This is a genomic window from Flavobacterium sp. Arc2 (assembly GCF_041431385.1).
In the GTDB taxonomy this organism is placed as follows: domain Bacteria; phylum Bacteroidota; class Bacteroidia; order Flavobacteriales; family Flavobacteriaceae; genus Flavobacterium.
This window is the reverse complement of sequence record NZ_JASMRH010000007.1, coordinates 115,344-173,014: the sequence shown is the minus strand read 5'-3', so window position 1 is coordinate 173,014 and position 57,671 is coordinate 115,344. Positions and strand designations below refer to the sequence as shown.

The window sequence follows — 57,671 nt, the reverse complement described above, 5'->3', positions numbered from 1 at the left end:
GTGATGTATTTTGTGGGTTCTGAATTTTCGGGACGCTTGCTTAAATCTACCGATATAATTTTAGGAATAATCTCGCCTCCTTTTTCAACAAATACAGTATCCCCCACTCGTATATCTAATTTTTCGATTTGGTCAGCATTGTATAAAGAAGCACGTTTAACAATTGTACCGGCTAATTGTACTGGTTCCAAATTTGCAACTGGCGTAATTGCACCCGTTCTTCCCACTTGATAAGAAATAGAATTCAATTTAGTTGAAACTTGTTCTGATTTGAACTTGTATGCCATTGCCCATCGCGGAGATTTAGCAGTATAACCTAATTCATCCTGATATTGAAAGCGATTTACTTTTACCACTACACCATCTGTTTCATAAGGCAATTCATGTCTGTGTAAGTCCCAATAATCAATGTATTGAAAAACTTCCTCTAAACTATCTGCTAGCTTCGCTTCCTTGGGTACTTTAAATCCCCATTTTCGGGCTGTTTCTAAGCCATCATATTGTGTTGCGAATGGAAGATTAGTTCCAATTAAGAAATACAAAAGACAATCTAATGGTCGTTTTGCAACTTCGGCGCTATCTTGTAATTTTAAACTCCCCGAGGCAGTATTCCTAGGATTAGAATAGGGTGTTTCTCCAATTTCAATTAAATCCTGATTCATTTTTTCGAATCCGGCAAAAGGCAAAATTATTTCGCCGCGTACATCAAATTTATCAGGAAAATTACCTTTTAGCTGTAGCGGAACTGACTTTATTGTCTTGATATTATTAGTAACATTATCTCCTTGAAATCCATCCCCCCTGGTAACAGCTCTTGTTAGCTTTCCGTTTTCATAAGTAATACTAATTGATGCCCCATCATATTTTAATTCACAGGTGTATTCTAATGGAACGTCGCCCAGTACTTTCTGCACGCGTTTTTCCCAATCGATTAAGTCATCCTTAGAATAAGAATTATCCAATGAATACATTCTGTATTCATGAGGGACCGTTTTAAAATTTTTAGTGATCGTTCCTCCTACACGTTGCGTAGGTGAATTTTCATCAAAATATTCAGGATACTTATTTTCTAAATCCTGAAGTTGTTTTAGTTGTAAATCAAAATCATAATCAGAAATAGTGGGTCTGTCTAAAACATAATAATTATGATTATGCTGATTAAGTTCTTCTCGTAATAACAGTATTTGTTGCTGAATTTCCATAAAATGACTATCCTGAATAAAGTTTTAATTTGGACACAATAAATAATGCAGGACAAGTTTTTTGTCTGTATTACTATTTATTTGTCAACAAAAATAATGAAATAAAAATATTGTTACCGCTAATTTAGTACTGATTGTACCAATCAAAATTATTTTTTAAAATAGTTTGCTTCTCAGAACGTACAAAATCAAGAAAAGCCTTTCCTATGGGAGACAACTTTTTTCCTTTCAACCATATTAATCGCCATTGTGTTACTATTGGTGTGTTTTTAGCGGGTAAAATAAATAATTGTTTCTGTAACAGTTCATTTTGCAGTCCTATAAGTGGCATTATTGAATAACCCAAACCTGCAATAACCGCCTGTTTTACCGCTTCATTAGTTGACAACTCAATCTGCTTGCGTTGCTTCCCTTTTTTATCATCAAAATATTTTTCCATAGCCATACGCGTTGCAGAGCCATCTTCTCTATATATTAATGATTTGTTCTTCATTCTTTCTTTTTCATTGCCAATGAGATATAATTTATTTTCAACTAATGATTCCTCTTCGACATTTAATTTTTCAGGCAATTGAGATACTAAAGCAAACTCTATTAAATTATTTTTCAAACTTTCTATGACCTTACTCCTATTGGTTACATCCAATACCAAATCAATTCCTGAATTTTTATTCAAAAAACCTGACAAGAAATAAGGAATCAAATATTTTCCTGTTGAAGCCGATGAAATAACCAATTTCCCATTAAGTATCCCTTTATATTGAATGGTTTTATAGTTTATATTTTCGAGCTCTTCGATAATTCGCTGTGCTATAGTTGCTATTTCCCTCCCAAAATCAGTGACATAAAGTTGTCGTCCAATAACCTCTGTAAGTGGAATATCAAATTGATCTTGAAGATTTTTTAATTGAATCGACACGGCGGGTTGGGTCATAAAGAGTTCTTCGGAAGCTTTAGTAATACTTAACTTTTGAACCACTTTAAGAAAAATTTGTAATTGGTGTATGGTATAATTCATAAAATTTTTTAATGTATTCAATTACAAATATAAATAAAAGTAAATGAATTAAAAACAGGACCTTTATAAAATAAACCAATTTATAATTTTCAAAATGGAACAAAAAACAACCGTACAAAAAATGACTTTTGACTTAATTGATGGTACTTTTTTACCGAATGAAACAATGGAAATCATCAATCATATTATTCAAAAGAAAATCAATTTCCATGAACTGCGAAATTTTAGCGAAAAAATTCGTTTTGGAATTCAAAATGACAATTCGGGGGAACGGATTATCGCTTTAACTTCCTATCAAAAAAAATTGGCTTCTTACGTCGAACAATTAGACAGTACCGATCAAATCTTGGATATAAAAGCTACTATATCCATCAAAATTCATCAGATACAGATTCTAGCTCCATTAACACACAAAAACGATAGCATAGCCCACTTTTACATTCATCGAAAGAATGGATTTTACATCAATACTATTTTTGACAAACTTGTAGGAGCACTAAATTCAAGTAAATACAATTAAGTAATCTAAACACTTTTTATTAATCATCAAAAAAGAAAGCAGTGCAACTAGAATAAATCGATGAATCTGAAACAATTATCTCTACAAAACCGCTTATTTCTATAGAACAAAGAATTATTAAAGTTTACCAAACTATAGCACCATTATGGTCACTGGAAAATTTTGTAGCTGTAAATCCGTATATGGGAAATGCAGACAAAGAATTTGGAAGCGACGCACAAGAACTCGCTTATATTTCAGAGATTGACTCTATTATGTCTATTGAATATTATTTAGATAAAATAAAACAAGACGAAATAATTGAAAGTGATATCAAAAACGCTCTTAATAGTAATTTAAAAAGTTCTACAAACAATACTGCCGTTTTCATGCAAAGTCTGGAAAATAAAGAGAATAAAAACAAAAAATTACCTACTATCGGCACTGCCATTGAAAAAGCAAGTGAAATAAATAACAAAGATTGGCAACGATTTGCTACCCAAAGAATATCGCTCTCGTTCGCCTCTTACTTTGACAAAGGTCAAGCCCAATTGAGTAGTTTGAATAACGAAAGACTATTTATCCCCTGGAAAAAGGAGCTCTAGTTGACAGAACACCCGAAATTGCGGGATTATTAGGTTTTAAAAACATCCCTAATGAGCCACTTGAAGCTATTAAACACAACTTGTGCGCTTTAGGATTGAATGGTACAGCATCATCATTTTATCTCGAAAGAGTTTTAATGAACTTGAACGGTTGGACCAGTTATGCTGCAAAACGAGATTATGAAGCAAAATTAGACAATTTAGAATCTACCATAGTTCTCGAAGTATTAACCGTTCTTACGAGCTGGGAACTTTGCACATTCCTAGCGCTGAGAAACAAAAGTCTTACTGAAAAACAGAAAGTAACCGTAACCAACTTTAAAAATATTGAAGCATCTAAAATTTACAGCGATGAAATACAAAAAAAAATCATACTACAAGAAGCTTTAAATTTTTCGGTACAAAGAAAAAAATTGCAAAATTTAATTTTAAAACAAAGAACACGGACGAAGTTATTCCTTCAGAAATTCAAGCTGTATTCTGTATAGATGTCCGTTCAGAAATATACAGACGAAATTTAGAACAAACCAATAGTAGCATTCAGACTTTAGGTTTTGCAGGTTTCTTGGGGTTTCCCGTAAACTTCTTTGGTATGGGGAAACAGACTAGTAAAGTACAAATTCCTGCACTGTTAATACCAAAACTAAATGTTATTGAAAGGATAAAAAATAATACACAAAACAATAAAATACTTCATAAATTTCAGTTAGAAAAGGAAATTTTAAATTTATGGAAAACCTTTAAATCAGGCTCTATAAGTTGCTTTGTATTTGTCAGCCCACTAGGAATTACTCTATATCAATAAACTTTTATCAGAAACGTTCAAAACACCTAATGCACTTAAAGGTTTAAATTTTTTAAATAAAAAAATAAAGCCAACTATCATTAGCTTAAAAAACAACCACGGAATAGGAATCCCAATTGAAACACAGGTTGAAATGGCAAAAAATGCTTTGACAGCAATGTCTATGACAAGTAATTTTGGCAAATATGTGTTACTTGTGGGACATGGATCGAGTACTAAAAATAATCCTTATGGATCTGCATTGCATTGCGGAGCTTTTGGCAGCCATACGGGAGAAGTTAATGCGAAGGTAGCTACAGCTGTTTTTAATAATGATTATGTAAGAACAAAATTAATCGAACATAAAATAAACATCCCAAAAGAAACCGTATCTCTAGCTTGTTTGCACAATACAACAACAGATGATATTACCATATTCAACGAGGAAGATATTACAACTAAAAATGAAAATCTACTGACAACTTTAAAAAGAAACCTTATAACTGCAACAGAAAAAACGCGCACTGAACGTGCTTTAAGAATGATAACCGAAACAAATAGAACCATTGCAGAAAGAAGCGAAGACTGGTCGCAAGTTTGCCCAGAATGGGGATTACCAGGATGTAACGCTTTTTTAGTTAGCAAATGACAAAGAACAAAAAATCCAAATCTAAATGGCGAAGTTTTTTTACATACGAATGATTGCGAAAAAGATACTGAAAACAATGTTTTAACTGCCATCATGACTGCCCCTATGATAGTCACCAGTTGGATAAGTTTATAATATTACGCTTCAACAGTTGATAATAAAAAATTAGGATCAGGTAATAAAACATACACAACATAACTGCGGGAATTGGAGTAACTGAAGGATATTCTGGGCATTTAAGAACTGGATTACCTTGGCAATCGGTTAGTGATGGTCATAAATTACAACACACACCTAACATATTAAATTTCATCATCGAGGCTTCAATTGATGCAATTAACGAAGTACTCAAAAAAAACCAATCGCTTCGAAATTTAGTCGACAATGGCTGGTTGAAATTACTGCAAATGGATGATGAAGGAATAATTGCAAATAGATATAAGAGTAACTTAAATTGGGAAAGCATCTCTTGCATGTGAAATTAAAAAAGCGTTTTCTTTTATAGAGAAAACGCTGCTTTTTTTGCACTATATTTAATTACGACTCTATAATTGAATTTATTTGCTTATACAATTGTCCGTCACTTAAAAAAGCACCTTGTTGTATCAAAGCAAATATGGAAGTATTACGCTCTTCTGTAAACTCTTTTTTACCTACTTTCATTTCAATTGTTTCTGTAAACATATTATCACTAAGCCATTGCAAACCTTCTTTAGTTAGAAAATCAACTTCTGGAACTAATGATTTTAGAACAATAGACTGTACATGCGTATCGAAACTTTGGAAAAGAAAAATGTGGTTTTTTGAAAAATGCTCTAAATATTCAGCTCTTGTCAAAACTCCTTCCCATACTAAATCAGAAAAAACGTCCAATTCTTGTTCTGCAACTTCTGGTTTTTCGGCTTTTATACTGTCCCACTCCGCTTTATCGATTGTTTGAGTGGCTAAAAAAGTACTGAATTCTTGATTTAATTCTTCAAATTGCTCTTTAGTTAATCTTGTATATTTCATGAAATTTGTTTTTGCTACAAAGGCACTATGGCACAAAGCTTTTGTTATTATAATTCTGTGGCAAATTTATAATTTTTAAACCAAAAAAAAGCCTTCTTGACAGTAAACTACCATCATTGCAAAATGTTTTAGTTTGCTTAATAATGCATAATACTTAACCCCTTCTGTAATAGAAATTGCTAAAATATTGGCTCCTCGATGCAACACTATGTCTGAACTCTACCTTTGCTATTAAACAGGAAGTCGTACTTTGGGCTAGGATAGTTTGTAGTCCAAAAAACAAGGAATCATAAAGTAGTGTTTTTCATCTCTTTTAGAATTTGTTTGTAAGCGTTAAAATTAGACCAAAAAAAAAAAATCACTCCGAAGAGTGATTTTATATTTCTTTAAGAAAAAAATTAACTGTATAAAATTATTCTGCAATAATTTCATAAGGTAATTCGATGATTACATCTCTGTGTAAACGAACGCTAGCTGCGTATTTACCAGTACGTTTAACGATACCGCTAGTGATGAATTTTCTGTCAATTACTTGACCACCTTTTGCTAAAACAGCAGCGATGTCGATATTCGTGATTGAACCGAATAATTTTTCTCCACCTGCTTTTGCAGTAATTTTAATTTCGATAGCTTTTAAAGCTTCTGCTATTGCTTGCGCATCAGCTACTACTTTAGCTTCTTTATGAGCTCTTTGTTTAAGGTTCTCAGCTAATACTTTCTTTGCAGAAGAAGTAGCTAATTGAGCAAACCCTTGTGGGATTAAGAAATTACGACCGTATCCGTTTTTCACAGTTACTACGTCATCTTTAAATCCTACATTTTGAACATCTTGTTTTAAAATAAGTTCCATGTTGTTGTCCTTTTTTTATAGAAGTTAGGTTTCGTCTTTCAGAAAACCAACAACCAAGTTTAAATATTATTTTAGTAAATCAGCCACATATGGCATTAAAGCTAAGTGACGTGCTCTCTTAACAGCAACAGACACTTTTCTTTGGTATTTTAATGAAGTTCCTGTTAAACGACGAGGAAGAATTTTTCCTTGTTCGTTTACGAATTTCAATAAGAAATCAGCATCTTTATAATCGATATATTTGATACCTGATTTTTTGAAACGACAATACTTTTTTTGTTTGTTAGTTTCTATGTTCAAAGGCGTAAGATATCTGATATCTCCGTCTTTTTTTCCTGAAGCAGATTGTTGTAGTGTTGCCATGATTTAAGCTTTTGTAGATTTTAATTTTGTTCTTCTTCTTTCAGCCCAAGAAATAGCGTGTTTGTCTAAACTTACAGTTAAAAAACGCATAACTCTTTCGTCACGTCTAAATTCTGTTTCAAAAGCAATTAGAACTTCTCCTGATACATTGAATTCGAATAAGTGATAAAAACCACTTTTTTTGTTTTGAATTTCGTAAGCCATTTTTTTAAGGCCCCAGTCTTCTTTCGATACCATTTCGGCTCCTCTAGTAGTAAGAAAATCTTCAAATTTGCTTACTGTTTCCTTTACCTGAACATCAGATAAAACGGGATTTAAAATGAAAACAGTTTCATAATGATTCATAAATATTTATTTATTTGTTAATTTGGCTGCAAAAATAGTTTTTATTTTTCAATAACCAACACTAATTTCAATTTAATCGACGTACGGTAAAAAAACACCACGAAAATTTAGTTTCATTAAAAAAAAATAATATATTTACTCTTCCAAATCTTAAAGACTAACATTATGAAATTAAATTGTGTTGTTGTAGATGATAGTTCGATTCAACGAATGATCATTTCCAAGTTAGTGAATAATCACCCAAGTTTACACTTAATTGGTGATTTTTCAAATGCTATTGAGGCAAGAAGTTGCATGTCTATTCACAATGTAGACTTAATATTTCTTGATATCGAAATGCCCGTAATTAGTGGTTTTGATTTTTTAGATGGATTAAAAACTAAACCCCAAATTATTTTTATTACTTCTAAAGCAGAATATGCTTTAAAAGCATTTGATTATGACGCAACGGATTACCTACAAAAACCGATTGCATTAGATCGCTTTAATGCATCTGTTGTTAGAGCAATGGATTTGCACCTACTCAGAAATGACACCAAGGAAGAAGAAGGAGAACATATATTTATAAAAAGCAATTTAAAAAAATTGAAGATCTTTACTTCAAAAATAAAATGGATTGAAGCTTTTGGTGACTATGTGAGGGTTGTAACAGAAGACGACAGCAACTTAGTCCTATCTACTATGAAATCTTTTGAAAATGATTTATCAAAAAAGAAATTCGTAAGAGTACATAAATCGTATATCATTAATATCGATAAAGTGGAACGTTTCAATAGTAAATTTGCAGAAATAGGTGTTACCAAAATACCCCTAAGTCGAAACAAAAAAGATGATTTAGTAAAAGCACTTTCATTTGTATAAAAAACTACTTCAGTAGAAATCCACGTTTATCGCTACTTTAATTGCTCTGTATTGAGCCACTGAATCAAAACTATTCAACATTTTTTGAATAGTGCTCTTGGTACTCACTATCGAAATGGTAGTGGGAATCTTAATTATTATTGTTCTGATATATTCGTTTCTTATTCTGTTTATAGCAGGTTCTTCTGGACCTAATACTGGTATGTTTAGATTTTGACTAATAACTTGATACAACCACAAAGCACCTTCCTTAAGTTTTTCATAATCACGATGCTTTAATGTAATTTTGATAATCCTAAAATAGGGAGGGTATTTATAAATCTGTCTATCATATAATTGTTCCTTATACATCCCAGCATAATCATTACTTGTAACCTGCTGTATTGTATTGTGATCTGGATTATAGGTTTGGATAATTACTTTTCCTTGCTTTTCTGAGCGTCCTGCGCGTCCAGATACTTGTGTCATCATTTGAAAACTCCTTTCAAAAGCCCTAAAGTCAGGATGAAACAACATATTATCAGCATTCATTATTCCTACTAAACTTACGTTATCAAAATCAAGTCCTTTAGCTAACATCTGTGTACCCACTAGAATATCAACTTCTCTATTTTTAAAACTATCAATTATTTTTTCGAATCCAAATTTACCACGAGTAGTATCCTGATCCATTCTTCCTATTTTGTTATCAGGAAAAAGACTCAGTAATTCTTGCTGTATTTGCTCGGTTCCAAAACCCTTAGTAGTCAACTCAACACTAGAACAACTATGACAATGAGTTGGTTTTGCAATAGAATACCCGCAATAATGACAACGCAGTTGGTTTTTATGCTTATGATATGTCAAACTAACATCACATTGCTGGCAATGCGGCACGTGACCACAGGTCATACATTCCACCAGAGGAGAATACCCTCTTCTATTTTGAAATAAAATCACTTGTTCTCCTAATGCAATAGCATTAGTAATTCCCTCGATCAGAGTATCACTAAAATGCCCTTTCATCTTTTTACGGAAATACTTATCTTTTAAATCAACCAATTCGATATCTGGCATCATGACGTTTCCGTAACGTTCCTTTATTTCGACCAAACCATATTTATCCGTGCTAGCATTAAAATAGGTTTCAATACTTGGCGTTGCCGAACCTAATAAAACTTTGGCTTTATGAAACTTCATCAATACCACAGCCGCATCGCGAGCGTGATATCTGGGTGCGGGGTCGATTTGCTTGAAGGTTTGCTCGTGTTCTTCATCAACAATAATAAACCCTAAGTTAGCAAATGGCAAAAACAGCGCCGACCTTGCTCCTATTACTATTTGTGCTTTTTCGGAATTTTTCAAAACTTGATTCCACACTTCTACTCGCTCATTATTGCTATATTTCGAATGAAAAACAGCCACTTTATTTCCAAAATAAGCTCTTAATCTCCCAACTAACTGAGTAGTAAGCGCAATTTCTGGTAGCAAATACAAAACTTGCTTCCCTGCAAGGAGATACTCCTCTATGAGTTTGATATAGATTTCTGTTTTTCCGCTTGAAGTCACACCATGTAAAAGACAAACTTCTTTATGAGTAAAACTATCTCTTATCCCGTCAAAAGCTTTTTGCTGCGCTACACTTAGTTGTAATTCATCTTCCCTAGTCTCTCCATTAAAATTAACACGGTCTTCTTGTATGTAGTAGTCTTCGAATATTTCTTTATCAATTAATGCTTTGACCACTGCCGATGTAGAATTGGCTGTGTCGACTAGTTTTTTTACAGTAAGAGGTTTCTTCTCGGAAGCTATTAATTGAAAATAAGTTAAAACAATTTCCTTTTGCTTGTTGGCATTTTTTAATGCTTCCAGCAATTCCCCTAACCCTTGATCAGAATCATACTTACAATGCAAACGGATGTATCGCACCAATTTTGGCTTATAACTATCAAGCATTTCCTCTTGAAGCACTAATATGTCTTTGTCAATCAATTTTTGAATGACGGGGAAAATGTTTTTTTTATTTAAGATTAAAATGACATCCTGAACCTTAAGAGACGATTGCTTCTGCAAAGCCTCATAGACCAAAAACTCATCATCAGAAAGCTTGCTTACATCTACGAAAGCATCGGTTTTTTGAGAAATTACCGTTTCACTTTCTAGTAATAATGCACTTGGCATCGCACCGCGATATACATCACCAATAGCACACATATAATAAGATGCAATCCATTGCCAATGCGCAATTTGAATCTCGGTTACAATGGGAAATTCATCAAGTATTTGATGAATTTCTTTAGCATCGTACAATGTGGGTTGATTTTGATGTGTTTCTATCACAAGTGCAGTATACACCTTGCTTTTTCCAAAAGGCACTGCTACACGCATTCCTTTCTTTATATAATGATACTCGGCTTCCGATATACTATACGTGAACGTCTTGGCAAGAGAAAGCGGTAAAATTACTTCGACAAAAAAAAGCATTCTTTAAATATTGGGTATTAATTATAATTACTGTAGCTGCAGCACGTACAAAACAATTTATTTAACTCTATACCAGTACTGGGTTCTTCCCAATAAGGCAAATCCGATATAACCACGAACTTTTAGTTTATCTTTTGATTCTAACGTAATAAAACATTTGTATATTTTTCCAGTTTTAGGATCTAATATTTTTCCAGAGTTATATTCATCTCCATCTTTTGAAAGTCCCTTTATCACCGTTATACCGAGTACAGGCTTATTTGTATCTTCTCCTTCACAGTCAATACAGCGGTCTTTTCTATGACTTGCATCAAAGATTTCAAGTACTTTACCATAAATCTTTCCTGATTTTTCATAAATCTCTACAACCGATTTTTCCTCACCTGATTGATCATCAATTGTTTTCCATTTACCAATAACTCCTTGACCTTGTGCGTAAAACAATGTTGAAACAAATAACAATGCTAATGTGATATTCTTTTTCATATTTCTTTTTTTTTTTTAAATTCCCATTAATGAGAAAAATTATTTTTATTTTAGGCGACAACTACCTTAACCACAAGTGATTGATTAGTATAAACTAAAAAAAAAATAATTTTCATCAAACATACTATAAAATTAGCAAATAACATTTAGATTAATTTAATATTATTTTTTCTTTTCAAGTTATTTATTGCTGCATTTAACTCAAAGCCTAGAAGTAAAACCATGCAATTAATCCAAATATAGAACATCACAATCAACAAAGTACCAATTGAACCATACAGTTGATTGTACTGCGAGAATTGTATAACCCAGATTCCAAAAAAGTAGGAAATAATGATAGTCCAAATTGTTGTAAATACAGAACCAATGGATATGAAAGCTCTTGTTTTGTCATGCTTTGTTCCAAACTTAAAAAGTATTGAAGTCGTAATTAAAATCATAGTTATTAAAAAACCATAGCGCCCCATAACTATCAGCGGAATTTGTTCATTTAATACCTGATGCGCCGTTAGTTTGTGAATAAACACTTCAAAAACAACAATTACACCAACTGTTACCAATAGTAGCATAGATAAAAAAACTGACATTCCTATCGCAATTAAATATTGTCGAAAAAAACCTCTCTTTACCAGTACATGTTTTGAATTTTCAAAACCACCTAAAATAGCATTTAATCCATTTGCCATCAAAAAAATAGACAATATAAAACCCGTAGACAGTAATCCAGAATGACTATTATGGAGTATGTCATTTATTATGTTTTCAATCGCATAAAAAGTATTAGGAGGAACACCTTCAGATACAAACTTCAAGAAATCCTCTTGAAACCCTTCAATAGGAATGTAAGGGATAAGGTTAAGAATAAATAGCGCAAAAGGAAACAAAGCCATAAAAAAACTAAATGCAATAGAACCAGCTCTGTTTGACAAAGCGCCTTCTGCAATACCTATGACGTATAATTCCAATAAATCATAAAGAGATAAGCCGGATAACCACTTTAATTTAATACCCTTTAAATAATGGGCAAAATTACGCAGTAGCGGGATTCTTTCGATTCTTTCTTCAATTTCTTGACTCATTGTATTCAGGTTACAGTTCCGATAACCTTAAAAATTAGGTTATAAAAACAGCTTTTTTTAAATCGCTTTTAAACTCAAATCCATATTATAGACAGAATGCGTTAAAGCACCCGAAGATATATAATTCACGCCACATTCAGCATATGCTCTAAGAGTTTCTTCATTAATGTTTCCAGACGATTCTGTTAAACTTTGATTTCCAATAAAAACTACCGCCTTTCTAGTCATTTCGTAATCAAAATTATCCAACAAAATCCTATAAACTCCTCCGCAAGCAATTATTTCTTTAACCTCATTTAAATCTCTAGCTTCCGCAATAATTTTTAAATCCAGGCCGTTTTCTTTGAGATAAGCTTTTGTTTTGGCTATAGCCAAGGCAATTCCGCCCGCAAAGTCAATGTGGTTGTCTTTAAGCATAACCATATCATACAAGGCAAACCGGTGATTTTCTCCTCCGCCTAGTTTCACTGCCCATTTCTCAGCTACGCGAAATCCAGGTGTTGTTTTACGGGTATCCAGTATTTTGGTATTTGTTCCTTCTAGTAATTTGACATACTTGTTGGTTTTAGTAGCGATGGCTGACATCCTTTGCATGGAGTTCAATACCATTCTTTCTGCTTTAAGAATTGACTGTGAACTACCTGAAACATGAAACACTACATCACCGTATTTTACCAGCGTACCATCGACTATAAAAGTTTCTACCGTTAAATTTGGATCTACGTAGTGAAATATCATTTTGGCAAATTCGACACCGGCAATAATCCCGTCATCTTTGACCAATAATTTTGCTTTACCTTCTGCCGAAGCAGGAATACAAGCCAGTGAGCTATAGTCTCCATCACCGACATCTTCCCGGATGGCATTTACAATTAGTATCTGTAACTCGTTTTGAAATTGTGCTTCGCTGATCATCTTATAAAAATTTTACATAATGCTAAAGTAGGTTATTTTTGTCAAATTTAAAATTTGTTTCGCAGCCAATTTAAGAACTACCCCCGAAAACGAAAGCGGCAAAAGCGTTATAAAAACATACAGTACCGTTTTGAAATACTTAACCATTAATCCATAACTACTACTTTTACAAGAGAGAACATAGTTTTTTTTCAACTTCATATTTCACACTATGAAAGTATCAACATGTCCAAAAAAAACGCTCTGTAATTTGCAATTAAAAAACGAATTATAAGTGCTAATTTAGTACTTTTATTTTTTTACAAAAAACTTATAAAATTTAAATTAAACTATTGAGACAGAGTATTTTTAAATTCCTTAAATAAGAAATAAATACCTAACAAGATACTATAATCAGCTTACAATGAGATTTTTTAAAATTACACTATATCTATTTTCCTTTTTGGTCATTCTTACGGTACTTCTCCCATTAATAAAAAAAGACTATTGGGTTTTCCGTGTTTTTGATTACCCTAGGTTACAAAAATTTGTAATTGTAGGGTCGCTTATTGCAATCTGGTTGCTATTTTTTAGAAATACAAAATTAGTTCTCGATTGGGGTATTATTATTTTTTTAGCACTAACTTTTCTACATCTTTTTTATGTAATTCTTCCTTTTACCTTCCTGAGTAAAACGATGATTGACCGCGTAAAAGCACCAAACCAAGAAACATTAAACCTTCTTGTTTCTAATATTTACCAATACAATAAGAGTTATTCCAAACTCATAACAGTTATAAAAAAAAGAAATCCAGATGTGGTTTTTTTAGTCGAAACTGATCAAAAATGGCTGGATGCCGTAATAGAACTTCGAGAAGAGTATCCATATTATATTGAAATACCTAAAGAAAATACCTACGGCCTACTCTTTTACAGCAAACTTCCCATAAAAAAAACACAAATCAACTATCTGATTGATAATGAAATACCTTCCATCATTGTAGATCTAGAATTTGACTCGCAAATTGTTAGAATCTATGGTTTACACCCTACCCCACCAGTTCCACAAGAAAATAAATTCAGCACTGAACGAGATGCCGAAATTTTAATGGTAGGAAAAATGGCTAAAGATTATGAAGACCCTTGTTTAGTTATAGGTGACATGAATGATGTCGCTTGGAGTTACACTACCAAATTATTCCTGAAAACCAGTGAATTAATGGATCCTCGACGTGGACGCGGAATGTACAGTACTTTTAATGCTAAAAAATGGTTGCTCCGGTGGCCATTAGATCACTATTTTTTAAGCAGTCATTTTAGACTCGTTTCAATGAATGTGGAGAAATCAATCGACTCCGATCATTTTCCTATAAGCATAAGCCTTATTATATCTAAAAAAGATGAATCTGATAAAATGACAGCTGACGAAGAGGATAAAGCCTTGGCTAATAAAAAAATTAATGCCGGAATAAATGGGGAACCACTCTAATTCTATAATTTATTAAAACTTATTGTACTAACAGTAATAATAAAAAAGGAACACTAATTCATTTTAGTTATTTCATTAAATATGTATTAATTTAGTCCAAAACCTCCATTTATGAACGAAAACGTACTATTTGCAATCAAACGTCTCAAAGAAAAACTATGGTTTAGACCTCTTATTTTTTGTGTTCTTTCTATCATAGCCGCCCTAATTGCCCAAGTAGCCGATAGTACCGGTCTTCACGAATTGGTCCCTAAAATTAACAAAGATTCTCTAGAATCACTACTAAATAACATATCAGCAAGCATGTTGGTCATTTCCATTTTTGCAGTGGGTTCGATGATTTCAGCATTTTCTGCAGCTAGTAATACGGCTACTCCACGCTCTTTTAAACTAATTATTGCCGATGATGTTTCGAAAAATGCTCTTTCTGTTTTCATAGGCTCTTTTATCTATAGCATAGTTGCCACAGTAGCTTTAAAAAATGGCTACTACGGCATAGCAGGAAATTTTACTTTATTTGTCTTCACCTTACTGTTTTTCGCATTAGTTATTCTTACTTTTTTACGATGGGTAGAGCGTATTTCTCGATTGGGGCGTATGGGACATACTATTAAATTAGTAGAAAATGCTACTGCAAATGCGATAGAAAACCGATTAGCTTCGCCTACTCTATATGGATTAGCTATTAATCCGCATCAAGAGCAAGGGATCGCCGTTTATAGCCAAATTACGGGCTATGTCCAGCAATTATATATCTCTAAACTACAGGAAATTGCAGAAAAATTAGATGCCATAATTACCATAAATGCACTTCCTGGAAGTTTTTCCTCCATAGACAAACCATTATTTTATATCTCGTTAAAAAAAAGCACAACAACAGAGACTGATTACAATGAAATGAGGAAAGCATTTATAATAGGCGATATGCGGTATTTTGACGAAGACCCCCGTTTTGGGCTCATCACTTTAAGCGAAATTGCAAGTCGTGCTCTCTCTCCTGCTGTCAACGATCCTGGTACTGCAATACAAATAATTAGCAGTTATGTGCGTTTATTTACTTTGTGGGCTGAACCGGTTCATTCAAAGAAAGAAGAAAAAAATCGTTACGATCGTATCTCGGTTCCAGAACTTGCAATTTCAGACCTATTTGAAGATGCATTCAGACCTATAGCCAGAGACGGTGCTGGAAACATTGAAGTGATGATCCGACTTCAAAAAGCCTTTAGCACTCTATATTCCATCGATAATCCGGCTATAAAAATAGCGGCTCTGCATAATTCTTATCAAGCTTTTGAAAGGGCAGAAAGAGAAATGAAATTTAACGGAGATCTTAGCCTACTAAAAAACGAGAGTTTATTTACACAACAATTATAAAGACACACTGTTTTTAATACCTTCAACAGAACTAATTTATGCTGCACCGACCTACTATATATCATAAAATCATTTTTCTTTCGATATGTAATCAAGCTATATTAGGTTTTTCTATTGGAAAAATAAAGACCTTAGTGATAGGTATTTTATTTCTATTTGCTTCGACGGCATCGTTCTCACAAAATGATAGTATTAATAAGCAAAATGATTCCATAAATACTTCCCTAATTCAGGTATTCAACAAAAAGCTGTCTATTATTGAAGCGCAACGTCTTACTGATTCTATCAAAAAAGTGGCGTTAGAAAAGCAACTACTTTCTTTAAAAACAACCGATAATCTTAAAAAGGAAGACTTAGAAAAACAGTTGCTGGCGTTGCACGAAAAAGACTCACTACGTCTTACTGAAAAAAAAGCACAAATTGATTCAATGCGCCTTACAGCTAAAGGATATCCAGTTAACGGATTTTTTAATGACACCTTATTTCATGTTTACACTAAACTAGGTAGCTTCTCAGCTAAGGAAAGGGCCGATGCTATTAGCGTTCGAATAAAAAATCTTGCAGATCAATTTGGTTTTAGTTCCAATTCCATCAATATTGATGAAACAGAAACAACCTTAGATTTAGTGAATGGCGAAAGCATCATCATGAGTATTTCTGAAAATGATGCGCTTTGGAACAATAAATCAAAACAGGAATTAGCTAAGAAATACAAAGGATTAATTAGCGCTGCTATTATCAAATACAAAAGCGAAACCAGCTTAGCTACATTAGCTAAAGAAATTGGCTTGGCTTTACTTGTCTTGATTATCATGTTTGTATTGATTTCCTATTTAAAAAAGTTTTTTAATTGGATAGCATTTAAAATCAAGTTTCAGGAAGGTAAACGCATCCACGGGATAAAAATCAGGAACTTTATTTTATTTGACGCCAAGCAACAAGTTAATGCATTATTGAATGCCAATACGATTCTAAAGTGGTTATTAATCGCATTACTTGTTTATATAGCCTTACCTATTCTCTTCGGAATTTTCCCATGGACCAAAGGCTTTGCTGCAACGCTTTTTGGCTATATCTTAAATCCTCTTAAAAAAATAGGTATCGGTTTTTGGAATTACCTGCCTAATTTAATTACGATATTAGTCATAATTTTCGTGTTTCGTTATGTATTAAAAGGGATTAAGTTCCTTAAAAACGAAATTGAAAAAGGGAATTTAGAATTACCTGGATTTTTTCCAGATTGGGCTAATCCTACCTATCAAATCATAAGAGTAATTGTATTTGCTTTTATGGTTGTTGTGATTTTTCCCTATCTTCCCGGAAGTGATTCACCTGTATTTCAAGGTGTTTCTGTTTTCTTGGGTTTCCTTTTCACCTTTGGTTCAGCGGGGTCACTTTCGAATATTATAGCTGGTTTGATCCTCACGTATATGCGCTTATTTAAAATTGGTGACCGTGTTAAAATTGGCGAAGTAGTAGGTGACGTAATCGAAAAATCATTATTGGTCACCCGAATAAGAACGATTAAAAACGAAATCATCTCTATTCCGAACTCGACCGTAATGAGCAGCCACACTATAAATTACAGTAGCGATGCTCCAGAAAAAGGTTTAATTATTCACTCCACAGTAACTATTGGCTACGATGTACCCTGGAAAGATATGCATCAAGCATTGATTGATGCTGCTTCAAAAACAACTTTAGTTTTACAAGAGCCTAAACCATTTGTGTTGCAAACTAGCCTTGATGATTTCTACGTCTCTTATGAGATTAATGCGTATATCAAAGAGCCTAACAAACAGGCAGTAATATATTCTGATTTACATCAAAACATTCAGGATGTTTGCAACGAAAGGGGAATTGAAATCATGTCTCCGCATTATCGTGCAGCAAGGGATGGAAGTAGAACCACTATTCCTGAAAATTATTTGGACAAAGAATATCAAGCACCTCCATTTAATGTGACATTGAAAAAAGAGTAATTTATAAGGCCTATTTTTTTTATACGTTAAATCGCTTATCTTTGCCTCCAATTTATTCTGAATAACATATTTGGCATAAATATAGTGCTATGTAAACTATAATTCAGACTCTCACACTGGATTCGTTTGCTACAATTTTACCGATAATTATCGGAACCACAAAAACAGATATTATGAAATTAATTTATACGCTTCTTTTTTCGGCAATGCTGAATCTAAGCTACTCACAATCTCCTAGCGTTTATTTAGAGAAAATTAGAAATAATGAAGCTGAACTGACGGCTTTCTTTTCCCAAATGCCAAAAGGAGGTGATCTGCACCACCATTTTAGTGGTTCCATCTATGCCGAACCGATGTTAGAAGATGCAATAACCGAAGATCTTTACTTGAATACTGCCACTATGGAGGTACTTAAAGAAAAACCAGTCACTGGAACCTGGGAGAAATTCTCTGCGATAAATAATCGAGGTGAACTGGGTATTTACAAACAAAAAATAATGGAAAAATGGTCGGTAAAAGATTATAACCACGTGAGTTACCCTTCAAATAAGTTATTTTTTGAGTCTTTTGGCAAGTTTACCCCAGCAATTGCAGGGCATTTTGGTGAAGGTTTATTGGAACTAAAAAATAGAGCAATTAAGGAAAATGTGAGTTATATAGAAACCGAATTCTCTACTATTCCTTCTAAAATTAATACCGCTGATCTATCTGTTTTTAATACCCAATTAAGACTATTAGCAAACAACAAGGACGAAAAAGGAATTAAAGCACTTCTTGACATTCTTTACGAAACGATGCTAAAAAGAGACGCAGCAGCAGATGCAAATGACTTTAATTTAAACTTTGTAACTAAACTACATACCGATTTGAAAATTGACGATGCCCGTTTTACAATGCGTTATCAAAATTTTGTGTTACGTTTTATGGAACCAGTGGATCTCTTCAAAAACTTAGTAGTCGCTTTTATCTCTGCAGATAGTAGTCCGCTAATGGCTGGTGTTAACATTGTTTCTCCAGAAGATGGTGAAACGTCCATGAAAGATTATTGGTTACACATGGTGATGTTTAACTATTGCCATTCTCATTATCCTAATGTAAAGTACTCAATGCACGCAGGCGAACTTACCTTAGGACTAGTTCAACCAGAAGACCTAACATCGCATATCAACGATGCTGTTTATACCGCTGGAGCCAATCGAATTGGGCACGGAGTTGATATTGCTTATGAAGGTAAATCATACGATTTGTTGCGTTATATGGCAAAAAATAAGATAGCTATCGAAATTAACCTAGTCAGTAATGAATTCATTTTAAGAGTTAAAGAAAACCGCCATCCTATTTCATTGTATCGAGCATTTGGCGTTCCCATCGTTATCAGTACAGATGATGCCGGAATATTAAGATCTAATATGACCGAACAATATGTTTTATTGGCCAAGAGATACAAAGAGATATCCTATGCTGATATCAAGCAGTATGTATACAACAGTATTAATTACAGTTTTATCAAAGACGAATCCGTAAAGAAACAATTATTGAAAGATCTTGATTTGAGATTTAAAACTTTTGAGGCTAATTTTCCTTTATAACAATCTGTCATCGCCTACCTATTTTATAAATTTATAAATTATGATTCTAGAAACCGCAATACTTTATATAAAGAAAGGGAAGGAGAAGCAATTTAAACATGATTTTAAAATTGCGGGACAGTACATCAGTGCGATTGATGGGTATCTTGGACATAGTTTAAGAAAGTGTGTCGAGCACGAAAATAAATATTTACTTCTTGTGGATTGGGAAAAGCTGGAAGATCATGTCATTGGTTTTAGAACATCAGTCGAGTATTTAGAATGGAAAAAATTACTCCACGATTATTACGATCCATTTCCCGTTGTAGAGCATTACGAAATTATTTTAGAAAAGATAAAATTAGCTTAATTAAAAAGTGATTTAACACCATACTGAGTCTTTAGCAACGTCCCTAATAAAATTGAAAATGAATATCAAATTAATAGCCATTGGCAAAACCGATAATAAAGCATTACAATCCTTGATTGACGACTATACCAAGAGATTGTCTTTTTATATCAAATTTGACCTAGAGGTTATTCCAGATATCAAGAATGTAAAAAACTTATCTGAAAGCCAACAAAAAGAGAAAGAAGGTGAATTAATTTTAGCAAAAATCACCCCCACTGACCAATTGATTCTATTAGACGAAAATGGAAAAAACTTTTCTAGTGTAGGTTTCTCTGAAGAATTGCAAAAGAAAATGAATTCTGGAGTCAAAACTTTAGCTTTTGTAATTGGTGGTCCTTATGGATTTTCTGATACGGTCTACGCCAAAGCACAAGGAAAAATATCGCTTTCATTAATGACATTCTCACATCAAATGGTACGTTTGTTTTTTATCGAACAATTATATCGCGGGTTTACGATTTTGAAAAACGAGCCTTATCATCATCAGTAAGTCTTTTGTTTAAAGTTTTCCTTGTTTAAAGTTTCAAGTTTAGTAGATAAATTCTTGAGGTACTTCTTTATTAAAAGTGTCTAATTCTTTTATCAAAATTTTATTCTGAACGTATTCACCAAAACTCATGTTTTTATCAAATAGTAACACAATTTTTGGTTTTACAGATTGGTTTATACTGTCAACATAATTTATAATTTCTTTTTTATGTATTTCGATACCATTTACAAAAGCTAAATTGTTTTCTTTTTTAAAGCGAATAATCATATCTCCTTCAGTGGGTTTTCCAATCGCATAGTACACTTTGGTAAAAAGAATAAAAGCCATATTCTTCCCTATTGTATCGGCATAGGAGTAATAATTCTCCGCCTTTTCGTTTTTATGGGCTTTCTCCTTGCGTTTCTTGTCTTGTAATTTCATTACCTCAGGAATAACTAATTTCAACGGCAAACGCTTATCAATATTTAAAATCCAATTGGTTGTAATTATGCTGTTTTTTCGGTTGACTTCTGCCAAAGTATCTTTACCACTTGTTCTAAAAAAAATATAAATTGCAGAATGATCAATAACATCACTTACAACGGTAACATTCGATTTTGGCAATAAGATATCTTCTTTACTTCCGCAAGACACTAATAGAAAAATGATAACTAAACTTAAATATTTCATATGTAGATATTATTTGTTTATTTTTTAAAATAACAGAAAAATGATTCCGATTTTTGGTTTTTATTTGAGTAATTGAAATTCGTTGTGCACTTATTGATTAGTGCTTACATCGAATTACCGTTATTCTTTTAATCCGCTTATAAATTAACTTTTTTCCAAAGTTGAATGCACTCCATTGCTTCTTTCACGTCGTGCACCCGAAGAATATGAGATCCTTTAGTCAACGCAATTGTATTTAAAACTGTAGTTCCGTTTAAAGCATCTTTTGCATTGGAATTCAATTGTTTGTAAATCAAAGATTTTCTTGAAACCCCAACTAATAAAGGTAATTCTAACAGTTGAAATAATTCTATTTTTCTTAGCACTTCATAGTTTTGGTCCATTGTTTTTGCAAAGCCAAAGCCAGGATCAATAATCAAATCGTTGATACCTAAACTCCTCGCCTTATTAATTTTTTCTGAAAAATAAAAAAGCATTTCTTTGACAATATCTTCATAGTTTGTCATTCCTTGCATTGTTTGTGGCGTACCGCGCATGTGCATCATTATATACGGAACATTATATTTGGAAATAATTTCAAACATCGCATCATCCATATTTCCAGCCGAAATATCATTTATTATAGCAGCACCATTTTCAATGCAGGCTTTGGCTACTTCACTTCTAAACGTATCGATAGAAAGTAACGCATCAGGAAAATGTTTCAAGATTATTTGAATTGCAGGAATGATTCTGCCTAGTTCTTCTTCTTCAGAAACGAATTCTGCATTAGGTTTACTAGAATAGGCGCCTATATCAATGAAAGTAGCCCCATCGTTTATCATTTTATTGACTTGAGATAATAATTCCCTTTCGTCATTGTACTTTCCTCCATCAAAAAACGAATTGGGAGTCACATTCAAAATCCCCATTACTTTAGGGGTCGATAAATCGATAAGCTGTCCTTTACAGTTAATTGTCATTAAATCATTGTTTAAGGTTTTCCTTGTTTAAAATTTTCTATGTTTAAAGATTAAAGTTGTTCAAATGCAAAACTCAACTATTCCATTAACTTTAAACCTGAAACTTTAAACCTTTTAAAATTAATTCCTATTTTTGAAGAAATTTTAGACAAATATACATCAATAATGAAGAATACTTCTCAAGAATATGATAACGTAATTGCGATTTGTCGTTCGCTATTTATCAATAAAATGACCGATTACGGTAGTGCATGGCGCATATTACGATTACCTTCATTAACGGATCAAATCTTCATAAAAGCACAAAGAATACGTAGTTTACAGGAAAATGAGGTTCGAAAAGTAAACGAAGATGAAACCGGTGAATTCATCGGGATCATCAATTATTCGATAATGGCTTTAATCCAATTGGAATTAGGAATAGCAGTTCAACCTGATTTAGAAGTCAAAAAAGCAACTGAATTATATGATGCTAAAGTCAAACTGACCAAAGAATTAATGGAAAACAAAAATCATGATTATGGTGAAGCTTGGCGCGAGATGCGTGTGAGTTCACTAACAGACCTGATTTTGCAAAAATTACTTCGAGTAAAACAAATAGAAGACAACAAAGGAAAAACAATTGTATCAGAAGGGATAGATGCTAATTATCAAGACATGATTAACTATTCTATTTTCGCTTTAATATTAATGGGTTTCAGTAAATAAAAAAACATAAAAATGAAAAACATAATTACTCAATTTTCTAGAATATTCGTTGGCTTACTTTTCATCATTTCAGGATTAATAAAACTAAACGACCCAGTAGGTTTCTCTTATAAACTGGCTGAATATTTTAGCGAACCCGTTTTTAATATTCCGTTTTTAGTTCCCTTTGCACTAGGCTTGGCTCTATTTTTAGTCATTGTCGAAGTCGTTCTTGGAGTCATGCTTCTTATAGGTTACAAATCTAAATTTACGATCGGGAGTTTATTGCTTATGATTGTATTTTTTACATTCTTAACGTTCTACTCTGCTTATTTCGATGTAGTAAAAGATTGTGGTTGTTTTGGTGATGCCTTGCATTTAACACCTTGGGAATCTTTTACTAAGGATATTGTCTTATTATTTTTTATCCTTATTTTATTCATTAATCAAAAATTAGTAAAACCGCTTTTTGCAAATAGCGCCCAAAACATAATAGCCTATGCCAGCATCATCTTATGTATGTTTATGGCGGTATGGGTACTTAATCATTTACCTCTAATTGACTTTCGCCCTTATAAAGTGGGAACTAATATCCAAAAAGGAATGGAAGTTCCAGAAGGTGCACCAAAATCAGTTGTAGAAATGATTTTTATCTATAACGTAAATGGAGTAAATACTGAGTTTTCAACCGATGATTTGATGAATCTCCCTGAAGGAGCCGATTTTGTTGACCGGAAAGATAAAATAATCACCGAAGGTTATGTGCCTCCTATTCATGATTTCACAATGATGAAAGACGATTCAGACTATAAAGACGAGTTTTTAGCAGAGCCTAAATTACTGATGTTTGTTACTTATGACTTAACTATTGCTGAAGAAGGCGGTATGGAAAAACTGGAAAAACTAAGCCAGGACGCGAAGGCCAAAGGATATAAAGTAATTGGAATGACGAACTCTGCCGTAGAAGAAATCGAAAAAGCTAAAAAGAAATATGGCCTTACTTTTGATTTCTATACTTGTGACGCAATCGCTTTAAAAACGATTGAAAGAGCTAACCCAAGTATTGTAGTTCTAGAAAAAGGAACTGTGAAACAAAAAGTGCATTACAACGATATTAAAGATTTGAAATTATAAATAAACCCGAATCCTAAAATACGGAAGATAAAGTATGCTTTAACTTCAATATTTAAACATTTAACCGTAGACAAAATAACATGCTGAAATACTTTTTAAATAAGTTCGGATATGCACTACTTACCCTTTATGGAGTGATTACGGTCATTTTCTTTTTATTTAATGTTTTGCCCGGAGATCCAGCAAGAATGATGTTGGATCAAAATGAAAATTCAGAGCAATTGGCATTGATTAAAAAAAAATATGGCTTTGACAAACCAATTTCTACCCAATATTTATATTACCTCAATGACCTCTCCCCTATTTCCTTGCACAGTAAAAACGAATCAGATTATACTTATTTGAGTGAAGAAAAATACAATGCGACACAATTATTTAGTTTCTCCAATTTAAATTTAGTGATCAAAGCTCCCTATTTGAGAGAAAGTTTCCAGAAAAGCGGAAAGAAAGTATCAGAAATCATTGGAAACACATTACCCAGTACAGCGATATTGGCATTTTTTGCCATTGTAATCGCTATTGTTTTTGGTATTCTGTTTGGAATCATTTCAGCGCTGCATAAAGATACATGGATCGATCGTTTGATTGCGCTTGTAAGTACACTCGGTATGAGTATTCCTTCCTTTTTTAGCGCGATTTTATTTGCTTGGCTATTTGGTTTTGTATTACAAAAATACACCCATTTAAATATGACAGGAAGTTTGTATGAAGTAGATGATTTTGGTGAAGGCAGCTATATCCAATGGAAAAACATTATTTTGCCCGCAGTAGTATTAGGAATACGTCCGCTGGCAGTTGTAATTCAACTAATGCGTAACTCCTTATTGGAAACATTTGGTCAGGATTATATCCGTACTGCAAGAGCTAAGGGACTTTCTGAATATCAAATCATTAGAAAACATGCTTTAAAGAACTCCTTAAATCCTGTCGTTACGGCTATTTCTGGATGGTTTGCCTCGATGCTAGCTGGTGCGGTATTTGTTGAATTTATTTTTGGATGGAATGGATTAGGAAAAGAAATAGTGGAAGCGTTAAACAATCTAGACTTGCCTGTAATAATGGGTTCAGTACTAGTTATTTCGACCACATTCGTCATTATTAACATCCTTGTAGATATTATTTATGCCTATCTAGATCCTAAAATTAGGCTTTCCTAACACTCAAAATTTGATTTTCGAGTAGTTTTTTAGATAAAATCAGTAATAAGGTTATTCCAAAAATTATTTTAAGTCCAACTATTACGATTTCATTCCTGATTTTATAACAAATTAGCATGGTTTTGTTATTTTAAAAGGTGTAATTCAATTTTTCTTAATCTATATACCCTATTTAGAATGTTTGTTTAACTTTGTTAAAAATAAAAAAATGAAAAAAATATTTGCTTTATTAGTCGGTTTCTTAACATTTTCCTGTTCCAATTCAAATACAGATAAAACCGCGTTTTCTAAAGAAGCGTTATCAGAAACATTACTTGCCACTGATGGAAGTCAGGTAGCTTTTCAAGATGTTTTAAAGAAGCACGAAGGAAAAACGGTGGTCATAGAAATGTGGGCCTCGTGGTGTAGCGACTGTGTAAAAGCAATGCCAAAAATAAAAGAACTACAAGCAAATAATCCTGACGTAGATTATGTATTTATCTCAATGGATAAAGCAGCTGATAAGTGGAAAGCAGGCATCGATAAACACGAACTTAAAGGGGATCATTTTATGGCCAATGACCAAATGGAAGGTGTCTTCGCAAAAGCAATTAATTTAGATTGGATTCCGAGGTACATTATTGTAGACAAAACTGGTAAAATCGTTTTATATAGAGCGATAGAAACTGATTTTGATAAAATCAACGAAACGTTAGCTGACTTAAAATAATAGTATTTCGAAAAAGAACTAAAAATAAAGAACTAAATAACACAAATTGAAATGAGAAAAAAGATAGTTGCAGGAAACTGGAAGATGCATAAAAATGCTGAGCAAACTGAAGATTTATTAAATGAATTGATCGATAAAATGCCTTTTGAAACCGAAGTGCAAATAATTGTAGCTCCTACTTTCATTAATCTAGCTACAGCGGTTGATCATTTAGAGTTCGTTGCTATTGATGTTGCTGCCCAAAATATGCATCAAGCAGAAGCTGGTGCATTTACAGGAGAAATATCTGCTGATATGTTGCAAAACGTTGGTGTGAATATTGTAATTCTTGGACATTCAGAACGCAGAGCAATTTTTAATGAAACGGATGCCTTAATTGCAAACAAAGTAAATACTGCTTTAGAGCATGACATGACTGTAATTTTTTGTTTTGGCGAAGAATTGAAAGACCGTCAATCTAAAAATCATTTCAATGTAGTAGAAAATCAATTGAGAGATGGATTATTCAACATTCAAGCTTCAGATTGGGGAAATATTGTTTTGGCATACGAACCAGTATGGGCTATCGGAACAGGCGAAACTGCATCTCCAGATCAAGCACAAGAAATGCATGAGTTCATTAGACAAACAGTTCAAAAAGCTTACGGGAGCGATATCGCTGACGAAGTTTCTATTCTTTATGGAGGAAGTGTAAAACCAGAAAACGCCCAAGAAATTTTCTCTAAACCAGATGTAGACGGTGGTCTTATAGGTGGTGCAGCTTTAAAATCAGATGATTTCATAGCAATTGTGAATGCAATTTAAACTGATTCTTTAATATATAGGAAAGGCGGTAATTGAATTTACCGCCTTTTTTTATTTTTATATTATTCGATAAAAAGGAAATAGTACCTTTGCAAAAAAATTAAACATGTCAAACATATATATCGGTTACCATTTTACGGTTGAACCAAAAGAATTAGGGTCGGAAATATTGATCGCTGAACTGGGAGAAACTGCTTTTGAAAGTTTTACTGAAACAGAGACAGGAATTTCTGCCTTTGTACAAAAGGACTTATGGGACGAAACAATCCTAGAAAACATCCAAATATTACAATCAGAGGAATTTAAAATCGAATATACATTCGAAGAAATTGATCAGGTAAACTGGAATGAAGAATGGGAGAAAAATTTTGAAGCAATTGATGTAGAAGGAAATTGTCACGTACGTGCTCCTTTTCACCCTAAAACTGATGCTGAATTTGATATCTTGATTGAACCTAAAATGAGCTTTGGGACAGGGCATCACGAGACGACACACATGATGATTCAGCACTTGTTAGAGACAGAAGTTACAGGCATGAAGACATTGGATATGGGTTGTGGTACAGCTATTTTAGCTATTCTTGCAGAAATGAAAGGCGCTCAGCCAATTGATGCTATCGATATTGATAACTGGTGTTATTTGAATTCTATAGAAAATGCAGAACGCAATAATTGTGAACACATTACTGTCTATGAAGGAGACGCTTCCTTATTGAAAGGTCATAAATATGATTTAATTATTGCCAACATCAACAGAAATATTTTGTTAAATGATATGCAAAGCTACGTAGATTGCCTCAACCCAAAAGGAACCCTTCTTCTAAGCGGTTTCTACGAGCAAGATATCCCTTTTATTGATGCTTCTTGCACAGAAAGAGGATTAACTTATGTTAAAAAATTTGAAAGAAACAACTGGGTTTCATTAAAATACGTAAATTAGGAGCTAATTACAGTAATACAAAAACAACCATAAAAATCATTGGGAAGTAGTTTATAAAACTAATTCCCAATGAGGTGAGTTTGATGTAGGACAATCCTACTATATTTTTATCTAACCACCTAAATTCTTTAAAAATGAGTACAAAAGAAAAAGTAAGAGAGAAAGTTAGTGTAAAAGAAGTTACCTCTAAAAATAACGAAATCATCGTTTACAATGATGACGTCAACACTTTCGACCATGTAATCGACACCTTAGTGCGTGTTTGTGATCATACTCCTGAACAAGCGGAACAATGTTCCTTAATTGTACATTATAATGGAAAGTGTACCGTAAAAACGGGTCCACTTAGTAAGTTAAAGCCACAATGCACTGGATTGTTAGAAGCGGGTTTAAGTGCTGAGATTATTTAGATTACGTAAAGGAATAAAATTAATTCCTGTTCCATTTTTTTTACAAATAATTCAAAAAACACTCTGTTTTATTCTATATTTGGATAAAACAGAAGGCTTTTATGGAAGAATATGGTAAAATATTACTAATCGCAATGCCCCTTTTCTTTGTACTGATTGTCATAGAAAAAATTTACGGTACTTACAAAGGTGAAGACAACGTTCCTTTAATGGATAGTGTTTCTAGTATCAGTTCTGGAATTACAAATGCCGTAAAGGACGTATTGGGTCTTAGCATTACTTTTATTTCTTACGAGTGGATTGTTTCAAAAATCGCTATTTTCCATTTAGAAGCCAACATCCTTACTTATTTAGTTGCTTTTGTCATCATTGATTTTTACGGCTATTGGATCCACCGTATAGCACATCAAGTCAACTTTTTTTGGAACAAACATGCGATTCATCATAGCAGTGAAGAGTTTAATCTTGCTTGTGCTTTAAGGCAAACAGTTTCAAGTTTTGTAAATCTATTTACTTTTTTACTTATTCCTGCAGCTATTATAGGAGTTCCCACTACTGTAATTGTTATAACACTTCCTATTCAATTGTTTTTACAATTTTGGTACCATACCAAGCATATTAAAAAAATGGGCTTTTTAGAGTACATTCTCGTTACGCCTTCTCACCATAGAGTACATCACGCAATCAATCCAGAATATATCGACAAGAATCATTCTCAAATTTTTATTATTTGGGATAAATTATTTAACACGTTCCAAGAGGAACTGGAAGCTGTTCCTCCCGTTTTTGGCATTACAAGACCCGCACAAACTTGGAACCCTATTCGCATTAACTTTCAACATTTAAGTCTGTTGATTTCTGATGCTTGGCGCGCAGAGAACTGGAAAGATAAATTTACGATTTGGTTTAAACCCACAGGTTGGCGTCCTGAAAACTTTGAAGAAAAATACCCCGTCACTAAAATTACAAACGTTTATGCTTTTGATAAATATGGAACTAAAGCATCTTCTAAACTTATTTATTGGTCAATTGCACAAGTATTAATGACATTATTATTTGTCAGTTATCTTTTTAACAACATAGGTCAAATAGGATTACCTACTATTTTTATTTATGGATTATTTATATTCATAACAGTATATAGTTATACTGAATTAATGGATGAAAGCCGTTTCTCAGTGTATTGGGAAACAATTCGTTTTCTATTTGGTTTAGGTATTATTTACTATTTTGGAGATTGGTTTGGACTCAATTCTCTATTTGCATGGGGAAATTATATAGTTATCAGCTACCTTCTGCTTTCATTAGTAATATCTATTTATTTTGTAGCTTTAGAATTTAAAACAAAAAACACAGCACTTCTCACTGTCTAAAAATTGACCATGAAAAACACATTATTTTTAAAAAGTTATCTCATTGTAAGTGTTATCTATCTACTAATTATACTCTTAGGTTACGAGGATATTACTGGGTATATTAAACCCTTTTTGCTTCCCTTTTTATTATTAGGCGTGTATTTTCATCGTGATTTCCCTTCAAAGAAATACCTGTTAATAGCTTTAACCTTTTCTTGGATAGGTGACATTATACTTTTATTTGCTGATCGAGACGAAATGTATTTCATTGTTGGTTTAATTGCTTTCTTACTCTCTCACATTGCCTATATCCTTTTGTTCAACAAACAAATAAAACCCAAAAACACCAAAAGTAAAGCTGTTTTCTGGATGGGTGTTACAGCAATTATAATGTATCTAATTGTAATGATTGCTTTGCTACTGCCTAGCCTAGGTGATTTAACTATTCCTGTTTTTGTTTACGCATTGGTTATCTCAACAATGCTATTATTTGCTTTCAAAGGCTTTCTAATATGGCATGCTCCAGCAAAATGGTATATCCTGATAGGTGCAATTATTTTTATAAGTTCAGATAGTATTCTCGCCTTCAACAAGTTTTACAATCCATTAGTACTGAGCTCATTTCTTATTATGATAACTTATCTTGTTGCCCAGTATTTAATAGTATCTGGTATTTTAAAATTAAATCAAAAAAAATAGCATTCTATATTTTTAGAAAATGCTATTTTTTAGTTTTTAAATTACGGCAATTAATGAGGCAATTTATCTTTCAAGACGCCATATAGATAAGTTCCTAACAGCGCACCAAAAAGAACAATACCAACACTCCAAAAGCCAGCACCTAACAAAATGAATATAGGACCTGGGCACGAGCCAACGAGAGCCCAACCCAATCCAAAAAATAATCCACCAACCCAATATCTTGTCGATCCTTGCTCTTTATCTTGGATTTCAATTGCTAAGCCTTTGATGTCTTTTATATTTCTTCTTTTTATCAACTGAATTCCAATGATTCCAGTACCAATTGCAGTCATAATGATTCCGTACATGTGGAATGACTGAAACTGAAACATTTCATAGATTCGATACCAAGAAACCGCCTCCGATTTTGTCAGTACAATTCCAAAAACTAAACCAACCAATAAATATTTTAATACTTTCATATTCTAGAAAATTAAGGGAAATAATAAATAGGCCATAATCAATCCTCCGATAAAGAATCCTATAACAGCCTTTAAAGATGGAATTTGCAAATTACTCAAACCAGAAATCGCGTGACCCGAGGTGCATCCACCCGCATAGCGAGTTCCGAAACCAACTAAAACACCACCTATTAACAAGATTAAAATATTTTTTGGAGAACTGAAAATATCAGGTCCAAAAAGGGCATCCGGCATCAATTTTCCGTTTGGAGCATCGATTCCTAATTCTGCCAATTGAGCAATAGTCTTTGGATTAATAGCAACATTTGAAGGATCACTCATAAACTGAACAGCTATAAATCCTCCCAGCATCGCACCTAAAACTACTACTAAGTTCCAACGCTGTGCTTTCCAATCGAAGTCAAAAAAAGCAACACGTTTACCTAATCCTGTCATAGAACATAAAGAGCGTAGATTAGAAGACATGCCAAATGTTTTACCAAAATAAGTTAAGGAAAGCATTATCATGCCAATCAAAAAACCGGATACATACCACGGCCATGTTTGAAAAATAATATTCATCTTTTTTAATTAATTTTTTTGCAAAAGTAACGATTCTTACTTTTAAAGTAATCACTATTTGCAACACAATTATTTTTAGAGATTGGTTTCCTATATATTTGTATATTATAAACTATTAATTAAAAACAGATCAATAGTTTTTTTTTTCAACTGCATGGAGTCTCAAATAATTTTATATCATGAAAAAAACACTTTTTTTTATCTTCTTACTCGGCATGGCTGTTTCTTGCATAAGCACAAAATCTACTTTGCAAAATATAGATGACAATGCTCCTATTCCTCAGATTTCCAAGAATAATACTTTTGTGATTACTGAATACAGCAAAGACATAAAATATGGCTACAATAAGGACTACCCTATAAATATTTTTTATAGAAGTATTAAAGATGATTCTATAAATCAACAACGTTTTCTAAATGCATTAGCTGGGCCTAAAGGGGAGAAAATAACTTTTAAAAAAATAGAAAGCTGTTGTCCATTTCCTGCAAAAAGAAGTGAAATGGGTGCTGGATTTCTCGATGTATATGAAATAACATGGGATGGATTAAAGAAACCCCTCGTTCTATATATAAATATTTATGAAAAAGGAGCTATAATGGTACCTCTGGGTCTTAGTTTAAAGAAGTTTTAAATGCTGTAACTCTTGCCCTAGCCCTGATAGCAGCGGTATCCTTGCTGTTTTTTCTTTAAAAACAGAAAGATACAAGCGAATAGCAGGAATGGCTTCTTAAAAAAGAAATAAAATCTAAAATTAAGTTGCAAATCATAACTATCTTTGCACTTTCAAATATAACTATTATGAACATACAAGATATTCCTCAAATTAAACATACAGATAGCGGTAACTTTTTTTTACTTGCTGGGCCTTGCGCAATAGAAGGTGAAGAAATGGCTATGCGCATTGCTGAAAAATTGATTGGTATCACTGATAAATTACAGATTCCATACGTTTTTAAAGGTTCGTTTAAAAAAGCCAATCGTTCAAGAATTGACAGTTTCTCTGGAATAGGCGATGAAAAAGCGCTAAAAATACTAAGAAAGGTGTCGGAAACTTTTGGGGTTCCTACTGTAACTGATATTCATACGAATGAAGATGCAGATATGGCCTCTCAATATGTAGATGTCCTTCAGATTCCTGCTTTTTTGGTTCGTCAAACTGATTTAGTTGTGGCTGCAGCCAATACAGGAAAAGTGGTAAATTTAAAAAAGGGACAATTTATGAGTCCTGAGAGCATGAAACATGCCGTACAAAAGGTATTAGATTGTAACAATGGAAACGTAATGGTAACTGATCGTGGAACTATGTTTGGGTACCAAGACATGATTGTTGATTTCAGAGGAATTCCTACGATGCAACAATATGCAACTACCGTACTTGATGTAACACATTCATTGCAACAGCCTAATCAAACGGCAGGTGTTACAGGAGGAAGACCAGATATGATTGAGACAATTGCTAAGGCTGGAATCGCAGTAGGTGTTGATGGAATTTTTATTGAAACACATTTTGATCCGGCTAATGCTAAAAGTGATGGAGCAAATATGCTGCATTTGGATTATTTTGAGGCTTTAATGACTAAGCTTGTCGCGATTAGAAAAACGGTTAATTCATTTTAATTTTTTTTAGGGGTTAATAATAGAAGGAGTAAATAGTACTACTTTAATCAAACAAGAAATATAACTGAAGTAGCTTATAATTTCGAGAATTGCAAAATTATAAAGGAGATAGTCTTTTAGAGACAATCTCCTTTTTCTATTCTAAAAAGCAGTTCATATTGTAAATGACGATTCATTTGGGTAGTTTTAACCCTGTCTCTGTGATATATGATAATTTATAGTTACTTTAGTATTTCAGTTCTAAACTAGCCTTTACTAGCAAGAAGGCATTATTTTTTGAAGGAATGGGGGAAATGAAACGAACAGAAGCACATGTTGTAAATGATAATTATAGCAGTTTTGAAAACTTCGAAAAGTTTTTTGATTTGTCAGTAGATTTATTATGTGTAGCTGGGTATGATGGCTATTTGAAAAAGGTAAACCCAGCAGTGTCAAAATTACTGGGCTATTCTAATGAAGAATTACTGTCTAAGCCAATCAATGAGTTTGTTTATAATGAAGATAAAGGTAGTACCTCCAGCGCTCGAAATGACCTTAGAAATAAGATATCTTTAATTAATTTTGAAAACCGTTATGTAACTAAAAGTGGTGCTATTGTATGGCTTTTATGGACTTCGTTACCTATAGAAACTGATCAAGTAATCTATGCGATTGCCAAAAACATAACGTATAGGAAAGAACTTGAAGAAGAACGGAATATACATCTAGCCAAACTCACAAAAATTAATCATGAGTTCAAGCAGCTGACCTATTCAACTGCACATGATATTAAGTCTCCAGTCAATAATATGCTTGCTGTTTTTGAGCTTTTAGACCTCTCTACAATTACAGATTCAGAAACGCTTGAGTTCATTACTATCTTAAAATCTTCGACAGAAGGTTTAAAACAAACCCTAAATGAATATATAGCTATTTTAAATAAAAAAAATGAAATAAATTCTAATCTTGAAGAACTAAGTTTTAATACTATTTCAAATGATGTACTACTTTCCATAAATTCAATTATCCATAATTCAAGTGCAATAATTAATGTTAATTTTTCAGAGCTTGAAACTATTGTTTTCAACAGAGGTTATTTGAAAAGTATCTTTCTGAATTTGCTAACCAATGCTATAAAATATTCAAAGCCTAATCTCGTACCTATTATTTCTATTTATTCAAGGGTTGTTAATGGAAATAAGCAATTAATTATAGCTGATAATGGAATTGGTTTTGATATGGATAAGGTCAAAGATAAAATTTTTGGTTTACATCAAAAATTCAATAATAATTTGGACAGTCACGGTATTGGCCTCTATTTAGTTTACAATCACATTACTAGCTTAGGAGGACAGATAGTAGTAGAAAGTAAAAAAAATCAAGGTGCTAAATTCATCATAACATTTAATAACTAAAATTAAAATGCGCGTTTAAGTTAGCGTTTAATTATAAGAAGTGGAATGACAACACAATAGAAACAACTAATTGTTTAATTTTAAAATTCTTATGATAGAAATTCCGAAAACACCAACACAACTCTCTAAGAACGGTAAATTTTCAACACTTGAAATACTACAATATATCGTGTTGATTTGTTTTATACTTTATTACGGAAAAACACTTTTTATTCCTCTCAGTTTTTCTTTGTTGATTAGTTTTATTCTTTACCCGGTTTGTAAATGGATGGAAAGTAAAGGGTTCAATAAAATGGGTGCTATTCTTAGTTCTCTTTTAGTCGTTATCTCTTTTATTGCAATCATTGTCTATTTACTTATTCTACAAATTAATGAGTTTTCTAATGAATGGGGGCTACTCAGTAAAAAACTTTTGGAAACTTTAACCCATATCAGTGTGTTCATTGCACAGCGATTTGAAATAACTACAGAAGAACAAATAGCATTTTTAAAAAATGCTGTTAATAATTCAGGGACACAAGCCTTTTCACTACTTCGAAACTCGTTATACTCACTCTCAGAATCCCTATTTTTTCTTTTAATAGTACCTGTTTTTTCGGCTCTAATTCTATATTATCGTCAGATATTAGCAAAAGTGTTGTATCAAATTTTTCCTGCTGACAGAAAAGAAACGGTACATGAAGTCTTGATTGAAACAATAAGTGCCTATTATAACTTTATAAAAGGAATGCTATTAGTTTATTTTATAGTTGGGCTTTTAAATAGTATTGGTCTTCTAATTGTTGGCGTTCCTCATCCATTTATGTTTGGTTTTATCGCTTCTATACTCACTTTTATTCCCTACATCGGAATCATGATATCCTCTCTTTTACCCATTGCGGTTTCTTGGATAACCTTTAATTCGATTTGGTATCCAGTAGGTGTTATCGTGGTTTTTTCAATTGTCCAAGCTTTAGAAGCTTATGTAATATTTCCTTTAGCAGTGGGCCGTAGATTAAAAATCAATACATTAGTTATAATCATAATGATTACTGCAGGAGGAATTTTATGGGGCGCTGCAGGAATGATTTTGTTCATACCGTTCGCAAGTATCGCAAAACTTATTGCTGATCGTACTGACAGTTTAAAGACCTTATCCATCTTATTAGGGGAAGGCGAAGATGAAGGACAAACTAAAACAGAGCCCTAGTTTTATCAACATTCCAATATGTCTAATTCAGGTATTTTATAAGTAAGCACTCTTTCTACAAAAATTACTACTTAACCAAAATAACAAAGCCACAAGAATATCACTTGTGGCTTTTATATCAATAACAGTAATGTTACTTATTTTAATATTCCGTTCTGATCAATTAAATACATCAATGATGCCATAGTAGCAGCTCCCAACTCTAACTCTCTCTTATCAACCGCATCAAATTTATCATTTGCAGCATGGTGGTAGTCAAAATAGCGTTGTGAATCTGGTTTCAGACCTGCTTTTACAATGTTTTTTGAAGTTAATGGACCAATATCTGAACCACTGTGACCTTCTACAAAACTGTGTATTAAATAAGGTTTAAATAACTTTGAAAAGTTACTTATTTTTTGAAAATTAGCTTCATTACATTCTAGTGAAAATCCTCTTGGACTAAACCCTCCTGAGTCGCTTTCTAAAGCAAATATGTGGTTTTCATTGTTAGCTTGAGCTAATTCCTCGTACTTCTTACCACCTCTTAAACCATTCTCTTCATTCATAAAAAGAACAACTCTAATAGTATTCTTGGGTTTGTATCCTATATTTTTAAAAATATTCACCACTTCCATACTTTGCACTACTCCTGCCCCATCGTCATGAGAACCATCAGCCAGATCCCAAGAATCTAAGTGCCCACCTACAACCATTATATTATCTGGATTTTCCGATCCCTTTAATTCTCCAATAACATTATACGATAATACATCGTCAAATTGCTGACATGATTGCTTGAAATAGAAAGTCAGTTTAGGATTGTTTTTTAAACTCTTACTCAATAGCTCAGCCCCATTTGTACTAATTGCTGCAGTAGGAATGTATTGGGATTTAGGAAGATCACCATAACTTTGTGCTCCAGTATGAGGAAAATCATCTAACCTTAAATTCATCGAACGAATAATTGTTCCAACAGCTCCTAGCTCTGCTGCTTTTTGTGCACCAACATATCTTTGGTCTACCGCTCCTGAATAAGCGTGAAAAGACTCGATTTGCTCATTCTCCATTGGACGATTATAGAAAACAATTTTGCCTTTAATTTTATCTTTTCCTAATGCAGTTAGCTCTTCAAAGCTTTTGACTTCAACTACTTCGGCTGTCAAACCGTTTTTGGCTGTGGAGATTGATCCACCTAAAGCACAAATAGGAACTGTGATTTTATTGTTTTTATCAAGAATATAAGCCGTTTCTTTTTCTCCTCGCACCCATTTTGGCACCATTACTTCTTGTAAATACACACGGTCAAAACCTAGCTTTTCCATTTCAGCTTTTGTATATACAACTGCTTTCTCCGCTCCTACTGATCCTGATAAACGGGCACCAATTTTATTAGATAAATCATCAAGCCAAGCATAGCATTTAGAATTAGTCAGTGCTGACTTGTATACTTCTTTAAGAACTTGTTCGTCATTTTTTTGTGCAAAAAGTGCAAATCCGTTAAAAAGGACTAGCGCTAAAACAGTAGTTTTTTTCATTTTTTATTGTGGTTAGTTTCTATTCTGATTTTTTAATTTCTGTTCGAGGTCCGATTCCGTTATTATTAAAAGCTTCAATCTGAAAATAATAAGCATCCGATCGATCTAAACCATTAAAATAATATTCGTTTTTTCCGTAAACCATTATAGAACCGTACATTTTATCAGGAGATTTACCAAAATAGATTACATAACCATCAGCTAATGGATTTTGTTGCCATTTAAACCAAACATTACGTCTTTCTCCTTTTTTAAGCGGTTCTGAACGTAAAGGAACAAAATTATTGACACTATTGGGAATTTTTCCGCTTCCTTTTCCAAATATTCTGAAACCTGAAAGTGCAAATTTACCTGTAGGCATTCCTTTATTTTCAATTTTTACATAACGTGCTGAAACCCCTTTTTCAAGCTCAATATAATCATGTGGTACATCTTTTTTATTTTGGCTTTTATCAACAAGAATCTTCCAGTCTTTGCTATTATCTGAATAATACACAACATATTGATGGCCTGATGTCGTTTCTGGTTTCCCCATTAAGCTAACATCCTGATCTGCATAATTAATTTGGATTGCTTGAATCGTACTCTTTTCTCCTAAATCAGAAATCAACCACTCTCCTTTTTCTCCTGATTTTGCTGACCAATAGGTTTTTATATCTTCATTCACCGCATTATTAGCTTGATAGCCTCCTAAAGTTGAAGAAACTTGAACCGGTTTGTTATAATTTAATAACATCCAGCCTGAGAAATTATCCCTTAGATGGTTTTTATTTTGCGAAGGCAAAAAAGTTGGATAGTCACCGTATGCAGTATTAGAGTATAAAATTCCGTCTTTATCAAAACCTGCAGGCCAAATTCCGATACGTCTTTCAAAATTGTTTTTAGTACCAATAACAATTGTAGACACATGCCAGAAAGCCTCTTTATCATCTTGATAGGTTGCTCCATGCCCTGCTCCTCTTGCAAATCCTCCTGGTTTATAGGAAAAAGGATTGTGAGACTGGTATTCAAAAGGACCAAGTGGCTTGTCACTAACATAAACACCATCACCATAACCGCTAAACTCAGTTCCTGGACCTCCATATTGCAAATAATATTTATTATTGTATTTGGTCATAAATGCTCCTTCCATAAAGGGCTGCATAAAAGTATTGTCATTATTTTCACCAAAGCGTTCCCAACCGTGTTCTTCATCATTAAGCGCTATTAAAGGAGTTACATCCCCTTCTGGTTGAAACGTTTTTATATTTAATTTTACACCATATAAAGGATATAAATTACTAGAACCGTAGTACTCATAAATTTCATCTTTTTCCTTGTCCCAAAAGATTGATGGGTCCCAGGCTGCTGCTTCTGATTTATGAACCAATTCTTTCCACTCATTAGTAGAAGGATTTGTACTCATCCAGATTGGGAATTCCTTACCATGAGTTGATCCTACAACTAACAAGGTATCATTGACAAATGATAATGAGGGTGCACATAGTTCATCGTAAACGTCATGCTCTGGTCTAAGAAATTTTCTAGAGATGAATTTCCAGTCTAGCATATCCTTACTATGCCAATATCCCCATTGATTCGTAGAAAAAAGGTAATACTCTCCTTTAAAAAAAGTAATCACTGGGTCAGCAGTAGCGCGGTGTTTTCCCTGCGTTACAAAATTAGGAATTGGACAATAACCATAATCAATATTGATTGGGTTACAATAGGTTTTTTGCTGGGCTTCAGCCTGAACCGAAAAAAATAATAAGCCTATAAATAGTAATTTGAAAATGATGTTTCTCTTTTTTTTCATAATTAAAGTGTTTTTTTTATTCGAAATTACAACCTAGATTCTTTACAAAAGTTCAAAAAAAATCCCGCAAGAAGTATAGTACTTGCAGGATTACATAAATTAGTATTTACTTCTAAAAAGAATTTCAAACTGGTTTCAATTTCTTTTTACAAGTTAAATTATACTATTTAACTGGTTCGAAACTAATTGCTGTTCCTCCTCCTGGTGCCAAGTTCAAATTGATTTTTGATTTGCTTGTTACTATAATCGTTTTAATTTTATAAGCGATCGGATTTTTTTGCCAATCTGCATTTTCTGCATCTTCATAGATGATGGCTTTATACTTTTGACCTTTTGTCAAGAAATCCAATTTAATTTCAGATTTCCTTGCATTTTCATCAGTAATTGCTCCTAGGAACCAAGATTCTGAACCTTTGGCTTTTCTAACAACGGTTAAATAATCACCTGGCTCTGCTTCAAGGTACTTACTTTTATCCCAATCTACAGCGACATCTTTAATAAACTGAAAAGCATCACTATACTTTTCATAGTTTTCAGGTAAATCAGCGGCCATTTGTAATGGAGAATACATCGTTACATACAAAGCCAACTGTTTAGCTAAAGTAGTGTGAACCTGCTCTGTCTTCGTTTTATCGTAATAACTCATTTTAATTTCGAAAATCCCTGGCGTATAATCCATAGGTCCTCCTAATTGTCTTGTAAACGGCAAAATGGTTTCATGCATAGGTGGATTTCCCACACTCCAAGCATTGAATTCATTTCCACGAGCGGCTTCGGCAGCGATGTAGTTTGGATATGTTCTGCTATAACCTGTAGGCCTTGACGATTCATGAGAGTTTACCATTAACTTATAATCTGCAGCACGTCTGGCAACAAAATTAAAATGATTCACCATAGTTTGGCCATCATGAAACTCGCCACGAGGAATAATTTTCCCTACGTAACCGGTTTTCGTCGCTGGATAACCATACTTTACCATGTTTTCAAAATTACGGTCAAGGTGGCGTTCAAAATTAGCAACAGATCCTGATGTTTCATTATGCATGATCATCTTCACTCCTTTTGATTTGGCGTAAGCCGAAAGAGCAGCGATATCAAAATCTGGGTAAGGAGTAACAAAGTCAAAAACTTCTTCTTTCCAATTCCCGAACCAGTCTTCCCAACCTACATTCCAGCCTTCAACTAAAACGCCATCAAAACCATTCTTGGCAGCAAAGTCAATATACCTTTTCGTGTTTTCTGTTGTTGCGCCGTGCTTTCCTGATGGGATTAAATCTTGTGTTAATGAGTTTTGTGCATTTTGAGAACCCGCAAAATCCCATGTTGATTTCCCTACGTGCATTTCCCACCAGATTCCAACATATTTCATTGGTTTAATCCATGAAGTATCTTCAATTTTAGAAGGTTCATTCAAATTCAAAATCATTTTAGAACTTACAATGTCCCTCGCATCATCACTTATCATAATTGTTCTCCAAGGCGATACGCAAGGCGCTTGCAAATAGGCCTTATCACCTATTGCATTAGGTACTAATTGCGCATTTAAATGGTAGTTATTCACATCAACATTCAAATGCATTACTGGATAGTTTACTACGGCGGCTTCAAAAATATTAACGTATAAACCAGCTGCTGATTTCATCATTAGTGGTGATTGAACAATGTGTTTTCCAGGAATTGATTTTACTCCAATTCCATTATTCATATCAATTTTTGAGTTGTCAATCTCTGACAGTTTTGTCTCATTGTACTCATATTCATTGCTATCAAAATCGCCAGGAATCCAGAATGTTTTATAATTATCTGTTAAGTTAAACTGCGTCACTTCATCAGAAATAATAAAATAATTCAGTTCTAATTGTTTAGGAAAATCATATCTAAAAGCAACACCTTCATCAAAAACTCTAAAAATGATATTCATTTTCACGTTAGTTTCATTTTGAATAAGTGAAATCTTTAATTCGTTATAATGATTAATAATAGAAGATTGCTCGCCTAGCACTGGTTTCCAAGTTTCATTAAAAGACGTGTTTTCAGTTCCTAATAACTTAAAATTAGCGTCTAGAGCTGGCTTTTCTTTCAATTTAATTCCCATTGCACTCTCTAATACAACAGCTTTGGTTTTATAATTAACGGCATAACTAGGTTGCCCATTTGCTGTCAACTTAAAGTCTAATGTGATCTTTTTAGAAGGCGAAGCTACACTTTGCGCTTGAAGCGTGCTCAAGGCTAAAAATAGAATAGCTGATAAAAAATGTTTCATGTATGTATTGTTTTTGTTTTTAGTTAAGCTAAAATAGTAAAATCAGAACTAGTATCCTTATCGGCTTCCTTGTAATTATATACTACTTTTAAAAAAGCCCTTCGATAGAATTTCTACCGAAGGGCAAACCAAGTTAAAATAAAAACCAAACTATTTACTCAACTCAAAATTAACTTTATTTTCTATGTCAGAGCTTCCACCAATGAAAGCTTCAAATTGTCCTGCTTCAGCAACAAATTCCAAATCAGAATTATAAAATTTCAAATCTTCAACGGAAATTTCAAATGTCACTGTTTGTTTCTCCCCTTTTTTAAGGGCTATTTTTTGAAATCCTTTTAACTCTTTTACTGGTCTTGTAACAGAACCAACTACATCTCTTAAATACAATTGAACGACTTCTTTTCCGTCATAATTTCCAGTATTCGTGACATCAACACTAACATTAATCTTGTCATTGAAATTCATCTTATCAGAAGAAATTTTAAAATTAGAATAGCCAAATGTGGTGTAACTCAATCCGAAACCAAAAGGATACAGAGGTTCGTTTCTCTCATCGATATAATTCGACTTGAATTTTTCGAAGTTTCCTTCTTTATTACCAAGTGGTCTACCTGTATTTTTATGACTGTAATAAATAGGCACTTGGCCTACACTTCTAGGAAAAGTCGTTGTCAATTTTCCAGAAGGATTCTCATCACCAAATAAAACATCAGCAATTGCGGTTCCTGCTTCGCTACCTGCAAACCAAGTATTCAAAATAGCTGGTACTGTTTCATTTTCTTGTACTAAAACTAGAGGACGCCCAGTAAATAAAACTAATACAACCGGTTTCCCTGTTTTTAATAATTCCTGTAATAGATCTTTTTGTGCATGTGGAATTTCAATATTTGTTCTGCTGCTGCTTTCTCCACTCATCTCTGCAGATTCGCCAAGAGCTGCTACAATTACATCTGATTGATTCGCAATTTTTAAAGCTTCAGCTAATAATGCCTCTTTTGTTCTGTCATCACGATGTAATGTTTTTCCGAACATAGTTGCTTTTTCTTCAAAAGCAGCATCATAATCAAGGTTACTTCCTTTGGCGTAAAGCACATTTGCATTAGCTGCAACTTCTTTAATTCCTGCAATTAGCGAAATGGATTTATCCATATTTGTAGCCACACTCCAAGTTCCAGCCATATTTTCTTTGGCATCAGCCAAGGGGCCGATAACTGCAATCGTTCCTGATTTTTTTAAAGGCAATAACTGCTTTTCATTTTTAAGTAGAACCAAAGATTGTGATGCTATTTCTCTGGCTTCCAATCGATTTGAGCTAGTGAAAATTTCATTTTTAGCTCTTTTTACATCACAATATTTATAAGGATCTTGAAATAAACCTAAGTCATATTTGGCATTTAAAATAAGACGAACCGCATTATCGATTTGCTCCATAGTCACTTTATTTTCTGCCAAAGATTTCTTCAATGTAGTCAAGAAACCTTCTCCTACCATATCCATTTCAATTCCGGCATTTAACGCTAAAGCAGATACCGTTTGTAAATCGCCCATTCCATGAGCCATCATTTCAGGAATTCCTGTATAATCAGTTACTACAAAACCTTTAAAACCCCATTGATTTCTCAATACCTCTGTCATTAACCACTTGTTTCCCGTTGCAGGAATTCCGTCAACTTCATTAAAAGAGGCCATCACTGAACCAGCACCTGCATCAACAGCGGCTTTGTAAGGAGGGAAATAATCATTGTACATTTTTATTCTACTCATATCTACGGTATTGTAATCACGACCAGCTTCTGCCGCACCATACAACGCAAAATGTTTTACACAGGATAAAATAGAGTTGTTTTTTGAAAGGTCATCTTGCTGGTAACCGTTGACCATTGCTTTTGCAATTTGACTTCCTAAATAAGCATCTTCACCAGATCCTTCAGAAACTCTTCCCCAACGTGGGTCACGAGAAATATCCACCATTGGCGAAAATGTCCAGTTGATTCCATCAGCGCTGGCTTCTTGAGCTGCAATTTGTGCGCTACGCTCAATCAATTTCATATCCCAAGTACAAGAAAGTCCCAGCGGTATAGGGAAAGTTGTTTCATAACCATGAATTACATCCATCCCAAAAAGCAATGGAATTTTCAGGCGGCTTTTTTCAACAGCAATCTTCTGTACTTCTCTAATTTTTTCAGCCGACTTGATATTAAATAAACCACCTACCTTTCCTTCTTCTATATTTTTAGCCACATTAGAACTATTACCCGCCCCAGTAGTTATATCACCAGAAGTAGGTAAGTTTAATTGACCTATTTTTTCATCCAAAGTCATTTTTGCCATTAAATCAGCAACAAACTCGGTTTTTGGTTTGATCGTAACTGATTTTCTTGTTCCCTTTTTTTGGCTGTAGCCAAAAACAGAAAAACAAAAAAGTACTATAATTAATTTGTTATTCATTTCTTGTTATTTTTTAATTTGTTGGAACATCCAATCATAAATTTCTTTGTTATCATATACTCGTGTCCAACTATCATGATTTGCATCGTCAAAAATGGTCAGTTCAATATTACTATTGCAAGGTTTAAGTTTTTTGTAAATAGAAATCGAATAATTAACATCTACAACATCATCTACTAAACCATGAAAAATTCTAATGGGAATAGATGCTATTTTACAGTTTTCGATCATTGGAACACGATCTACGAAACCTGCGATAGGCACTAAAGCAGCAAACATTTCAGGGTGTGCAAAAGCTAAATTCCACGCTCCCCAGCCTCCCATACTTAGTCCCGTTAGATAAATTCTGTTGGGATCAATATTGTTCTCTTTTTGAATTTTTAAAATCAATTGGTACAATACTTCCGAATCCCAATATTCATTTTCTGGACATTGAGGAGCTAGGACATAAGCGTCCAGTTCATTTGTCTTTAAATACTTAAAAGGGCCATGTACTTTTACTTTCTCTATATCAGTCCCTTTTTCACCAGAACCATGGAGAAAAATAATCAGTGGTTTCATTTCTTTACTACTTTTAGGTACATGCAATGCATAATTTAGTTCGTGAGTAGTAACGGTTTCTGTTTTAATTTTCCCTGTAATATCCTTTTGAGCATTGGAGCATACTGTTATTATTAAAAACAGAAAAAGAATAGTTTTTTTCATATCAAAAGCTTTTCTATTTAATCTGTAATTTTTCTTAAAATCCATATTTCCCCGAATGGAATCCAAGCTTTATTAGTCCTTGCTTTACTTCTGGAGCATTCATAAAAAGTTTCCATAGTAATCCTGTGCGATAGTTTTCTAACATAACGACTTCCGGACCTTGATCGATAGCCAAATAGCGCTGAGCTGTCCAATTATCATGTATACTATGTGCATCGTAAAAACCTGCAACACCCCAAACATCCGACTTATAATTCTCATACAAATTTCTCATAAGCGCTATTGATTCTGTCGGAGTATACACTACCGAGCTAATTGCAGCTGTTGGAGAAATAACTCCTTTATCATTACTTGGCATATGTGCATCATACCCTACTCCTCCGTCGCTATTTCTAGAATAAGAAGCTGTCAATCCCCAGTAATTAGCACCATATCCTTTGTAGCCAAATGGATTTTCTACACAATGCAAATAATTGATTTTTGTTTGATTTAAATTTAAATCCCAATAATTAGCGTACTGATCAGTCAACTGATTCGGATCTAAACCTAGATAGGAATAATGCGCCCAGAATAAAGGTCCTCCGTATTCTTGAGCACCATTATGTTTTAAAATTAGAGGTAAATCATATTTTTTATTAGAAGATACTATCGCGCCATTTCTTGCCCATCCTTCGTGGTAGGCTTTTGCATCTATAGTATGTGTAGGTGAGGCTGCTGCCATTACATAAGTAATTAAGCATTCATTGTAACCTTCTAATGGAAAATTCATTTGCCAATCGTAAGTAGGCGACCAATGCCAGTATAATTTATTTTGATTATTAGTATACCATTGCCAGTCCACACCTTTCCATAATTGATCAAATTTTTGACCTACTGCCTTTTCTTCAGCAGTTCCTTCTTTGAAGTATTCTCTAACTGTTATCATCCCTGCTACTAAAAAAGAAGTTTCTACTAGATCTCCTCCATTATCCTTAGTACCAAAAGGAATTACTTTTCCTGTAGTTCCGTCGATCCAATGTGGCCAAGCACCATGAAAGCGATCAGCCTTTTCTAAAAAATCAGCAATCTTACTTAGTCTTTGTACTCCTTCTTCTCTTGTGATATATCCACGAGACATTCCTGAGACTAAACTCATTAAACCAAAACCTGATCCCCCAGTAGTAACTATATTTTGTTCAAAAGAAGGATTGGCTGGAATATAACGCTCTCTTGCCATTCCAGAATCGGATTGCGCATAAGTCCAAAAATAGGTAAAAGTCTGTTTTTGTACCAATTCTACAAGTTCGTCATTAGAGATTTTTTCCGTATCAGGAACTGGATTAGTAGGCACATCCTCTGATGTTGTTTGTTGCGTTTTTGATGATGAATCACAACTTACAGCCAATATGATTAGTAGTAATACTGCAATATTTTTCATTTTTGTAATTTAAAAATTAAGCCAAATACCCCTTTATCACAATATAAATATTGCAATTCTAGAATCGTATTGGACATATATTATTTAGAAATAAACTTTATTTAAAAGTATAAACAAGTCTATTAATCCTATGAAAAAAAAGCTTGTTATAGCATGAACTATAACAAGCTTATGTGCATTATTTTTTTTCAGTAAATAAAGTAGTTACTTCTGCATTGCTAAGTGGAGTATTGTATAATCTAAAATTATCAAGAGCTCCACTCCATGAGTTCATCCAGCCTTCGTCTGGATTTCCAGAACCACCTAATCTAAAACCATTAATTTTGGAAACATTAAATTTTATCGGCCCATGATTAGCCCAAGTATTTGTTCCCTTCGCAACACCATCAATATAAAAAGTCATTACAGAAGAGGCTTGGTCATAAACAAAAGCTAAATGATGCCATTGATTATCAAATATTACCGCAGTACCTGGAACACCTACCCATTCGAACCAATGATCACCTGTACCTTGTTCGTCTACAAATATTTTAACAACAGCATTAGTTGCGCTTCCCTCAAATAATCCAAACATAGATGCTTTAGCCCAGTTATCACTTGTTAAAGCAAAAGCAAATTCAGTTTGAGTTGGCACTCCATGTTTAGACCAGAATGCAACAGTCATACTTGATGCTGTCACAGCAAAATCATTAGCAGAAGGATAAGCAATGAACTTTTTTGGAATTCCTCCTTTTACACCTTTCCCAGAGATGCCCTCTGTAGCAGTTAATGGATTATCAGTTGGAAATTTTGCTCTAATATTATCAACAGCAAATTTTAACGGATCAGTAGTTGTATCGTCAAAAGGAACATAAAATTTTAATGGCCCTCCTACAGCATTAACATCCTGAGGATAATTTCCTAATTCAGGCCTGTCCATTTCTTGACAACTGAACAGTACTGTTGCAGCTGCAACTGCAAAAGTGATTTTTTTAATAAAATGAATATGTATTTTCATAATTACTATTTTTTAAATAATTGAAATTAATAGTTTGGGTTTTGAAGTAAAACACCTTGTGCTTGATCAATAGCAGTTTGTGGTATTGGATACAAAGCATTTTTAGTTTGATATCCTAAACCTCCTAATACTGCTGGAGCATCACCCCAACGAACTAAATCATAAAAGCGTTCATTTTCCATCCCAAATTCCACTCTTCTCTCTTGCTTGATAGTTGCTAAAGTTGCAACCACATTTGGAAGGACATTTGCACCACCTCTTGCTCTTGCTCTCACTTGATTCAAATATCCAGTTGCCGAAGCATTTCCTGTTTGAACAGCCGCTTCAGCAGCCATTAAAAGAACATCAGCATATCTAATTATTTTGATGTTTTCCCAAGTATTTTGTTTTAGTCCTAACTTTGCTCTTACACTAGCCTCGGTATATGCTTTTTTATTCCAATACATTTGATCTAACGGTGGAGCTGCTGGTAAAGTACCACTTCCATAACCACCATCATCTTGACCTGAAGTCAAAATAGTTTCCCCTTTTCTAGGATCGCCAACTTCAAAAGCATTGATTAAAGCGGGAGTAGGAACATTAAAGCCCCAACCTAAATCCCAAACTCCTGAACCTCTAACTCCTTGCGAAACAAAATAATTATTTGAAAAACTTTGTCCCGTTGAGATAACCAATTGCTGAACTTCAAAAACAGATTCTTTTGAATTATTACCATCAATGGAGAATAATGTCTTATAAGATGGTTCTAAATTATATACTCCTGAAGTTATGATTTCTTGACTTTTTGCCAAAGAAGCAGGATAATTCCCTTGATATAAATACAGTTTTGCAAGCATAGCATTTGCAAAACCTTTAGTCGCTCTACCTGGAAAAGACAACCAGCTCGCAGGTAGTGTTTGGCTAGCAAACTCTAAATCCGCTTTGATGAATGCATCAACTTGCGCAACAGTAGATTTTGCTTTAACCCCATCAGAAGGAACTACAACTTTGTTTTCGATCAAAGGAACTTCGCCATAATCTCTTCTTAAATCAAAATACAAAAATGCTCTTAGTACTTTAGCTTCTGCTTTATTAACCATTGTACCATTATCAGTCAAACCTGATTTTTCAATTGCATCAATCAAATCATTACAGGCATAAATCACTTTATAGTGGTCATTCCAGTTATTTCCGTTTAAAAAAGATGTTTTTGAATAATTAAAATTGTCAAACGAGTTTGCTTGTTCGGCTTGATCAGTAGGAGAACTTCCTTTGGCTGCATCATCGGAACGAATACATTGAAACCAATACCTCGTCCAGTCAGACACGGCCGTAGTTCGAAGTTGTCCATATAATCCAAATGCTTGAGCTTCGAATCCTCCAGCACTTAAATCTCCATCAACTGCTGTCCCTAAAGGCTTAGTATCTAAATCCGTACATGAAGAAAAGGATGTTAAAATAAGTATTGCAAATAATGAATACTTAATTCGTAATGAAATATATTTCATATCTTAAATTTTTAATTTTATTAAAATGTAGCACTAAAACCTATGCTTGTTATTACAGGTAAAGGATATCCTCCGTTATCAATACTAAACTCAATAGGAGATCCACCTGCTTCAGGAGTGAAACCTGAATTGTGTTTCCAAGTATGTAAATTTTGAGCATTTAAGAACAGTTTCATACTTTGAAAAGTAATGTTTTGTGCACTAAACGGTTTAAAGTTGTAGGCCAATTGTACATTTCTAATTCTGATATAACTACCGTCTTCCACGTTATAAGTAGAATTTAATTTGTTATAACCAGAAGCTTCAGATAATCTTGGCTCCCAATTTGAAGTTCCAGCTCCAGTCCATCTGTCTTGTCTCGCTTCTCTATAGTTGAATTGAGCAAAAGTACTTCCGTTACCCCAGTTTCTCCATACTTCATTTCCATAAACTCCTTGCAAATCAATAGCTAATGAAAATTTATCATAGTTTACGCTTGTGCTAAAACCATAAGTAAAGTCTGGTGTAGGATTTCCAATTACCTTTCTATCATCAGTATTAATCGTTCCATCACCGTTAACATCTTTATATTTAAAATCACCAGGGCCATAACTTCCTAAGGTACTAACAGGTGAAGATAAAACATCAGCATAAGATTGGTATATTCCCTCCACTTCATATCCGTAGAATGAACCTATAGGATTACCTGCACTTGTACGAGTTGGACCTGAAAAGATTTCATATCCAGGTTCAAAAACTGAATTAACTCTGTTGTTAAGCGTAGTTAAATTTCCGCTAATAGAATAAGAGAATTTATCTGAAATTTTTTCATCCCAAGATGTAGAAAATTCAAAACCTTTATTTTCAATTTCACCAGCATTTGTATAGAAATTTTCGTTTCCTTGCGTAACAAAAACTAATAAATCTTTGGTAGTTTTATTGTAATAAGTAGCATCAAACCTTAAACGATCTTTAAAAGTAGTTAATTCAAAACCTCCTTCATAAGACGTTACTGTTTCCCATTTTAAATTGTCAGTATTTCTATAAGCCAAGACAAAAGCAGGTACCAAAGTAGAACCAAATACTGCTGATGCACCGGTAGTATAATTAGGCAAATAAGGATAATGAACCGCGTTATATTGATTTCCTAGTTCTCCATAAGAACCTTTAATTTTCAAAGAATTAATACCGCTGTCTTCCATGAATTTTTCTTTTCCTAATTCCCATGCTGCACCTATAGACCAGAAGTTTTGATCTCTAGTATCTTTAGGCAATTCAGAAGAAGAATCTCTTCTAAAAGATCCATTTACGATATATTTTCCTTTGTAATTATATAAGGCACGAAATAAAGTAGAAGTAGTTGCTCTTTCCCATTGCTCAGAATTTGAAACCCTTGTAGCTTGATCTCCGTAAGGAAATACATTTAAATACCACCATCTAGAATCATTTGGTATCGGCTCTCCACCTATTTTTTGATTTACAGAACCACTGATACTTTCTAAATATTCTTGAAAAGAATTGTAACCCGCTAAAAATGTTAAACTATGATCTCCAAATTTTTTATTATACGTTAATAAATAATCTTGTTGGAAATTTTGGACAGTTGTATTGTATTGTGACACGCTAGTCAAAGTTCTACCAGAATAAGGTGTAACTTGATTACTTTCAGCAGCAAATACATCAATTAATGGCACATAACTTCTTCCCTTTCTAATATCCATATCCCCTGAATATCCAATTCTAAAAGTAAAGTCTTTTAATAATTTTAATTCTCCATATACATTACCTACAAATCTATATTGATTATTAATCTTTGTATCAGACTCTTCATTAACTGGAATCAAAGGATTTCCAATTTGTGCCCCTCCAATTTGAACTGGCAATTGATTATAAACACCATCTGCGTTGTAAGGACTAACAATAGGAGTTGCATTCAATGCCGAACCAAAACTATTACCAACAGGTAGTTTTGATTTTATTCCATTTAATCCTATTCCAAATTTTAATTTATCAGAAACCTTAATCTCGTCATTTACATTAAAGGTGATTTTTTGCAAATTTTCATTGCGAATAACACCTTCTTCTTTTAAAAACCCAAAGCCTAAACTTAACTTATTATTGTCAGTAGCGCTTTGAATACTTAGATTAGAATTTTGTACAATAGCTCCTTTATTCTCTATTTGGTTAATCCAATCTGTATCACCATTAAATAAATTATAATATGCATAAGGAGCAGCACCATCGTTTACTCTTTGTTCATCATACAATTCTCTAAATAGTGCTGCATTAGCAACTTTTGGTTTACCTACAATACTTTTAACTCCTGTAGAAGTGTTAAAGTTGATGCTCATTTTTCCCGCTTTACCTTGCTTTGTTGAAACAAGAATAACACCATTAGCACCTCTTACTCCAAAAATAGCTAAAGAGGAAGGGTCTTTTAGAATTTCAATCGACTCGATGTCATTAGAATTGATATAGCTAATATCAGTACTAAAAATTCCATCAACAACATACAAAGGTTTTGTCTGATTACGACTTACGGTACCACGTATACGAATGTCTGGTTCTTGTCCCGGTCTACCAGAGTTAACCACTGATAATCCTGCAACCTTACCTTGTAAGGAGGCAACTGGATTAGCATTAGGTTTATCAGCTACTGTTTTACCTTCAATTTTTACAATAGAGCCCGTTAAATCTCTCTTTTTTGCGCTACCATAACCGATAACTACAATTTCATCTAATTGCATACTCTTTGAAACTTGCATCGTTAGTACCATAGGCGTAGTTTTAGCCCCTACAGTTAAAGTTTCAAAACCAATCATTGAAATTTTTAGTAACTCACCGCTTTTAGCGTTGATACTAAAATTCCCGTCAAAATCAGTATCAGTATTGGTATTTGAATCAAGAGCGATAATTATTGCTCCCGGAATTCCCAAACCCTCTTTATCCAATACTTTTCCTTTTATTACTTGCGCTGACATATATGCAGGAAGTAGAATGAGTGCTAAAAAGCCAAATATAAAATTTCTCATGTATTAATAATTTGTTAAAGTTAGTGGTGCCAAATTAAGCAATTACAACGTTGTAGTAGTCAAAAGAGGAATACTACATAAATACATCACAATACTATATATCAACAATATACCTTTGATTAACAATGGCTAACGTTAAATAATAGAATCTGTATTACATCAGTATGATGTAGTAATGATGTATTGTAATTCTGTTAAAAATTACCCTCAAAAATATATTATATGTAAAAATTAACTAGTTTTTATATTGATAATAAAAACTTTGAAAGGTTATCATCCTGTACAAGTTGTAATTTCTTTCTTAATCTGTAACGATGTAATTCAACTCCGCGGAAAGAAATATTCATCATTGGCGCAATTTCTTTGGAAGAAAGATTCATTTTTAAATAGATGCACAACTTAATATCCTTAGGAGTAAGATTAGGATAGTTCTTAGAAAGTTTAATGATAAATTCGTTATGGATTTGATTTAAATTGGTTTCAAAAGTCTCCCACTCATGCTTATTAATAGCATTGATTTTTATGGTCTTACTAATTTCACTCTTAAGTTTGTTTAGATCCGTTTCTGAATCCAAAATCCCCTGGATACTTTCTATCATTTCACTTTGTTTAGCAATTGATAGTGATTTCCCAGTCACCTCCGATGATTTAGACTGCAGCTCCAGTTCTAAGATATGTTTTTCGTATTCTTGACTGTTTAATTCATTGTCTGCTTTTAATTCAATTTCCAAAATTTTCTTCTGATGTTTCAATTCTTCTTCGCGTAGTTCAAGTTTTTGAATGTAACGCATTTTATTCCATCTGTAATACACAAATAGCACGCTAGCAATTAATACCAAATACAACATTATCATCCAAAAAGAAAAATACCAAGGCTGTGCAACATAAAAGTCAAAACTTGAAACTTCATTAAAATCGACACCATCATGATTGTAAATCGTTAATGTATGACTACCACTATCTAAATTATTCAGAATAATCAATCCTTCATTTACTGGGGAATATTTTTCTGCGCCATTTATCTTATAAAACAGACTTGGTTTGTGTGATCCATATATTCCTGATAATACATCTACTTTTAATTCTGAATTATAATTAATTGTAGAATGATTAACGACTAATCTATTTTCATTAAAAGCTTCAATCTTTATTTTTGGGTTGACTACCTTCCTATTCTTCAATTGAAGCGATATGAACCCGTCATCTAGATTCAGCAAATAGGTATCTCCATTTTTAAAAATATTTAAATTATCATTGATAATTTTACCCTTATAATATTTCTCCTGGATCAGATTTCGAACAAAATCATTTCCTTTGACATCAACTTGATAAAGCAAGCCCTCTTGCAGCACTATAAAATGGTCTTCGTCAATTTTAACAATATCAGATGTATTTTCAAATTTCGAATTAAACAATTCATTTTTAATTAATTGGTTGGAAATTGAATTATAGGTATACCAACTTTTGTGAATCAAAAAAAGAATTTCATTTCTAAACTCAAATATTTTTACTCCAAAATCATTTGTGTTTTTTTTACTTTTCTGTGTAATATTCTCCACACTAGTGGTTTCAAAAGCATCATTATATCTTATTCTATATAAACCTCTGTAATTATCAGCAGCCCATATTTCATTCTTTTTATTTTGTGCAACATATTTTATTGGTTTCAAAATCCCTTTGACGGCAATTGTTTGAGAAAGATCCTTTACATTTTTATAGATCAAAATACCACTGTAATTGGTCTGCAGATAGGAATCGTTACTATTACTCTTTACTAAATTCCAACCTCCATTAATATTATTCAATTTTGAAAAAATAGCATCTTCATAAATATAAGTTCCTTCATTATGGCCGATGATATACTTCTTACCTATTTTACTAATATTCCACGCTTGCCCTTCTGAATTTGGGATTAGTGAGAAAGTAGTACCTTCATACTTAAAAACGCCATGATTTGACGCCATCAAAAAACCTTTGTCCGTTTTAACAACGGAGTAAACCGAACCTAAAGCACCACTATTGTCGTAAAAAATAGCAGTAGGCGAATTAATCTCTATATGAGCGATTCCATTATCTAGACCTAACCATAAATCATTTTCTTTATCTAATCCTATACTTAAAATAGAGTTATTCATCAACACATTATTACGGTCAATATTAATATAGGTATTCTTATTAAGATCAAAAACATACACTCCTCTACTACTTGTTCCGATAGCTAGCTTGTTGTTTTTCAAGAAGTGAGCTACATTGATATTAGCCGTTTTTAAAGTTTCATTTAATGGGTTTTTCCAAGGAGCTAAAACACCATTTTCCTCCACATAAACGCCATTTTTCTTCGTAAAAAAATAGGTTTTGTTTTGGAACTTTTCAATATCGTGAATAACGTTGTTTTCTAAAACATCCCATCCTTTCACTTTTACCACTTGAGAATTGACCAACTTATAAATACCACTACTGACGGAAGCAATTAGAATTTGATTGTCTATCACATAACAATAGGAAATAAGAAATGATAATTTTATTTTTTTGACATTTTGTCCATCGTATTTGTAAATCGCATTGAAGGACTGAAAATAAATCGCATCATTAAATTTAAAAATTTTCCAGATTTCTTCATTTTCAATATCGTCAAAAACAGATTTTCCTTTAGAGATTGACACATAACTCATCTTGCCATTTTTGCGAACCCAGTATCCAAATTCTTTATAAGAACCGGAATAAATCTTATCCCCAACTACATAGATCGAACGAATAATAGTTTTATTAGGTAGCATGTTTTTTTCCCACTTTACACCATCATAACGCAGTAAGTAATGATTGTTAGCAAAATACATTGCGTTATCGCTCCCTTGCGCCACATTCCATGTTTGATTGTCACCCTGATAATTTGCTTTGTTGTAATTTTCCACAAACGGCAGCAGCTGCTGTCCATACAATTGGGTACATAATAGGAAGAAAAAAAATATTTTTAAAGTGTTAGCTTTCAAATCGAGAAGGTTTAAATTCCAAATATAATCACATTATTCGATATAGGACATAAAAAAGGCTTCTCAACAGAGAAGCCTTTTAAAGTATAAGTATTTTATTAATCTGAAAGAAGATCATAAACTTGATTTGCAATCTCAATTTCTTCATTGGTAGGAATCACCATAATTTTAGTTCTAGAATTGGGCGTGTTTATTTCCCGAATTTCTTTTGATCTAATTGCGTTTTTGGCAAAGTCTAATTCTAGTCCGAAATACTCCATATCAGTACACACCAATTCTCTAATATAACTAGAATTCTCCCCAATACCAGCTGTAAAAATAATAGCATCTACTCCGTTCATAACTGCAGTATAAGTACCAATGAATTTTTTAATTCGATAGGCATTCATTGCTAATGCTAATTGACACTCTTTATTACCTTGTTCTGCTTGCAATTCTATTTCTCTCAAATCACTATAACCAGTAAGCCCAAGCATACCACTTTTTTTAAGTAAAATATCATTCACTTCATTTGCGCTATATCCTAATGTATCTATCAAATAAAATATAAGAGCGTGATCAATATCACCACTCCTTGTTCCCATTATTAATCCATTTGACGGAGAAAAACCCATCGAATGATCGATACTTTTACCATCTTTAATTGCAGTCATACTACACCCATTCCCTAAGTGAATACTTATAATTTTGGAACTTTTATTTAAATACTCAATTGCTTTTTCTGAAACGTATTTATGACTAATTCCATGAAAACCGTATACCCTAATTTTATTTTCAGATAAAAATTTATTTGGAATCGCATATTTATAAGCTACTACAGGAATAGTTTGATGAAAAGCAGTATCAAATACGGCTACTTGTTTTGCTGTTGCAAAAATTTCTTCGACAACATTTATTCCTAATAAATTGGCTGGGTTGTGCAATGGAACCAAGGTAAAAAGCTCTTCAATTTTATCTTTAACCTCCTGATTGATTATAGTTGTATCTGAAAAATAAGTCCCTCCGTGAACCACCCGATGCCCTACAGCATCAATTTCTTTAGCACTTTTAATAACACCAATATTTTCATTCATCAATAATTCGGCAATCTTTATTAAGCCTATTTTATGATTTAATATTGGTAAGGTCTCTTCTAATTTTGTGGTATTTGTAACGTAGGTAAGATTTGATGTTTCTAAGCCTATTCGATCAATCATACCACTACAAATCACGAGCTGGTTTGGCATCTCAACTACTTGATACTTTATAGACGAACTTCCAGAATTTATTATGAGTATTTTCATTTAACTTTTATATTTTCCTCTCCCCGGCCCTATCCAAAGGAGAGAGTGACTGGATGGATTTACTTTGTGTTTATTTTTCCTCTCCCCAGCCCTCTCCACAGGAGAGGGTGACTGGATGGAATTATTTTGTCTTTATTATTGTTTTTTTTAAACTTGAAACTTTTAACTACAACCCTTGTGCTTGAATTGCAGTAATGACCACCGTATTAATAATATCGTCGACCGTGCAACCGCGGCTTAAATCATTTACGGGTTTATTTAAGCCTTGCAACATAGGGCCGATGGCTAACGCTCCTGTTTCTCTTTGAACTGCTTTATAGGTGTTATTTCCCGTGTTTAAATCAGGAAAAATAAGCACACTTGCTTGTCCAGCCACTACTGAATTTGGCATTTTACTTTGACCAATTTCCATATCTACAGCTGCATCATATTGTATTGGCCCTTCAATTTTTAGATCAGGGCGCTTTAATCGAACTATTTCAGTTGCTTTTCTTACTTTCTCCACTTCATCCCCTTTTCCTGATGCTCCAGAAGAATAAGACAACATCGCTACTTTTGGCTCTATGCCGAAAGCCAAACTGGAATCAGCTGAGGAAATAGCTATTTCTGCCAATTGTTCTGCAGTAGGGTTTGGATTTATTGCACAATCCCCAAAAACAGAAACTCGATCTTCCAAACACATAAAAAATATGGAAGAAACGATACAGGAATTTGGTTTGGTTTTTATGAATTGTAATGCTGGCAAAATAGTATGTTGCGTTGTGTGAGCTGCTCCAGAAACCATTCCGTCCGCGTCCCCTTTATATACCATCATAGTTCCAAAATAAGAACCGTCTTCCATTAAATCTTTGGCCATCCCCATTGTCACATTTTTATTCTTGCGAAGCTCATAATAGGTGTTTACATAATCTTTAAAATTTGGAGATTCAATCGGATTGATGATTTTTACTTTCGAAAAGTCAAAAGCAATACCTAATTCTGCAACCTTGTTTTCTATTTGTTTTTTAGTTCCAAGAATAGAAACATCAACGACATCCATTGCTAACAAGCGTGAGGCTGCAATAATAATTCTGTCATCATTCCCTTCCGGCAAAACGATATGCTTTCTGTGTTTTTTAGCCCTTTTGACCAAGTTGTATTGAAACATTTTGGGAGTCATCCCTTCCGCTTCAAAAGAACTTAACTTTTCACCAAGGCTATCCATGTCGACATATTTCTCAAAAGTATTTATAGAGGTCTCTATTTTCTGTTTGTTATCAGCATAAATTTCAGCCTTTATATCTCCTATTTTATTGGTGATACTATACGTACCGCCTTCAACGGAAATAATAGGAACAATACTAGTCAATCCTTCAATTAATTTTAGAATGCTTTCATCAGGAACTATATTACCTGTCAAAATGATCCCTGAAATCGAAGGGTAATTTGCAGATTCATTGGCTTGTAATGCACCCAGTATAATATCTGCTCTATCACCAGGCGTTATAACAAGCGCCTTATCTTTAAGATGCAACAGGTAGTTGCGCAACTGCATGGCTCCAACGCTAAAATTCCCGATTTCATTATTTAAGAATTCGCCACCAAACAGTATTTTAGCATCGAGTTCATCTACAATTTCTTTAATTGTTGGATTATTTAAACTAGAAATTAGCGGAATAGCATTTACCAAAATTTCTTTTGGTAAGCTAGCTTTCAAACCGTCTGCAACTACTTTGATATTTTCAGGCTGCACTTTATTAGCGATAATTGCCAGCACTTCAACATCCTTTATTTTATAGGAATCGTATGCCAGATACAAACTGTCCACTAACTCCTCTAATGTCTTGCCTACACCTGAACCCACAATTATTGTTGGAATCCCAAGGTTTTTAGCGATAAGGACATTCATATCAAACTCGATAACCGTCCCTTCACCACTAAAGCTGGTTCCCTCGACCAAAACAAAATCAAATTGCTCTTCTAGTCGCTTGTATTTATCAATGATTAAATCCAGGACTTCTCCTATTTTACCTTTGTTTTTCTTTTTGATCAGCTTGCTTTTTGTAATAGCAAACGCATCTTCAAATGCGATATCCAAACCAAAATGAGAGATTACGGTTTCAATATGATTATCTAATTTACCATCTTCAAAATCCTCAATTATTGGACGAAAGTAGCCCACTTTGGCTGTCTTACCAATGAGCATACTCATTAAACCTAAAGTAATAATCGATTTCCCGCTATTACTCTCAGATGTTGCGATATATATGGCTTTGTTCATTTTGTTAATTTTTTAATTGCTTAAATCTAATATCCTTTATGATTTTTTTTAAAACATATAAATTCATAGATTTTATATTCTTTTAAAGGCATTTAGCTTTGATAAACATCCTCATTTTACTGAATACTATGCCCTGAAACTTAATTATCCCTCCTAAAACCACTTTCTCTTTCTAAAATAAAACACCATAATGATTCCTATTACAAACATAACACCTATCACAGTATAATAGCCATTTTTATACTGAAGTTCCGGCATATGCTGAAAATTCATTCCGTAAACACCTGCAATAAATGTAAGAGGGATGAATATGGCCGAAACA

At 33.3% G+C, this 57,671-nt stretch carries 50 protein-coding genes and 2 pseudogenes (2 of these 52 cut by a window edge); 25 read left to right on the top strand and 27 right to left on the bottom strand.

Annotation, left to right across the window (positions count from 1 at the left end):
- Together ligA and QO182_RS06760 are read right to left on the bottom strand one after the other, a co-directional pair.
- Window positions 1–1,202, bottom strand: partial view of an NAD-dependent DNA ligase LigA gene (ligA, locus tag QO182_RS06765; RefSeq protein WP_371560661.1) — the 5' portion only. Its footprint begins 802 nt before the window's first position; the window shows 1,202 of its 2,004 coding nt (coding positions 1–1,202); it begins with the start codon at window positions 1,200–1,202; its stop codon lies beyond the left edge, outside the window.
- A gap of 124 nt (window positions 1,203–1,326) precedes the next feature.
- Window positions 1,327–2,220 (bottom strand): LysR family transcriptional regulator, encoded by an 894-nt coding sequence (locus tag QO182_RS06760; RefSeq protein WP_371560660.1) that lies wholly within the window; start codon window positions 2,218–2,220, stop codon window positions 1,327–1,329.
- 94 nt (window positions 2,221–2,314) lie between these two features.
- Between QO182_RS06760 and QO182_RS06755 the strand changes: the two genes are divergently transcribed.
- The 5 genes and pseudogenes from QO182_RS06755 (at window position 2,315) to QO182_RS06735 (ending at window position 5,236) form a co-directional block, all read left to right on the top strand.
- Complete coding sequence (locus tag QO182_RS06755; protein ID WP_371560658.1) at window positions 2,315–2,740, top strand: hypothetical protein; 426 nt, start codon at window positions 2,315–2,317, stop codon at window positions 2,738–2,740.
- A gap of 56 nt (window positions 2,741–2,796) precedes the next feature.
- A complete protein-coding gene (locus QO182_RS06750; protein WP_371560689.1) occupies window positions 2,797–3,324 on the top strand; it encodes a putative inorganic carbon transporter subunit DabA in 528 nt (175 codons plus the stop codon).
- An 80-nt stretch (window positions 3,325–3,404) separates the two neighbouring features.
- Window positions 3,405–4,129, top strand: a pseudogene (locus QO182_RS06745) (putative inorganic carbon transporter subunit DabA).
- A pseudogene (locus tag QO182_RS06740) lies at window positions 4,122–4,892 on the top strand (putative inorganic carbon transporter subunit DabA). The pseudogenes QO182_RS06745 and QO182_RS06740 overlap by 8 nt, the downstream one beginning before the upstream one ends.
- A 50-nt stretch (window positions 4,893–4,942) precedes the next feature.
- On the top strand, window positions 4,943–5,236 hold the full coding sequence (locus tag QO182_RS06735) for a putative inorganic carbon transporter subunit DabA (RefSeq protein ID WP_371560688.1): 294 nt from the start codon (window positions 4,943–4,945) through the stop codon (window positions 5,234–5,236).
- Window positions 5,237–5,294: 58 nt separating this feature from the next.
- Here the strand turns inward: QO182_RS06735 and QO182_RS06730 are convergent, their stop codons facing one another.
- From QO182_RS06730 to rpsF, 4 genes are all read right to left on the bottom strand, one after another.
- Window positions 5,295–5,768 (bottom strand): DUF6495 family protein, encoded by a 474-nt coding sequence (locus QO182_RS06730; protein ID WP_371536990.1) that lies wholly within the window; start codon window positions 5,766–5,768, stop codon window positions 5,295–5,297.
- A gap of 412 nt (window positions 5,769–6,180) precedes the next feature.
- Complete coding sequence (rplI, locus tag QO182_RS06725; RefSeq protein ID WP_371536993.1) at window positions 6,181–6,618, bottom strand: 50S ribosomal protein L9; 438 nt, start codon at window positions 6,616–6,618, stop codon at window positions 6,181–6,183.
- Window positions 6,619–6,684: 66 nt separating this feature from the next.
- Window positions 6,685–6,981: a 30S ribosomal protein S18 gene (rpsR, locus tag QO182_RS06720; protein ID WP_066077030.1), complete on the bottom strand. Its 297-nt coding sequence runs from the start codon at window positions 6,979–6,981 to the stop codon at window positions 6,685–6,687.
- A gap of 3 nt (window positions 6,982–6,984) precedes the next feature.
- Window positions 6,985–7,326 carry a 30S ribosomal protein S6 gene (gene rpsF / locus QO182_RS06715; RefSeq protein ID WP_371536996.1) on the bottom strand — a complete coding sequence of 114 codons (342 nt, stop codon included), beginning with the start codon at window positions 7,324–7,326 and terminating at the stop codon, window positions 6,985–6,987.
- Between the two features lie 165 nt (window positions 7,327–7,491).
- Here rpsF and QO182_RS06710 point away from each other — a divergent pair, with 165 nt between their 5' ends.
- Window positions 7,492–8,187 carry a LytR/AlgR family response regulator transcription factor gene (locus QO182_RS06710; protein WP_371536999.1) on the top strand — a complete coding sequence of 232 codons (696 nt, stop codon included), beginning with the start codon at window positions 7,492–7,494 and terminating at the stop codon, window positions 8,185–8,187.
- A gap of 9 nt (window positions 8,188–8,196) precedes the next feature.
- Here the strand turns inward: QO182_RS06710 and priA are convergent, their stop codons facing one another.
- From priA to nadC, 4 genes are all read right to left on the bottom strand, one after another.
- Window positions 8,197–10,650 (bottom strand): primosomal protein N', encoded by a 2,454-nt coding sequence (gene priA / locus QO182_RS06705; protein WP_371560656.1) that lies wholly within the window; start codon window positions 10,648–10,650, stop codon window positions 8,197–8,199.
- A 57-nt stretch (window positions 10,651–10,707) separates the two neighbouring features.
- Complete coding sequence (locus QO182_RS06700; RefSeq protein ID WP_371537004.1) at window positions 10,708–11,136, bottom strand: DUF2147 domain-containing protein; 429 nt, start codon at window positions 11,134–11,136, stop codon at window positions 10,708–10,710.
- A 146-nt stretch (window positions 11,137–11,282) separates the two neighbouring features.
- On the bottom strand, window positions 11,283–12,215 hold the full coding sequence (locus QO182_RS06695; RefSeq protein WP_371560655.1) for a YihY/virulence factor BrkB family protein: 933 nt from the start codon (window positions 12,213–12,215) through the stop codon (window positions 11,283–11,285).
- Between the two features lie 57 nt (window positions 12,216–12,272).
- On the bottom strand, window positions 12,273–13,130 hold the full coding sequence (gene nadC / locus QO182_RS06690; protein WP_371560653.1) for a carboxylating nicotinate-nucleotide diphosphorylase: 858 nt from the start codon (window positions 13,128–13,130) through the stop codon (window positions 12,273–12,275).
- Window positions 13,131–13,533: 403 nt separating this feature from the next.
- On the opposite strand from nadC, the gene QO182_RS06685 reads away from it, so the two are divergent.
- From QO182_RS06685 to rlmH, 6 genes are all read left to right on the top strand, one after another.
- Complete coding sequence (locus QO182_RS06685; RefSeq protein WP_371560651.1) at window positions 13,534–14,598, top strand: endonuclease/exonuclease/phosphatase family protein; 1,065 nt, start codon at window positions 13,534–13,536, stop codon at window positions 14,596–14,598.
- 111 nt (window positions 14,599–14,709) lie between these two features.
- Window positions 14,710–15,972, top strand: coding sequence for a DUF2254 domain-containing protein (locus tag QO182_RS06680; protein ID WP_371537015.1), 1,263 nt, complete (start codon window positions 14,710–14,712; stop codon window positions 15,970–15,972).
- A 38-nt stretch (window positions 15,973–16,010) separates the two neighbouring features.
- Window positions 16,011–17,954: a mechanosensitive ion channel family protein gene (locus QO182_RS06675; protein WP_371560649.1), complete on the top strand. Its 1,944-nt coding sequence runs from the start codon at window positions 16,011–16,013 to the stop codon at window positions 17,952–17,954.
- A 173-nt stretch (window positions 17,955–18,127) separates the two neighbouring features.
- Entirely contained in the window at window positions 18,128–19,543 is a 1,416-nt protein-coding gene (locus QO182_RS06670; protein ID WP_371560647.1) for an adenosine deaminase, read from the top strand.
- Window positions 19,544–19,583: 40 nt separating this feature from the next.
- Complete coding sequence (locus tag QO182_RS06665; RefSeq protein WP_371560645.1) at window positions 19,584–19,892, top strand: antibiotic biosynthesis monooxygenase; 309 nt, start codon at window positions 19,584–19,586, stop codon at window positions 19,890–19,892.
- Window positions 19,893–19,950: 58 nt separating this feature from the next.
- On the top strand, window positions 19,951–20,424 hold the full coding sequence (gene rlmH / locus QO182_RS06660) for a 23S rRNA (pseudouridine(1915)-N(3))-methyltransferase RlmH (protein WP_371560643.1): 474 nt from the start codon (window positions 19,951–19,953) through the stop codon (window positions 20,422–20,424).
- A 39-nt stretch (window positions 20,425–20,463) separates the two neighbouring features.
- Here rlmH and QO182_RS06655 read toward each other — a convergent pair whose 3' ends face one another.
- The gene (locus QO182_RS06655; protein WP_371560641.1) at window positions 20,464–21,093 is read right to left on the bottom strand and encodes a hypothetical protein; all 630 of its coding nucleotides are present in this window, start codon (window positions 21,091–21,093) and stop codon (window positions 20,464–20,466) included.
- Between the two features lie 137 nt (window positions 21,094–21,230).
- The gene (gene folP / locus QO182_RS06650) at window positions 21,231–22,055 is read right to left on the bottom strand and encodes a dihydropteroate synthase (protein ID WP_371560639.1); all 825 of its coding nucleotides are present in this window, start codon (window positions 22,053–22,055) and stop codon (window positions 21,231–21,233) included.
- Window positions 22,056–22,220: 165 nt separating this feature from the next.
- Here folP and QO182_RS06645 point away from each other — a divergent pair, with 165 nt between their 5' ends.
- From QO182_RS06645 to QO182_RS06605, 9 genes are all read left to right on the top strand, one after another.
- A complete protein-coding gene (locus QO182_RS06645; RefSeq protein ID WP_371537032.1) occupies window positions 22,221–22,763 on the top strand; it encodes a DUF1599 domain-containing protein in 543 nt (180 codons plus the stop codon).
- Window positions 22,764–22,775: 12 nt separating this feature from the next.
- Window positions 22,776–23,876 carry a BT_3928 family protein gene (locus tag QO182_RS06640; RefSeq protein WP_371560637.1) on the top strand — a complete coding sequence of 367 codons (1,101 nt, stop codon included), beginning with the start codon at window positions 22,776–22,778 and terminating at the stop codon, window positions 23,874–23,876.
- Between the two features lie 80 nt (window positions 23,877–23,956).
- A complete protein-coding gene (locus QO182_RS06635) occupies window positions 23,957–25,033 on the top strand; it encodes an ABC transporter permease (protein WP_371560635.1) in 1,077 nt (358 codons plus the stop codon).
- Between the two features lie 208 nt (window positions 25,034–25,241).
- Window positions 25,242–25,742, top strand: a complete 501-nt coding sequence (locus QO182_RS06630) for a TlpA family protein disulfide reductase (RefSeq protein WP_371560633.1) — start codon at window positions 25,242–25,244, stop codon at window positions 25,740–25,742.
- A gap of 51 nt (window positions 25,743–25,793) precedes the next feature.
- Window positions 25,794–26,546: a triose-phosphate isomerase gene (gene tpiA / locus QO182_RS06625; protein ID WP_371537041.1), complete on the top strand. Its 753-nt coding sequence runs from the start codon at window positions 25,794–25,796 to the stop codon at window positions 26,544–26,546.
- 106 nt (window positions 26,547–26,652) lie between these two features.
- A complete protein-coding gene (gene prmA / locus QO182_RS06620; protein ID WP_371537044.1) occupies window positions 26,653–27,486 on the top strand; it encodes a 50S ribosomal protein L11 methyltransferase in 834 nt (277 codons plus the stop codon).
- A 134-nt stretch (window positions 27,487–27,620) separates the two neighbouring features.
- Complete coding sequence (locus QO182_RS06615; RefSeq protein WP_371537046.1) at window positions 27,621–27,896, top strand: ATP-dependent Clp protease adaptor ClpS; 276 nt, start codon at window positions 27,621–27,623, stop codon at window positions 27,894–27,896.
- 101 nt (window positions 27,897–27,997) lie between these two features.
- Window positions 27,998–29,269 (top strand): sterol desaturase family protein, encoded by a 1,272-nt coding sequence (locus QO182_RS06610; RefSeq protein WP_371560631.1) that lies wholly within the window; start codon window positions 27,998–28,000, stop codon window positions 29,267–29,269.
- Window positions 29,270–29,278: 9 nt separating this feature from the next.
- Window positions 29,279–29,950 (top strand): lysoplasmalogenase, encoded by a 672-nt coding sequence (locus tag QO182_RS06605; RefSeq protein WP_371560629.1) that lies wholly within the window; start codon window positions 29,279–29,281, stop codon window positions 29,948–29,950.
- Window positions 29,951–30,000: 50 nt separating this feature from the next.
- On the opposite strand, the gene QO182_RS06600 is transcribed toward QO182_RS06605, so the two are convergent.
- Together QO182_RS06600 and QO182_RS06595 are read right to left on the bottom strand one after the other, a co-directional pair.
- Window positions 30,001–30,414 carry a DUF6691 family protein gene (locus QO182_RS06600; RefSeq protein WP_371537053.1) on the bottom strand — a complete coding sequence of 138 codons (414 nt, stop codon included), beginning with the start codon at window positions 30,412–30,414 and terminating at the stop codon, window positions 30,001–30,003.
- A gap of 3 nt (window positions 30,415–30,417) precedes the next feature.
- Window positions 30,418–30,975, bottom strand: coding sequence for a YeeE/YedE family protein (locus QO182_RS06595; protein WP_371560627.1), 558 nt, complete (start codon window positions 30,973–30,975; stop codon window positions 30,418–30,420).
- Window positions 30,976–31,154: 179 nt separating this feature from the next.
- On the opposite strand from QO182_RS06595, the gene QO182_RS06590 reads away from it, so the two are divergent.
- The 4 genes from QO182_RS06590 (at window position 31,155) to QO182_RS06575 (ending at window position 35,176) form a co-directional block, all read left to right on the top strand.
- Window positions 31,155–31,607 (top strand): 2-dehydro-3-deoxyphosphooctonate aldolase, encoded by a 453-nt coding sequence (locus QO182_RS06590; RefSeq protein ID WP_371537059.1) that lies wholly within the window; start codon window positions 31,155–31,157, stop codon window positions 31,605–31,607.
- 167 nt (window positions 31,608–31,774) lie between these two features.
- On the top strand, window positions 31,775–32,593 hold the full coding sequence (gene kdsA, locus QO182_RS06585; RefSeq protein WP_371560625.1) for a 3-deoxy-8-phosphooctulonate synthase: 819 nt from the start codon (window positions 31,775–31,777) through the stop codon (window positions 32,591–32,593).
- 293 nt (window positions 32,594–32,886) lie between these two features.
- Complete coding sequence (locus tag QO182_RS06580; RefSeq protein ID WP_371560623.1) at window positions 32,887–33,987, top strand: PAS domain S-box protein; 1,101 nt, start codon at window positions 32,887–32,889, stop codon at window positions 33,985–33,987.
- Between the two features lie 91 nt (window positions 33,988–34,078).
- Window positions 34,079–35,176 carry an AI-2E family transporter gene (locus tag QO182_RS06575; protein WP_371560621.1) on the top strand — a complete coding sequence of 366 codons (1,098 nt, stop codon included), beginning with the start codon at window positions 34,079–34,081 and terminating at the stop codon, window positions 35,174–35,176.
- A gap of 137 nt (window positions 35,177–35,313) precedes the next feature.
- Here the strand turns inward: QO182_RS06575 and QO182_RS06570 are convergent, their stop codons facing one another.
- The 13 genes from QO182_RS06570 to corA all read right to left on the bottom strand — a co-directional run.
- On the bottom strand, window positions 35,314–36,693 hold the full coding sequence (locus QO182_RS06570; protein WP_371560619.1) for a M28 family peptidase: 1,380 nt from the start codon (window positions 36,691–36,693) through the stop codon (window positions 35,314–35,316).
- 19 nt (window positions 36,694–36,712) lie between these two features.
- A complete protein-coding gene (locus QO182_RS06565; RefSeq protein WP_371560617.1) occupies window positions 36,713–38,488 on the bottom strand; it encodes a discoidin domain-containing protein in 1,776 nt (591 codons plus the stop codon).
- Window positions 38,489–38,651: 163 nt separating this feature from the next.
- A complete protein-coding gene (locus tag QO182_RS06560; RefSeq protein WP_371560615.1) occupies window positions 38,652–40,751 on the bottom strand; it encodes a glycoside hydrolase family 97 protein in 2,100 nt (699 codons plus the stop codon).
- A gap of 150 nt (window positions 40,752–40,901) precedes the next feature.
- On the bottom strand, window positions 40,902–43,199 hold the full coding sequence (bglX, locus tag QO182_RS06555; RefSeq protein WP_371560613.1) for a beta-glucosidase BglX: 2,298 nt from the start codon (window positions 43,197–43,199) through the stop codon (window positions 40,902–40,904).
- A gap of 6 nt (window positions 43,200–43,205) precedes the next feature.
- On the bottom strand, window positions 43,206–43,904 hold the full coding sequence (locus tag QO182_RS06550) for a prolyl oligopeptidase family serine peptidase (protein WP_371537081.1): 699 nt from the start codon (window positions 43,902–43,904) through the stop codon (window positions 43,206–43,208).
- Between the two features lie 34 nt (window positions 43,905–43,938).
- Window positions 43,939–45,321: a glucoamylase family protein gene (locus QO182_RS06545; RefSeq protein WP_371560611.1), complete on the bottom strand. Its 1,383-nt coding sequence runs from the start codon at window positions 45,319–45,321 to the stop codon at window positions 43,939–43,941.
- A gap of 178 nt (window positions 45,322–45,499) precedes the next feature.
- A complete protein-coding gene (locus tag QO182_RS06540) occupies window positions 45,500–46,318 on the bottom strand; it encodes a LamG domain-containing protein (protein ID WP_371560609.1) in 819 nt (272 codons plus the stop codon).
- Window positions 46,319–46,344: 26 nt separating this feature from the next.
- Entirely contained in the window at window positions 46,345–47,805 is a 1,461-nt protein-coding gene (locus QO182_RS06535) for a RagB/SusD family nutrient uptake outer membrane protein (protein ID WP_371537089.1), read from the bottom strand.
- Between the two features lie 20 nt (window positions 47,806–47,825).
- Window positions 47,826–50,816: a SusC/RagA family TonB-linked outer membrane protein gene (locus QO182_RS06530; RefSeq protein WP_371560607.1), complete on the bottom strand. Its 2,991-nt coding sequence runs from the start codon at window positions 50,814–50,816 to the stop codon at window positions 47,826–47,828.
- A gap of 242 nt (window positions 50,817–51,058) precedes the next feature.
- A complete protein-coding gene (locus QO182_RS06525; protein ID WP_371560605.1) occupies window positions 51,059–53,806 on the bottom strand; it encodes a histidine kinase in 2,748 nt (915 codons plus the stop codon).
- Window positions 53,807–53,904: 98 nt separating this feature from the next.
- Window positions 53,905–55,089, bottom strand: coding sequence for an acetate/propionate family kinase (locus QO182_RS06520; protein WP_371537098.1), 1,185 nt, complete (start codon window positions 55,087–55,089; stop codon window positions 53,905–53,907).
- Window positions 55,090–55,255: 166 nt separating this feature from the next.
- A complete protein-coding gene (gene pta, locus QO182_RS06515; RefSeq protein ID WP_371560603.1) occupies window positions 55,256–57,349 on the bottom strand; it encodes a phosphate acetyltransferase in 2,094 nt (697 codons plus the stop codon).
- A 153-nt stretch (window positions 57,350–57,502) separates the two neighbouring features.
- On the bottom strand, window positions 57,503–57,671 hold the 3' end of the coding sequence (gene corA, locus QO182_RS06510; RefSeq protein ID WP_371560601.1) for a magnesium/cobalt transporter CorA. The gene runs 902 nt beyond the window's last position; only the last 169 of its 1,071 coding nucleotides appear in the window; its start codon lies off the right edge, out of view — the gene reads right to left on this strand; the stop codon is at window positions 57,503–57,505.

Excerpts from the sequence above, each read along its gene's own strand:
- QO182_RS06520 (WP_371537098.1), bottom strand. The coding sequence starts at position 55,089 with ATGAAAATACTCATAATAAATTCTGGAAGTTCGTCTATAAAGTATCAA.
- QO182_RS06565 (WP_371560617.1), bottom strand. The coding sequence starts at position 38,488 with ATGAAAAAAAAGAGAAACATCATTTTCAAATTACTATTTATAGGCTTA.
- QO182_RS06680 (WP_371537015.1), top strand. The coding sequence starts at position 14,710 with ATGAACGAAAACGTACTATTTGCAATCAAACGTCTCAAAGAAAAACTA.
- QO182_RS06635 (WP_371560635.1), top strand. The coding sequence starts at position 23,957 with ATGCTGAAATACTTTTTAAATAAGTTCGGATATGCACTACTTACCCTT.
- QO182_RS06730 (WP_371536990.1), bottom strand. The coding sequence starts at position 5,768 with ATGAAATATACAAGATTAACTAAAGAGCAATTTGAAGAATTAAATCAA.
- rplI (WP_371536993.1), bottom strand. The coding sequence starts at position 6,618 with ATGGAACTTATTTTAAAACAAGATGTTCAAAATGTAGGATTTAAAGAT.
- QO182_RS06645 (WP_371537032.1), top strand. The coding sequence starts at position 22,221 with ATGAAGAATACTTCTCAAGAATATGATAACGTAATTGCGATTTGTCGT.
- QO182_RS06610 (WP_371560631.1), top strand. The coding sequence starts at position 27,998 with ATGGAAGAATATGGTAAAATATTACTAATCGCAATGCCCCTTTTCTTT.
- tpiA (WP_371537041.1), top strand. The coding sequence starts at position 25,794 with ATGAGAAAAAAGATAGTTGCAGGAAACTGGAAGATGCATAAAAATGCT.
- QO182_RS06570 (WP_371560619.1), bottom strand. The coding sequence starts at position 36,693 with ATGAAAAAAACTACTGTTTTAGCGCTAGTCCTTTTTAACGGATTTGCA.
- QO182_RS06590 (WP_371537059.1), top strand. The coding sequence starts at position 31,155 with ATGAAAAAAACACTTTTTTTTATCTTCTTACTCGGCATGGCTGTTTCT.
- pta (WP_371560603.1), bottom strand. The coding sequence starts at position 57,349 with ATGAACAAAGCCATATATATCGCAACATCTGAGAGTAATAGCGGGAAA.
- rpsR (WP_066077030.1), bottom strand. The coding sequence starts at position 6,981 with ATGGCAACACTACAACAATCTGCTTCAGGAAAAAAAGACGGAGATATC.
- QO182_RS06530 (WP_371560607.1), bottom strand. The coding sequence starts at position 50,816 with ATGAGAAATTTTATATTTGGCTTTTTAGCACTCATTCTACTTCCTGCA.
- QO182_RS06675 (WP_371560649.1), top strand. The coding sequence starts at position 16,011 with ATGCTGCACCGACCTACTATATATCATAAAATCATTTTTCTTTCGATA.
- QO182_RS06655 (WP_371560641.1), bottom strand. The coding sequence starts at position 21,093 with ATGAAATATTTAAGTTTAGTTATCATTTTTCTATTAGTGTCTTGCGGA.
- priA (WP_371560656.1), bottom strand. The coding sequence starts at position 10,650 with ATGCTTTTTTTTGTCGAAGTAATTTTACCGCTTTCTCTTGCCAAGACG.
- QO182_RS06700 (WP_371537004.1), bottom strand. The coding sequence starts at position 11,136 with ATGAAAAAGAATATCACATTAGCATTGTTATTTGTTTCAACATTGTTT.
- QO182_RS06535 (WP_371537089.1), bottom strand. The coding sequence starts at position 47,805 with ATGAAATATATTTCATTACGAATTAAGTATTCATTATTTGCAATACTT.
- QO182_RS06580 (WP_371560623.1), top strand. The coding sequence starts at position 32,887 with ATGAAACGAACAGAAGCACATGTTGTAAATGATAATTATAGCAGTTTT.
- nadC (WP_371560653.1), bottom strand. The coding sequence starts at position 13,130 with ATGATCAGCGAAGCACAATTTCAAAACGAGTTACAGATACTAATTGTA.
- QO182_RS06545 (WP_371560611.1), bottom strand. The coding sequence starts at position 45,321 with ATGAAAAATATTGCAGTATTACTACTAATCATATTGGCTGTAAGTTGT.
- prmA (WP_371537044.1), top strand. The coding sequence starts at position 26,653 with ATGTCAAACATATATATCGGTTACCATTTTACGGTTGAACCAAAAGAA.
- rpsF (WP_371536996.1), bottom strand. The coding sequence starts at position 7,326 with ATGAATCATTATGAAACTGTTTTCATTTTAAATCCCGTTTTATCTGAT.
- QO182_RS06605 (WP_371560629.1), top strand. The coding sequence starts at position 29,279 with ATGAAAAACACATTATTTTTAAAAAGTTATCTCATTGTAAGTGTTATC.
- QO182_RS06695 (WP_371560655.1), bottom strand. The coding sequence starts at position 12,215 with ATGAGTCAAGAAATTGAAGAAAGAATCGAAAGAATCCCGCTACTGCGT.
- QO182_RS06665 (WP_371560645.1), top strand. The coding sequence starts at position 19,584 with ATGATTCTAGAAACCGCAATACTTTATATAAAGAAAGGGAAGGAGAAG.
- QO182_RS06640 (WP_371560637.1), top strand. The coding sequence starts at position 22,776 with ATGAAAAACATAATTACTCAATTTTCTAGAATATTCGTTGGCTTACTT.
- folP (WP_371560639.1), bottom strand. The coding sequence starts at position 22,055 with ATGACAATTAACTGTAAAGGACAGCTTATCGATTTATCGACCCCTAAA.
- QO182_RS06615 (WP_371537046.1), top strand. The coding sequence starts at position 27,621 with ATGAGTACAAAAGAAAAAGTAAGAGAGAAAGTTAGTGTAAAAGAAGTT.
- QO182_RS06600 (WP_371537053.1), bottom strand. The coding sequence starts at position 30,414 with ATGAAAGTATTAAAATATTTATTGGTTGGTTTAGTTTTTGGAATTGTA.
- bglX (WP_371560613.1), bottom strand. The coding sequence starts at position 43,199 with ATGAATAACAAATTAATTATAGTACTTTTTTGTTTTTCTGTTTTTGGC.
- QO182_RS06710 (WP_371536999.1), top strand. The coding sequence starts at position 7,492 with ATGAAATTAAATTGTGTTGTTGTAGATGATAGTTCGATTCAACGAATG.
- rlmH (WP_371560643.1), top strand. The coding sequence starts at position 19,951 with ATGAATATCAAATTAATAGCCATTGGCAAAACCGATAATAAAGCATTA.
- QO182_RS06755 (WP_371560658.1), top strand. The coding sequence starts at position 2,315 with ATGGAACAAAAAACAACCGTACAAAAAATGACTTTTGACTTAATTGAT.
- QO182_RS06560 (WP_371560615.1), bottom strand. The coding sequence starts at position 40,751 with ATGAAACATTTTTTATCAGCTATTCTATTTTTAGCCTTGAGCACGCTT.
- QO182_RS06550 (WP_371537081.1), bottom strand. The coding sequence starts at position 43,904 with ATGAAAAAAACTATTCTTTTTCTGTTTTTAATAATAACAGTATGCTCC.
- QO182_RS06670 (WP_371560647.1), top strand. The coding sequence starts at position 18,128 with ATGAAATTAATTTATACGCTTCTTTTTTCGGCAATGCTGAATCTAAGC.
- QO182_RS06630 (WP_371560633.1), top strand. The coding sequence starts at position 25,242 with ATGAAAAAAATATTTGCTTTATTAGTCGGTTTCTTAACATTTTCCTGT.
- kdsA (WP_371560625.1), top strand. The coding sequence starts at position 31,775 with ATGAACATACAAGATATTCCTCAAATTAAACATACAGATAGCGGTAAC.
- QO182_RS06595 (WP_371560627.1), bottom strand. The coding sequence starts at position 30,975 with ATGAATATTATTTTTCAAACATGGCCGTGGTATGTATCCGGTTTTTTG.
- QO182_RS06760 (WP_371560660.1), bottom strand. The coding sequence starts at position 2,220 with ATGAATTATACCATACACCAATTACAAATTTTTCTTAAAGTGGTTCAA.
- QO182_RS06575 (WP_371560621.1), top strand. The coding sequence starts at position 34,079 with ATGATAGAAATTCCGAAAACACCAACACAACTCTCTAAGAACGGTAAA.
- QO182_RS06685 (WP_371560651.1), top strand. The coding sequence starts at position 13,534 with ATGAGATTTTTTAAAATTACACTATATCTATTTTCCTTTTTGGTCATT.
- QO182_RS06540 (WP_371560609.1), bottom strand. The coding sequence starts at position 46,318 with ATGAAAATACATATTCATTTTATTAAAAAAATCACTTTTGCAGTTGCA.